Origin of the sequence: Micromonospora sp. AB353 (genome assembly GCF_049538395.1) — a bacterium.
GTDB classification, from domain to species: domain Bacteria; phylum Actinomycetota; class Actinomycetes; order Mycobacteriales; family Micromonosporaceae; genus Micromonospora; species Micromonospora aurantiaca.
This window is the reverse complement of record NZ_JBMVFV010000018.1, coordinates 1-57,427: the sequence shown is the minus strand read 5'-3', so window position 1 is coordinate 57,427 and position 57,427 is coordinate 1. Positions and strand designations below refer to the sequence as shown.

Genomic DNA, 57,427 nt, shown 5'->3' with positions numbered 1-57,427 from the left:
GCTCGGCGCGTTCCCGCAGTCCGCGGCGGAGATCGCGGTGCTCGCCGCGCTGCTGCCCCCGCGGACGCCGCTGCCCGGCCCGGCGGCGGACGAGGACGTGGACGCCGATCCGATGGCCCTGTTCGTCCCGTTCCCGCCGGCCGACCTGCCGCTGTACGCGACGGCCGGGCCACCGGTGGTGGACGAGACCGCCGGCGGCACCGTGGACGACCTCGACCGGGCGCTGCTCGACGTGCTGGACCCGGCGCGCACCACCGGGGTGTGGCGCTGCTGGCGGATCACCCGGGAGCCGGACGGCACCGTCGACGCCGTGCGCGTCTACCTGGTCGAGGCGACGGTGCCCGACGACGAGCTGCCCGCCGTCGCCGGCCGGGGACAGCGGGCGCTCGCCGACGCCGGGCACGCCGCACCGGTCGAGGTGTACCGGCCCGATCTGCCGCTGCCCGCGTACCAGTGGACGGCCCGGTCCCGGTCCGCGCTGATCTGGGCCCCGCAGCCGCCCGGCGAGGTACGCCTGGCCGCCGACGGGGACGCCCGGCTGCCGGTCGACGACGACGAGGTCGCCGCATTCGTCACCCACCTGCGGTCGGCGCCCGCCCTGACCGCGCACCTGCGCACCGACGGCGCCTGGGTCTGGCCGGCCGACGTGGCCGATCGGCTGCTCGACGAGGGCGCGCTGGCCGACGAGGGTCTGCTGCGGCACCTGCGGCGGTGCCGGGCCGACCCACCGGAACCGGCCGGCGCGGTCGCCGTCCACCGGGCGCTCGCCGCCCTGGTACGCGCGGGCGCGCGCTGACCGGATGCACGAACGGCCCCGGTCGCGGTGCTTCTCGGGCACGAGCCCTCGCGCGGCCCGGCGCTCCCGGCTGCCGGCGTGGTCGAATGCGCCCGCCGACGAGGACGCGAGGAGGCCGGGAATGACGGAGCAGGACGAGCTGCACACCGCGCTGCTGCACCTCGGTGGCCGGGTGCCGGACGCCACGCTCGCCGAGGCGCGGCTCCGGCTCGCCGACACCGGCACGGTGTCCCTCCCCGAGCCGCCCGGAGCTGTCGACCTGCCGTTCACGTTCGCGTCCGCCGTACCGAATCCGCGTGTCTTCGGTGGGCGGGTGCCGCCGCTGGCCGACCTCACCGGCCGCGACGGCCTGATGGACGACACCGACCGGGTCGCTGTCGCGGCGGCACGGCAGCAGCCCGGCGCGGTGGCGTTGTGGCGCGGATGGCGGATCGCCCCGGAGTGGGCCGCCGCGGTGATCCCGCCCGCACCGGTCTACGTGCTGGAGACCGCCGGGCCGCAGGCCGCGACGGCGGCGACAGTGATGCGGGCGCTGGCCGGGGCCGGGGTCTCGGCGCCGCTGGTCGAGGTGTACCGCCCCGGCGACAAGCTTCCGGCGTATTCGGCCGCGGCCCGCCGGTCCGGCGCGCTGCTCTGGGCCGACCGGGACACCGGGCCGCTGCGGATCGCCCGCGTCTTCGACGAGGTGGACGACGACGGCGCGCGCTTCACGCCGGACCGCGAGCGGCTGTCCGGCGCCGACCTCGAACGGGCGGCGGCGTACCTGGACGCGGGCACGCCGGTGCTCGCCACCACCGCACGCGGGCCCGACGTGGTGGAGCCCGCACGCGGCCGGGTCGTGCCGATGACCTACCGCACCGACGGACGCTGGCTCTGGCCCGAGTCCGTCGCCTACTACCTCCAGGCGTACGGGCTGGCGCCCGAGCCGGACCTGCTGGCCCACATCCGGTCGCGCGGCGACCTGCTGCCGGCCACCGACCCCGCCGACGAGCACCGCGCGCTGGCGCTGCTGTTCCAGTCGTACGCCCTCGTCCCGGCGGAGGCCCACGCGTGACCATCTTCGTGGCGATCGCGTCGTACCGGGACCGGGAACTGGTGCCGACGGTGCTGGACTGCCTGGCCAAGGCGGCGCATCCGGAGGACGTCCGCATCGCGGTGTGCTGGCAGCACCTCGGCGACGAGGACATCTCCGCCATCCGGGATCTGCCGCAGGTGGACGTGCGGGAGTACGACGCCCGGGACAGCCGCGGCGCCTGCTGGGCCCGGGACAAGACGTTCCAGCGGTACCGCGGCGAGGACTGGCTGTTGCAGGTGGACAGCCACACCCGGTTCGCGCCGGACTGGGACGTGCGGATGATCCGGATGGCGCGGGAGACCGGAGCGGCGAAGCCGGTCCTGACCGCGTACCCGCCGAGCTACGAGCCCGATCAGGAGTTCACCGGCGCGGGCGCGCCCGCCGAGATCGTCGTCAGCGACTGGACGAACGTCGGCGTACCGGTCTTCGGTCAGCGACTGATCGAGGGGGCCGCGCCCGGCGTACCGCCCAAGCCGGCGCTGTTCCTGGCCGCCGGGTTCCTCTTCGCACCCGGGTCGTTCGTCACCGAGGTTCCGTACGACCCGGGCATCTACTTCCACGGCGAGGAGATCACCCTGGCCCTGCGTGCCTTCACGTGGGGCTACGACCTGTTCCACCCCACCGAGGTGCTGACCTGGCACTACTACATCCGGCAGGACAGGCCGCGGCACTGGAGCGACCACGTCGAGTCCGACTGGGCCCGCTACGAGGAGCTGAGCCGCCGCCGGGTGCTCTACATGCTGCACACCCCGCCGGTGGACCGGCTCGGCATCGGGCCGGTCCGCACCCTGGAGCAGTTCGTGGCGCACACCGGCTGCAACTTCACCCGGCGCACGTGGACCGACATGCTGGCCCAGGAACTGGTGGTGCTCTGACCGGCCGGTCCGGTCAGGTGCCCCGCGCCGGTTCCCCGGCGCCGCTCGACCAGCGGGTCTCGGCGATGGCGGTGGCGAGCCGCGCCAGCTCCGGATGCTGGCGGGCGTACGACGTCACGTGCTCGGCCAGGTCGTACTGGGACTGCCACCGGACCTTCCCGGCCCGCACCAGCGCCCGGTCCAGCGCGAGCGGATCGCCGCGCAGGTGACGCCGGACGTCCACCAGGACACCGGTGAGCGACTGTTCCTGCTCGTCGGTGCCGGGCAGCGCCGTCACCATCGCCGGCAGCGCGGCGACCGTCTCGTCGTCCATGCCCGGCACCAGGCCGATCAACGCCTTCTCGCGCGCCTCCGGCCGGGTCTCCGCCAGGTACGCCATCCCCGCCTCGTCGGCGGCCAGGTGCCGCAGCGCGGGGTCGCGGCTCAGCTCCGCCACCGCTGCCGCGTGCACGCCCGGGTCGACCCGTGTCGGGGCGGGTTCCGCCGAGGCAGCGGCGGACGGGGACGGCGGCACGGCCGGTGCCGCCGCGGAAGATCCGGCACCGTCGCCCGCTCCCGCCCGACGGCGGGCGCGCAGGCCCAGCAGGACGGCGGCGAGCGCCGCCAGCCCGGCGAGCGCCAGCAACGCGGCCCGGCGGCCGATCCCAGCCGTGGAGCCGGACGTCTGCTCGGCCGCCTGCGCCCGGGGCGCCTCCTCGGGCAGCACGGCGGTGACGGAGGCGGTCAGGTCGATCTCCGGCGCGAAGCCGCCGGTGGTCTTCGCCGTCTTCAGCACCCGGTTGCGGACCTGCGCCGGGTCGAGGTCCGGGTACGCCGACCGGATCAGCGCCACCTGCCCCGCCACGTACGCGACCGCGTGGTGCGTGCCGGTCCCGGTCACCGGCCGGGTGCCGGTGATGCCGAGGCTTGTCACGTCGACGCCCGGCGCGACCACGTCCACGCCCCCGGACCGGTAGCTGTCGGCAGTGTCCCCGTCCGGCCCGATCCCGCCCACGCGCAGCACCGCGCCGCGCATCGGCACGTCCGGATCCGCCGGATCCTGCTCGCCGGCGGCGCCCACCACGACCACCACGCCCGCGTCGGCCGCCTCGTTGACGGCGGTCACCACCTCGGCCTGCCCGAGGTCCACCTGCGGCCCGAGCGCGATGACGGAGGCGCCGGAGCCGACCGCCGCCCGGATGCCCGCCGCGCTGGCCGCGGCCGAGGCGCCGGCAGTCCTGCCCGCCACCCGGACCGGCATGACCGCCGCGTCGGGCGCGACGCCGGCCACCGTCGACCCCTTCACCGGCTGTGCCACGATCAGCCCGGCCATCGCCGTACCGGTGCCCAGGCAGTCGGTGTCACCGCGGACGCCGCCGGTCGCCCGGTCGACGCCGGTCGTCACCCGGCCGGCGAGCGCGGCCAGACCGCCGGCGACGCCGGAGTCGACGACTGCCACGAGCTGGTTCCGGCCCCGGCTGTGCGCCCACGCCTGTTCGGCTGCGACGCGCGGACCGGCCCACGACGAGGTGGCGCGCGACGCCGTGACGGTGCGGCACCCCTTCGGCGGGCGGGTGGCCGCGTCACCGTCGGCGGTGCGCTGCCCTTCGTCCGGCGTGGACGTACCCGGCGCCGGTCTCGCAACCGGCGGGACGCCCTGGCGGACCTCGCTGCCGTACGCGTCCCACGGCAGGACGAGCACCCAGCCGGCCCGGAGCCGGGCGCCGTCGGTGAGGGTGCGGCCGTCCGGCTGGATCCGCCCGCTGTTGAGCGCGAACAGTTCGGCCGCTCGTGCGCCGTCCCCCAGGAACCGCTCCGCGATCTCGGTGAGGTTCTCCGGCTCGCCCTGGTGGGCCGCCGCGACGGTGTAGAACTTGACGGGGTCACCGTCGGGGCGGGCCGCCGACGCCGGGAGCGGCGCCAGCGCGAGCACCGCCGACGCGACGACGGCGGCGAGCGCGGCCCCGATGACAGCCGGTGCGGTACGCGTCATCGGCGGCCACCCCGGGTGCCGGTCCCGGACGTCGTGTGGTGCCGCGGACGCCGGGCGTCCGAACCATCCGTCATCGATCCACTCTTGAACCCGGTCGAGAAGACTGTCCATACCAGACGGGCAGGCTAGCATCGCGGATCCCCGACGCACGAAGCGCCGCCGGACGATCCGGACATGGCCGCGGCGGTCCGTCCACGCATCCCCGATGAGATGTCGACGTCCTCGGACGACGAGGCTCGGCGGTGTGCCGGCCGTCGCGGCCCGCACACCCTCTACAGCGTCCTAGGACATTGGGTGCGCGACGGGCGCGGCCTCCCGCCGTCCGCCTCGTGCCGGCGGCGGACGGCGGGAGGGGCACCGGGCTAGCCGACGACCACGACGCGGCCCTGGTTCAGCGGTTGCAGGTGCGCCGGGTCGAGATCGTCCGGTGCGCCCCGTCCGCTGTCGTAGACGACGCGCCCTCCGTCGCTCTCCCAGATCCTGATCCGGAACCGGTCCACGTCACGCCCGTCCGGGGCGTCGGCGACCGTGAGCTGGTACGCGTACCCCGGCCGGCCGTTCACCGTGCCCTCACCGCCGTACCGGCCCACCGATCCGGCGACGGTCAGGCGCTCGTGTGTCGTACCGGCGAACGTGAACTCGCGTCCCGGCAGCCGGAAGGTGGTCGCGCCGAACGGCGTGGGTGAGCCCTTCACCAGGCCCGCGACGAAGGCGAACTCCCCCGGCCCGGTGGCGGCCACGTCGGCGCTGAGCGCGCCGGCCGGTGAGACGATCGCGCCGGCGCCGGCGACCGTCACGTCCGACGGGTCGTAGACCACGATCCGTACCGTCTGATGCCCGGTTCCGCCGTCGTCGCCGGTCACGGTGAGGCGCGCGACGTGCACGCCGGGCCGCAGATCGCCGGTGGCGACGCAGCCGCCCTCGTTGCGGTCCTCGCTGACCACGCCGGGCGTGGCCGGGGCCGGGCCCTCGCCGTCCCAGTCGACGGCGCACCGGTGGGTGTCCGGCACGCCCGGGTCGGTGAACGTGGCCCGCACGGTGACCGGACCGGCCACCCGCAGCTCCTCGTCGAGCGCGATCGGGCTCACCTGGACCGGCCGGTTCGCCACGGTGACGGTCACCGTGTCGGTGGTGGTGCCGTGGCGGGCGTCGGTGGCGGTCAGTTCCAGCCGGTACGTACCGGCCCGGTCGGCGCGGAACGACGGCGTGCGGGCCGGGCCCTCCAGCCGCAGGCCGCCGCCGAGCCCGCCACCGTCCGGCTGGGCGAGCACCGCCCAGGACAGGGTCACCGGGTCACCGTCCGGGTCCGTGGTCCGGGTCGCGTCGAGGGTGACGGTGTCGCCCTCGACGGCGGCCCGGTCCGGTCCGGCGTCGGCGGTGGGCGGCCCACCGGCCGGCAGGACCCGGCCCACAGTCACCTCGGTACGCGCGGTGGCCCGCAGGCCGTCGGCGTCGGTGGCGGTGACGGTGACGACGTGCCGTCCCTCGCTGAGCTGTCCCGGGGTACGGGTGGCGCCGGTGCCGAGGTCGCCGTCGCGGTCGGAGGTCCAGCGCACCGCCGGCCCGTCCAGGTCGCCCTGCTCCGGGTCGGTGACGGACGCGGCGAGCGTGACCGTCTGCCCGGTGGCGAAGAACGTGCCGTCCATCGGCGCGGTGATCCGTACCGCCGGGTTCTTGCCGGCGACGGTGAGCGGGCCACTCGTCGCGTCGGCGGTGTTCACCCCGTCGGTGACCCGCACCCGCAGCCGGCCGGTGGCCGCGCCGCCGGTGCCGGCGAGCTGGGCGGCGTCCACTGTGTACGACGTCCCGGTGAGCCCGGAGGCCAGCACCCGCCAGTCGTCGCCGCCGTCCGGGCTGTACAGGACGCTCGCGGTGACCGGGCCGCCGTCGGCGTCGCCGGCGTTCCAGCCCACCGTGACCGGCCCGGTGGCCGGCACCGACGCGGGTGGCGCCTCACCCGCCAGCGCCACGACGGGCGGGTTCGCCGACACCGCGAGGGTGGCGAGGTTCCGCCCGGCGCGGGTGTCCACGAGCGTCACCCGGCGGGTGCCGGGGACGAAGTCGACGACCTCGTGGAAGGGACGTGTCGCGGCGTGCTCGGTGGCCGCCCCCGGGGTGAACGGGTGCTCGGCGAGCGTCGCCCCGGCGGCGTCGAGCAGCCGCAGCGCGTACGGGCCGGGCGTGGTGGCCGGACGCTCGGTGGTGCGGGTCAGACGCTGCCCGGTGAGGGTGGCGTCACCGTCGCCGACGACGCCGGACAGTGCCAGCAGGTCACCCGTCGCGCCCTGCTGGGCGGGCGGGTTCTGGACGCGGTCGCGCCACAGCCGCCACAGGTCGTCGGAGATCCACTTGTTCCGGCAGTAGCTCATCATGTCGGCGACCGGCGGGCTGGTGTCCGGCGCCCAGACGACCCGGCGCGGAGCCCCGACCGAGTAGTCGCCGATGTCGTAGCCGGCGAAGCGGGGATCAGCCGGGTCCGGCCCGCCGATGGTGCCGCGCGGGTACGGGTAGGTTCGCCGCCCGGTCTCGTCGTCGGGGTCGTCGGTGCACTCGACGTGCCGCGCGCCGAGCAGGTGCCCCAGTTCGTGCAGGATGATCGTGGGATCGTGCGACCCGCCGACCGCCACCCATCCGGGGATGGCGTCGGCCCGGCCGCCCATCTGTCTCCGGTTCACCATGACCAGGTGGTAGACGCCGGGTTCCCGCGTCCCCGCCGTCGCGGTCAGGTAGTTGTTCAGCACCGAGAGCGTGTCCGAGGCGTCGCGGTAGTAGCTGTCGTCGCCGATCCAGCGGAACGGCTCGTCGGTGCGGTAGTCGGCGCGGGTGACCTCCAGCCGGCTCGTCGGCAGCGTCCGCCGCAGCAGCGACTCGGCCCGGTCCAGGTCGGACTCGGGAGGCAGCACGGTCTGACCGTCGCGCTGGTAACCGAGCCGGATCAGCTTGACGCGTACCGGTCCGGACGCCTGGAAGCGCACCGTGCGCTCGGCCACGTTGTCCAGGTAGTCGGGTTCGGTGACGCGACGGTCCGGGTTGATCTCGACCCGCAGCCTGACCTCTCCCTCGCTCGTCCACGTGGTGGGCAGCTCGAACAGGAACCCCCCGCCCAGCTGTCCGCGCCGCACCGTCCGGTCGGGCACCAGCAGGCGGCCCGGGTTCGCCGGGGCGAGCGGCGGGCCCAGCGACGTACCGTCGGCCCGGAACCCGTGCAGGGCGGCCGTCACCGCGGGCGTCGCCGCGTCGGTGCCGACGTACGCCCGCACGACGGTGCGGCGGTCGGCGACCAGGTCGACGGAGTTGCCCAGGTCCTGGATGACCTGGGTGGCCTCCACCCCGTGCACCGTCAGGTTCGGCCCGGGTGCGGTGCAGGTGTTCAGGTAGACGCGCAGGGTGTTGTCGACCTCGTCCAGGACGGCCACGTCGAGGGACTGGTTGTTGTCGAACCGGCCCACTGCCGCCTGCACCGGCCGGCTACCCGCCGCCAGAACGGCCGGGGTGCCGAACGTGCCGTCACCGTTGCCGGGGAAGACGTAGACCGCCCGGCTGGCGTAGCCGACCACCACCAGGTCGGGACGGCCGTCCCGGTTGACGTCGGCGACGTCCACGTCGTGCGGACCCTCGCGTCCCGGGGTCAGCGGCCCCAGGTCCAGCGACGGCAGCTCCCGGGGCGCCGGCGGGAAGCCGCCGGACGGCGGGTCGCGGAAGTCGCTCCACAACCGGATCCGGTCCTCGCCGAGGATCGCCACGGCCGCGTCGAGCCGGCCGTCGAGGTCGAAGTCGGCGATCGCCGGCTGCAACGCCTCGCCCAGCCCTTCGAGCCGGGGCGCGGGGCTGTTCATGCCGTCACGGATCACCGACACCGTGCCCTGCCCGTAGCTGCTGAGCAGCACATCGGGCACGCCGTTGCCGGTCAGGTCGCCGGCGGCGAGGAAGTCGGGCCGGACGTACGACGGCTGGTCGCCGAGGAGGAACCGCTGGTCGAAGGTGCCGTTGAGGTTGCGGAACACCAGCACCCGGTCGTCGTCCGGATCGGACTGGGTCCGGGGGTCGACGGCGGCGAGATCGGGCCGCAGATCGCGGTCGAAGTCGGCCACCGCGACGTCCGCCACGCTACGACCGTCCAGCAGGAGCCCGCCCGGCCCGAACGTCGGGTCGGTACCGGCGTTGCCGTACCACATGCTCACCCCGTCGGTGGTGGCGGCGGCGAAGTCCGGTTTGGCGTCCCGGTTGAAGTAACCGACAGTGATGCGGCGCGGCGTGCCCGACACGGGATAGACCTCGGGCCGGCCGCCGGGCGTCGTCGACGTGCGGAACGTCCCGTCGCCGACGGCGATGAGCTGGTGCACGTCGCCGTCACCCCTCGCCGAGGCGACGAGCAGGTCGTCGAAGCCGTTCTGGTTGGTGTCGACCGCCTCGACGTCACGGGGCCCGGAGACACCGGCGACCGCCGGCATGGCCGTGAACCCGAACGTCTCGCAGCCGGCGACGAGGCCCGCTCCCGGCGGGCCGGCGACCCGGACCGGTGCCGCGGCGCCGGGCACCGTCGCCCCGGGCCCGAGCAGGACCACCGCCAGCGCGGCCGCCGTCGCGGCGGCCCACCGGCCTGATCTTCGTGAACGCATCACTGCCACCTTTCCGCGCGCACGACCGTCCGGCGTGAGGCCGGACGGCGACGCACGATCGTCGTAGGAGAGGGGAGGTCTCGATCGGATCGACCGGGAGACGGCCGGCCCGGGCCGGGTGCCGCACACGGGGGCACCGCCGGTCCGGTACGAGTCTCGTCCCCCGGGGACGTCCGGCTACAGGGTCGGCGGTCCAGGGCGGCGCCCCGGTGTGCCGGATCTTTCTGCCCACGCGCAAGACAACCCCCTGCCCGTCCGGCCACATCGGGCGGTCGAGTCGGGAGGACGATTGCGCGCGGCGGTGCACGCCGGGCCGGCTCGGCCCCACCGGCCCGGCGGGGCGGTCACGACGGTGCGGGCCCTGCCGGGGCCGCCGCGAGTCCCGAGGTGTCCGCCCGGGTCCGGTCTCCGTCCGGCGGTACGCCGAGGGCGGCCGACAGGTCCCGTACGGCCTGCTCGACGCCGCCGGCCGTGACCAGGGCGAACACGAACCGGTCCGGCCGCAGCACCACCAGGTCGGCGCCGTGCCGCCGCAGCCACCCGCCGAGCACCCCGTCGGCGTCCACCACGTCGACCCGGTCCGGCCGGCCGGACGCCGGTGGGCCGGCGGGCGGATCCGGCAGGTCGGCGAGCGGCGTACCGGACGGGTGGACCGCGACGAACCGCGCCGGCAGCCCCGGTCGCCACGCGCCGAGCGGGTCGGCCACGCCGGCGCGGCCGAGCACGGCGAACCCGTCGCCGAGCACCTCGTCGAGCAGACGCCCCCCGGGCGCGCCCGGAACGAGGACCGGCGGCTGGGGGAACATCGTCCCGACCACGCCGTCGCGCCGTCCGCCGGCCATCAGGCCCCGCCGGTACGCGGGCACCGGCTTGAACTCGAACCGTTCCACGAACCGCCGTACCCGGGGGATCGTCTGGACCGCCCGCAGCGCGGCGTCGCGCACCCCGGCGGTGACCCGGTTGCGGGCCAGGAAGACGCGTCCCAGCCGGACGCTCGTCTGCGCCATCTCCACGGTGTGCGGACGCCGCTCGGTCTCGTACGTGTCGAGCACGGCGGCGCCGGCGGCGCCGGACAGCACCAGCGACAGCTTCCACGACAGGTTCGCCGCGTCGCGCAGGCCGCTGCACAGGCCCTGGCCCATGAACGGGGGCATCTGGTGGGCGGCGTCGCCGAGCAGGAACACCCGTCCCTCCCGCCACCGCTGCGCGACGAGGTGGTGGAAGGTGTAGACCACCGCGCGGGTGACGGCGAACCGGTCCGGGTCGACGTACGGCGAGACGAGTGCGGCGATGGTCTCCGGCCGCCGCATGTCGTCCTCGGTCTCGCCCGGGCGCAGCATGAACTCCATCCGGTAGCTGCCGGCCGCGCCGGGGGACACGAACGCCGGGCGCCGCCAGTCGCAGACGAACGTGGTGTCCGGTACGCGGACCGCCTCGGGCGGCACGTCGCCGGAGACGGCCAGCCACGGCTCGGCGTAGCTCGCTCCGGACAGCGGGATCCGGACGGCGGCGCGGGTGGCGCTGCGGGCGCCGTCGCAGCCGAGCACGTACCGGGCGCGGACCGCCCGCCGCTGGCCGGTGGCCACGTCGGACAGCAGCACCGTGACGCCGTCCTCGTCCTGGGTCAGGCCGACCAGCTCGGTGCCGGGCGCGAGCCGGACGTGCGGGAAGCGGTCCAGCCCGGCGCGCAGCGTGTGTTCCAGTCGCGGCTGGTCGAAGAAGCGCAGCGGCGCGTGCCCGTACCCGAAGTCCGTCTCGGACAGCCTCATCCGGGCGAACACGCGGCCCGCGCCGTTGACGTACTCGACGAGCGGCGGCGCGACCGTCTCGTCGCGTATCCCGTCGAGCAGGCCCGCCTGCTGGTAGATGCGCAACGCCTCGTCGTCGCAGGAGAAGGCCCGCGGCTGGCCGTGCGGCGTGGCGCTGCGCTCCACGACCAGCGTGGTGACGCCGCGGGCGCCGAGCAGGTTGGCGGTGAGCGCGCCCACCGGCCCGCACCCGATGACGGCGACCTCGACCTCCTGGACCTCCTGGTGAGACGGCGGCTGAACTGATTCCATCGTGGTGCCCCTTCGGAACGTGGTCCGGACGGTTCTGCGCCGCCCGGCACCGGTCAGGGCACCAGTCCGGTGTGGAAGGGGTGTGGAGACGGCGTGGAGGCGGGCCTCCACACCGGTCAGAAGGCGGCGAACCGGGGCAGCAGCAGCCCGGCGCCCTGGTCGGCGGCGATCCGCGCGCCGAGGTCCCACTCCGCGCGGTCGCGCCGGGCCGCGCCGCGGATCCGGTGCAGCTCCGCGACGAAGACGCGCTCGCCGACCCGGTCCGCCACCGCCAGCGCCTCACCGGCCAGCGTCGCCGCGGTCTCGGGACGACCGGCGGTCAGGTACGCCTCGGCCATCGCGCACAGCGTGATGGTCCGGGTGGACCGCAGTCCGGGCCGGTAGAACTCGTCGGCGGCGGCGCGCATCGCGTCGAGCCGGCCGTGGTCGCCGCCGCGCGCCGCGGCCCACTCCAGGAAGTACGCGCCGGTGGCGGTCATGTGCGGCAGGCCGGTGTCCCGCCCGATGTCCCGGCACCGCCGGCCCGCCGCCTCGGCCGCTGCCACGTCGTGTTCCTGCATCGCCAGCCAGGCCGCGTAGAGCGCCGCGTTCGCGCGGCCGTACGGGTCGTCGAGTTCCTCGGCGAGGGCCTCGGCGGCGGCGATGTCCGCCCACGCGCCGGCCGGGTCGCCGCGCATCGAGCGTACGAGCGCCCGGAAGTTGTGGCAGGCCAGCACCGGACGCCGGCCCACCTCGCGGCGCAGCAGCGCCCGGTCGACGGTACGCAGCCGCTCGATCCCGGCGGTGAGCCGCCGCTCGCTCTCGGCCTGCCGCCCGGCGAAGTAGCCGACCGCGCCCAGCAGGTACTCCCCGGCCACGGCGAGCAGCCCGCTGCCGTCGTCGGGCGCCCGCACGAGCCGCCCGGCGAGGTCGGCGCAGATCGCGAACTCGGCCCGGTTGGCGGCCAGCTCACCGAGCGCCCAGAGCGCGTGGCCGATGTCCGCGTCCGGCCCGACGAGCGCCAGCAGCTCGCGGGCCCGGGCGCAGACCCGGTCGACCGCGTCGCTGCCGACGCCCACCGTCATCTGGAGCAGGGCCGCGCGGTGCAACTGGACGGTCAGCTCGGTGTGCGCCGCGTCCGGCGACACCCGCGCGGCCGGGGCGAGCCGGAGCGCGGCACGTTCCAGGTGGCCCAGGGCGTCCTCGAAGGCGACCCGGCGGGTGGCGTCGTCGGCGGCGCGCAGCGACCACCGCAGGTGGTCATCGCCGTGGCCCAGCCCGACCGCCTCGCCGTAGTGGTGGGCCAGTTCCGCCGGTGCGGTGCCCGCGGTCCGCTCGTACGCGGCGGCCAGCCGGGCGTGCAGCGCGGCCCGGCGCGGCGGGACCAGCTCGGCGTAGGTGACCTCGGCGATCAGCGGATGGCGGAACGCGAGCGCGCCCGGTCCGGTCTCGACCACCAGCGCGGCCGGGTACGCCGGGGCGAGATCCTCGGCGACCGCCTCGGCCGTGCCGTCCAGCGCGGCCGCCAGCACCGCCAGGTCCAGGTCGTGTCCGGCGACGCTGAGCAGGTCGAGGCAGCGCCGGGTGGCAGCGGGCAGCCCGGCCAGCCGCAGCCGTACCGTGTCACGGATGCTCGGCGGCAGCTCCGCGTCGGCGCCCGCGTCGGCCCGGGACCGCAGCAGCTCGGTGAGGAAGAACGGGTTCCCGCCGGTGCGGGTGACGAGCCGGGTCACCTGCGGCTCCGGCGGCGCCACGCCGGTGCGGTCCCGGACCAGGTCGGCGACCGCCGCGGCGTCCAGCCCGGCGAGCCGGACCTGACCGAAGCCGCGTCCGCGCGCCAGCTCGGCCACCGTCGCCACCAGGGCCGGATCGTCGTCGTACGGCCGCAGCGTGGCGACCACCAGCGCCCGCGACGCGGGCAGTGCGGTGGCGAGGAACCGCAGCAACAGCAGCGAGTCCGGGTCGGCGGCGTGCAGGTCGTCGAGGACGACGAGCAGCCCCCGTTCCCGGGCCGCCGCGTGCACCAGGTCCGCCACCGCCTCGTACACCTGGAACCGTGCCGTGGGGTCCAGTCCGCGACCGTCCGCCGGTCCGCTCGGCGCGCCCGCGGCGAACCCGTCCAGCCGGCTCGCCGAACCGGCGGCGCGGGTGTGCGGCAGCGCCACCAGCGTGCGTACCACCTGGCTCCACAGCCAGAACGGCGGCGCCTGCCCGACGTCCGGACAGCGACCCCAGATGACCGGGACGCCGCTCGCGGCGGCGCGGGCGCCGAGCGTCGCGGCGAGGCTGGTCTTGCCGATGCCGGCCTCCCCCACCAGCGTCAGCACCCGCCCGCCCTGCCCGGTCGCCGCGTCCAGTGCCTCCCGCAGCCGGTCCAGCTCCGCGTCCCGCCCCACCAGCGCCTCGACGTCGCGCTCCGGGGCGGTCCCGGCCGCCGGGCCGCCGGTGTCCGCGGGACTGCCGGCGTCCTGCGGTACGGCCTGCTCCAGGATCAGCCGGTGCGCCGCCCGGATCTGCTCCCCCGGGTCGATCCCGTACTCGCCGGCCAGGATCCGGCGGCCCTCGTCGAAGACGGCCAGCGCCTCGGTCTGCCGCCCCGACCGGTACAGCGTCAGCATCAACTGCGCCCGGGCACCCTCGCGCAGCGGATGCGCCGACACGAACCGGCGCAACTCCGGCAGCAGGGTCGCGTGCCGGCCCGCGGCGACGGCCGCCGTCAGCCGACCCTCCTCGGCGCTCACCCGCAGCTCGGCCAGCCGGGCCGCCTCCGGACGCACCGCGGCCAGGTCGGCCACGCCCGCCAGCGGCTCACCGCGCCACAACGCCAGCGCCTCGGTGTACGTCCGCTCGGCGGACTCCGGCCGCCCGCCCGCGAGCGCGTCCGCCGCCCGCTCCACCAGGGCGCCGAACCGGGCCGCGTCCACCGCGTCGGCGTCCACCCGCAGCTCGTACCCCCGCGGGTGGCTGCGCAGGACACGCGCCGGCTCGCGGTGGGACCGTTGCGGTTCCACCGCCCGGCGCAGCCCGGCGACGTACGTGCGCAGCGTCGTCTGGGCGCTGGCCGGCGGTCGTCCGTCCCAGAGCGCGTCGACAAGCCAGTCGGCGGCGACGAACCGGTTCGGGCGCAGCAGGAACAGGGCCAGCAGTGCCTGCTGCTTCGGGCCGCCGAGGGGCACCACCCGGCCGTTCCGGACGACCTCCGGCGGGCCCAGCACCCGGAACTGCACCGTCACCTCGACGACGCCCGTCTCGTCCGGCGCCGGGTCAGGCCGCCGCCATCTCACGCAACGTCAGCACCGAGCGCCAGTTGCGTGTCGTGCCGACCACACCCGTCTTCTTCTCCACGAAGGCGTTGCCGAGCTTGCTGCGCCCGTACCCGTCGGGCACGTGCACGAACACGTCCCGGCCGACGAGCGTCAACGTCCCGGTCTCGCCGGACGGGGACGCGAGCGCCGCCTGCTTGTCCGCGCCGGGATCGCTGCTGAGCATCGTCACCAGCAGCTTCGTCAGATCGGTCTGCCCGTCGACGTACGGGTTCGCGGCGATCATCGCGTCCAGCTCGGCCAGGCTGCGCAGCAGCACCGGCACGTCCCGGCCCCACCGCCGCGTGATGCCCCGGCCGATCTCGGCCAGGATCGCGGCCTCGTCGGTCTCCGGGCAGCCGAACACCACGTTGCCGCTCTGGATGTAGGTCGCCACCTGGTCGAAGCCGCAGGAGACGAAGACCTCCTTCAGCTCCGCCATCGCCATGGAACTGGCGCCACCGATGTTCACCGCGCGCAGCAGAGCGACGTATCTCGCCATGACTCGGGATGGTAACCGGCCGTGGCGTCACCGTGGTACGTCAGTGACCTCGACGCACCTGGCGGCAGTCGCCTGCGTACGCTGTCCGGGCCGGCCGACGGCGCGAGCCGGCCGCCTCCGCGCCGGCCCCGGCACCGACATCGAGGTGGGAGATGCCGCAGCTCAGCCCCGTCACGACGCAGCGCGTCGAGGCCGCCGCCGTCGCCGTCCTCGCCGTCGTCGTGACCGTCGCGGCCGGATACCCGTGGTGGTCGCTGCTCGCCCTCTTCCTCGTCTTCGACCTGTCCATGCTCGGCTACCTGCGCGGGCCGCGCGCCGGTGCCGTCTGCTACAACCTGGCGCACTCGTACACGCTGCCGGCGGCGCTCGGCGCGGTGGCCGTGGCGGCGGCCGCGTCCGGCGACCGGATCGACTGGCTCGGCGTCCTGGCCGTCGCGTGGGCGTTCCACATCGCCGTCGACCGTGCCCTGGGGTACGGCCTCAAGACGGGCGAGGGGTTCGAGCACACCCACCTCGGCCTGATCGGGAAGGCCCGCCGCGCCCGGGCCACCACCGACGGACGCTGACCGCCCCGGTCACTGGCGCGGCGGCGCGCAGTTCGCGCTCGTCAGCCGCACCGAGTACTCGCGGTCGTCGGACGTGATCCCGGAGGGCACGCCGTCGAAGTGGGTCTCCACCTTCTCCCAGCCCCGGCGCTGCTCGTAGTGCAGGTGCGGGGCCCCGGAGTTCCCGGTGCTGCCGACCCGCCCGAGCTGGTCGCCCCGGGCCACCCGCTGACCGGCCTGCACCGACGGCGGTTCGAGCAGGTGCAGGTACTGCGTCTCCCACTTGCCACCGTGGTCGATCTTCACCCAGTAGCCACCGCCGCGTCCGCGCGGCCCGTCCGGATCCTGCGGGGTACGGCCACCCAGCGAGCCGTTGATCCCCGCGACCGTGACGGTGCCGTCGGCGGAGGCGAGCACCGGCCTCCCCCACGCCTCCCCCGAGGTCGGGAAGAGGTCGACGTCGTAGTCGTCGTGCCCCGGATAGGTGGACAGCCGCCACGTCTCGCCGCACGCCACCGGGAGCTGGAAGTCCGGTCGCGGGCCGGGCGGCCGCACCAGCGGCACCACGACCGCCGCGACGGCGGCGAGCGCCGCGAGGACGCCGACGATCAGCAGGACGCGCGGGAGACGGGAGCCGCGAGGGCGCTCGGTGGTCATCGTTTCGAGCATGACAGGCCGTGTCCGGTGGCAGACACGGGTCTGCCGATCAGCGACGCACTGGCTAGTCTCATGGCGCTCGCCACGACTAGGAACGGCGGAACGGCGTGACGGACCATCAGCAGGTGCCGGTGTGGACCCTGGCGACGGAGCCCGGGAAGATCTCGCGGGCGGCGGAGCTTCCCGTGGACCACAAGGGCATGTCACCGGAACGGCTGGCCGGGCTGCGGCAGGCGCTCGCCGCGTTCCTCGACACGCCGCTCGTCACGGTGGAGGCGTACCCGCTTCCGCCGGCGACGGACGTCCGAGGCGGACGGCTCCTCGACGCCGCGTCGCCGCTCGCGATGGAGCTCCGACGACTGCTGAAGACGCCGAACGCCGGGTCCGCGACGGCCGCCGCAGGGTCGACGGAGACGCTGTACCGCATGGTGGTGCCGAGGTCGGTGGCCTCGCAGCTCGGTGACGGTCTCGTCCGGTCCATGCCGTCCAAGGCCGTCGCGGGTGGCATCCACGGCGACATCCTCGGCAGGACGGGCATCGTGCAGAAGGCCACCTTCGTGCCGGTGGCGGCCGACGCGTCCCGGCCAGGCGTCACGGGGGCGGTGAGCGGCACCGCGAAGGCGGCGACCACCGCCGGTATCGTCACCGCCGCGGCATCGTTCATCCTGCTCGCCGTGGCGACCGCCGCGAGCGTCTACGCCGAAGAGCAGCGTCGTAAGGCCATGGAGAGGGTCACCGAGCTTCTCGAGGAGCTGACCGCCGAGAACCTCGACGCGGAACGCGACCGCCTCCACGGCGCGACGGCAGCCGTCGAACGGGCGACCGCCCTCCTGCTCGACAAGGGTGAGGCAGGACATTCCCTCGGCCTCGACGCGGCCGTACACACCGTCGACACCGCCATCGCCGCGGCCCGGCGCAGAGCGGGCGCATGGCGGGCGAAGGTCGCGGCGTTCTCCTCCGACGGGGTGGAGGTCGCCGACCTCATCAAGGCCTTCCCTGGGATCGACAAGCCCGACGGCGCCTTCCGCGTCGAGCTCCGGCTGGCTTCACTGGCCATCGCGACAAAGCGACGGGTGGCGGTGCTGCAAGCCGTGGAGCACGCCCAGAAGTCGCCGGAGCTCAGTTTCCGCCGCTTCACCGCGATGCTGCAGGACGAGCAGCGAAGCGTGGACGAACTCCAGGACGAACTGCACGCGCTCCTCGGCGCCCTCGCGGACCTGCGGCTGCGGGCACCCACCAAGAGCTTCACCGATCGCCTGTTGACCCAGGGCGAGGTGAACAACCTGCTCGCCTGGCCGAGCCGCCTGCGTCAGCTCGCGGCCGAGGAGACCGTGTCCGTGTCGGATCTGCCCGATGTCGAGATCGGCCTCGTCGAGAAGGAGGACGGGAAGGTCCTGGTGCTGCCCACCCGGGCGTTGCCACGCGACCGGGTCGCTTAGGGCGCGCGGACGCTGACCCCAGGCCCTATCCCCTCAGCCATCGCGCGACGAGCCGGTGGTCCGCATCGGTGAGGCCGCGGCGGGCATCGACGCGGTGCAGGAGCGCCGGTGCGCCGTGGTTCCCTGCCACCCACCTCCGGTCGGCGTCGGTGATCTCGTCGTCCAGCCAGACGAACCGGCGTCCGGCGGCCCACTCGACGAGCCGCCGCGTCTTCCAGTGCAGCCGACCGCCGCCGTCCTCGTCGTCGTCCGGCCAGTCGACGACCGGCAGCGGAGGCAGGCCGAGCCGCGGCGCGAGCACCTCGTTGGCGTCGTGCATCCAGGTCGTGGCCCACACGAGGTCGCACGGCAACGCGGCGAGCCGGCGGCCGTGCCCGGCGTCCAGACCGGCCAGCAGCGGGTTGACCCCGTCCTCCGGCGGCCCGGCGGAGCCGCCGAAGGGCAGGAGCGTCCCGTCGACGTCGAGGAACAGCACCGGACGACCAGTCATCGCCCGCCGCGCCGGAGGGGTTGGCCGGTCCTGGCGTCCATCCGGGCCTCAGCTCAGCTCGATGACGGGCCGGGTCAGGATCTCGTCGGCGTACCCGTCGTCGGAGGCGGCCCACCGGCCGAAATCCTCGTCGCGGTACGCGGTCGCGAGGGTGAGCCAGCCCAGGAAGAAGCCGCTGCCGCCGCAGGTGGCACCACCGCCGTCGCCACCGCACACGACGGTGCGCTCGGTGGTCGCCTCGTGCCGGTAGGGGTCCTGCCCGATAGCCAGACCCCAGAGGTTGTCCTGCCGGTGCGGGCCGGTCCTGTGGTCGTACGGGTAGCCGTCGCCGGGGCAGTCGTCGCCCCAGCGGAACAGCGTCGCAGCGCCGGCGCCGCACGCCCACTCCCACTCGTCCGGAGTGGTCGTCCGCAGGCCGAGGTCGGCCAGCCCGGCCATCGCGTCGTCGTACGACACCTCGCGGATCGCCCGGGCGCGCACCACCTGCCCGGTCGTCCGGTCGAACTCCACGGTCAGCCCGTCACCCGACCGGAAGGTGCGCACCCCGCCGAACCGGCCCCCGGCCGACGCGACCAGTTCCCGCACGCGAGGGTCGTCCGGCGCCAGCGGAACCTCGCACGGGTCGAAGGCGTCCACCGCGACCAGCATCGCCGGCATGTCGACGTGGCGGACGGGCGACGTCATCGCGTCGACGTACTCGGTCAGCGACGGGAGGCCGAACTCGGCGGCGCTGTCGGCGTAGTCCGCGGCCTGGTGCGCGGCGGGCCGGAACCGGGCCGCGTCGTAGCCGAGCGCCGGGCGGCCGCCGGGGACGAGCGCGAACCGCATGCCGCCGCGGTCGAACAGCGCCGTGCGGTGCGACCGGCCCGCGTACGCCCTGTCCTCCACACCGGCCACTGTCAGCTCGTGCCGGCCGGCGATGTCCCGGGCCAGGCGGCCGGCGGCGCTGTCGGAGAGGTCGTTCCACTGCGCGGACGTGAGATCGGCGTACGACACCGCGAAAGGATAGCCACGGGCTCTGACAACACCGGGTCGACGCCGAGCTGTCCGGCTGCGCGGGCAGCCGCGACCGGTCGGCGAAGCGGTCAGGCGTCGTCGACGTCAGTGGTGAGCGCGAGTTCGCGGCCGGCCTCGATGTCGGCGAGCAACGTCGCCACGCGGGCCTTGGTTAGGTCGTAGGAGTCGGAGCCGAGCACCTGGTGCAGCGGGACCGTGCCGCCCACTGCCACCTCGATGACGGCGGTCGCGGCCTTGACCGGGTCGCCGAGCTGGGTGCCGGGCATGGCCAGGTGCGCCTCGGTCATCTCCGGCCGCGCGTCGATCTCAGGCCGGCGCGGCGTCCGCGGTCCGCGGGATTCCGGCCGGCCGGTCGCGGCAGAAGTCCCGGAACGTCCGGGGCGGCCGGCCGGTCACGTCCGCGACGGTCGTCGTGACCCGGTCCTCCGAGCCCGCGGCGACGGCCGTGTCCAGGGCCGCGAGGAAGCGGGCGTAGTCGGGCGCGAGGCCGTGAGCCTCGTGGTACGCGGTGAGCGCGTCCTCGTCGACCGCGCGGTGCCGGACCGGGTGGCCGAGGAGGTCGGTGAGCGTGGCGGCGACGTCGGCGTAGCACAGCCGCTCGGGGCCGGTGATGACGTGCTCGGTGTCGTGGGGCGCCGGGTCGGTGAGGGCACGCACCGCCACCTCGGCGATGTCGGCCGGATCGACGAAGCCCACGCGGGCGTCGCCGGTGGCGCTGACGATCTCGCCACGGTCCCGGGCGCTCGCGGCGTGCGGATGGTCGCCGACGAAGTTCTCCATGAACCAGGACGGTCGCAGCACCGCCCACTCGGGGATCATCTCGCCGAGCTGGGCCTGCACCTCGCCCAGTCCCGGGGTGCCGGCCTCGATCGCCGACGAGCTGAGCAGGACGGCCCGCCGTACCCGGGCGCGCCGGGCCCGGTCCAGGAACGGCAGCATGGTCGGCGCCGGGTCGGCGTCGCCGAGGGGCGCGATCAGGTAGAGCCCTGTCACACCGTCCAGCGCCGTGTCGTGCGTGCTGCGGTCGTACCAATCGAAGCGAACGCCCTCGGCGGACGCCCGGCGGCTGGCGACGCGGGCCCGGCGGCCGGCGGCGGCGAGTCTCGCGGCGACGAGCCGGCCCGTCGTTCCCGTGCCTCCGACGACGAGGATCATGCCCGCACCCCCTCGCCGAACAGTTCCCGCACGGCCAGCGGGTTCCAGTAGTCGCGGTAGCGCACGATGCGCCCGGCCCTGATGGTGAGGACGGCGATGTAGGTCAGGCGGTACGGCTCGCCGGTGGCGACGACGACGCCGGTGGCGGTGAACTCGGCGACGATCACCTCCGGGTCGGCGGTCTGGTGCACGGTGACGTCGGCGATCTCGCGGATGTCCAGGGTCCGCGGGTAGTCGATGAGGTAGTCGTGCAGCTCGGCGCGGCCGGCCACCCGGCTGAGCCGCCCGGCCGGCGCGAAGGGGAACTCCATGACGGCGTCGTCGGCGAACAGGGCGATGAAGCCCGGCATGTCCTTGGCGAGCAGACGGTCCAGGGCGTGGTGGAACACATCGGTGGCGGTACTCGGCACTGCTGTTCCTTCCTGTCGGCGGGCCGCCCGCGGTGATCTACGATAAGCGGACGGCCGGTCCGCTTCACCATAGCGGACTAGCGGTCCGTTTGCGAGAGGGGGCAGGAGTGCGGGCTGACGCGGCGCGGAATCGGGAGGCGGTGCTCGCCGCGGCCGATCGGCTGTTCGAGGCGGCGACCGACCCCGACCGGATCTCCATGGACGACGTCGCCGCTGCCGCCGGCGTGGGCAAGGGCACGCTGTTCCGCCACTTCGGCGACCGGCTGGGCCTCGTCCGCGCCCTCTACGGCGCACGCGGCGAACAGCTTCAGGCGTCACTCACGGCGAGGCTGCCCGGCGACTCGCCGGCGGACCGCGCCCTGCACCTGCTGCGGGAGCTGGTCCGGTTCAAGCGGGCCAACCGGGTCCTCACGCTGGCCCTGGAGAACGCGGGCAGCGGAAGCCCCTATCGCAACGAGTCGTACGAGGAGTGGCACGCGACGCTGACCGCCATCGTGTCCGAGGCCCGGGGCCCCGAGTCGGCGGGGTTCCTCGCCCACGCCCTGCTGGCTGCGGTGCGCAGCGATCTCGTCGAGCATCTCCGCGACTGGCCCGACGAGCGCTGGGATGCCGGGCTCACCGCGCTGACCCGTTCGGTGCTGGCCTCCGGGCGGTAGTCCTTCCCGGGGTGGCGGGGGCGTGAGCGGTGCCGCGCTCACGCCCCCGCCGTCACCTGGTCCGCTCGATCACGGCGGTGAGGCGGAGCCCGGCTGTCGACACCGGCGGCGAACACGCCACCGTCGGGAGTTCGCGAGACCGCCCGCAGGACACCGTTGAGTCCCGCCGCCCCGGCCGCCGTCGTGGCCGACGAACACGGCCCGCCCGCCGCGTTCCGCGACGCTGGACGTGCGCCCGAGCGCGATCCCGTAAGAGAGCGGTAAGGACGGCTCCTCCGAGGGGAATCGACTGTGGCCACGACGGCCTCGCCCGTGGTCAGGCGGCGCGGCGGGCGCGGCGACGGGCTCGGAGGAAGACGGCGTCGTGCCGCTCGTCGCCCCACCAGGCCCACGGAACGCCTGTCACGTACCGGCCGATCGACGCGAACACCGGCGCGGCCTCCGCGTCGCGGCCGGTGCGCACCAGCCCGTACGCCAGGAAGTTCGCGTCGTCGAGCCAGGCGGCGTGCCGGGTCGCCGGCTGGTGGAACCACCGGGACAGGGCGTTGTCGAGATCCGCCTGCATGACCGGATCCTGTCGCCACCGCTCGCCGATCTCGTCGGCGGTACCGCCGTGGGGTTCGCGATCCTGCTCCCACAGCGCCCACTCCGCCGCGGCCCGGACCGGCAGCACGAGCAGTGGTGAGCCGGTAGGCGCCGTGGCGGCGACCGAGCGGGCGAAGCCGAACATCGCCTCGTGCGAGCCGCTCCACTTCCGGCAGTGGTAGGTCAGCCGGAGCACGTGGCCCAGATGGTGCAAGGGATCCCGCTTGGTCAGCTCACGCCACGTCTCCTCGACGTCCTCCAGCGGCGCACTCGTGTCGATCATGAGGTCCAGGCGGTGCGCCCACGGCGTCGGGTCGTCCGGTGCGAGCCGCATCGCGAGATCGTTCACCTGCCGGGCCAGGTCCAGCAGACGGCTGAACTCGACCCACTGCTCCCGGCGTACCTTGGAGGCCCAGTCGCCGCCGCGTACCTCCCACGCCCGCGCCATCAGGGAACGGGCACGGACGAGCTGGGCGTCCGGATCGGCGGGCGCGCGCGACGCCCAGCGATCGGTCCAGGCGTCCGTGGTGTCGACCCGGCCGGTCGTACGGTCGATCCGCGATCCCAGCCCACGAGCTGTCGATTCGGCGAGCACACGGACGTACCGGGCCCGGCGGTCGTAGTCGTTCCGGGTGGCGATCAGCGCCTTCCGGGCCGGTCCGATGTCGGAGCCGTACCGCGCCTGCGTGCACGCCTCGCGCAGCACGGCGTCGTCCTGCGCCGGGTTGGGGTCGATCTGGCGGGTGAGTATCCGCCACACGGTCGAGATCATGATCAGGGATGGTAGATGTCGGCGAACCGGGGTGGGGGGGCCGCAGCGCTGCCGTTCTGCCGCGAGCTAACCCGCTTGTCGCGGTGCGGGGCGCCGGAGAGGATCGGTGGATGGATCTCCGTGCTGCGGAACGGCGGCTCCAAGCCGCTCAGCGGGCCGCCGATGTCGAGTCCCTCGACGCGCTTCTGCACCCCCGGGTCGTGGGTGCCGGACCGGACGGCATGGTCTTCACCAAGGAGGACGATCTGGAGAGCTACCGCTCGGGGGCCCTGCGGATCACCGGTCTGGTGGAGGAGTCGCTCGACGTCCAGGACGACGGTGAGACCGGGGTGACCCGCACGGTCGCTGCGGTGGATGCGGTTCAGGGCGGGGCCGTCGTGTCCGCACGGTTGCGTTACACCAGGCTGTGGGTGCGTGAGGACGGCGACTGGCGGGTGCTGGCCGCCACCTTCGTCCCGGTCCAGTGAGGGCTCGGACCCACTCAGGCTCCGGCGTGCACCAGTGCGGTCGCCGCTCCGATCAGGAGGGTCACGCCGGTGCCGGCACCGACGACGGCGCTGGGGGTGAGGTCGTACCGTCGGGCGACGGCAACGCCGACGACCGCGACCAGGGTGACGAGCGCGGCCCAGATCGCGAGGGCCGGATACCCCAGCAGTGGTGCCAGAGGGAAGAAGTGCAGGCCGACGATCAGGGCGATCCAGGCCGGAACCAGGGACGCGCGGCCGGTCCGCCGGAGCCAGATCGCACCGGCGGCGCAGAGGACCACCTCGATCAGGACGATCACCCCGAAGACCGGCCCCGTCCTGTCGTCCACGGAGCTGCCCTCGTCCCAGGTGCGTACCGTGACGACGCCGCCGGCGATCGCTGCGGCCAGGGACAACACCGAGCCGACGCCGAGCCACGGACGCCACGCCGTGGGCGGCGCCTCCTGCGCCCAGCCGAACCAGGCCATCCCGAAGACTCCGAAGATCGCGGCGGTGGCCGCGGCGTTGGCCGCGAATTCAGCATCCATCGGCGCAGTCTAGGGGCGGACGACAGTCGCTCCGGACGGTGCCCGCGCGGGCGTCACGACGCCGGTTCCGGGACGCCGGCCCGGGTCCGGGCGCTGCGCTGGGCGCATCCGGTGAGGCCGTCAGCCGGCCGCCGTCCCGGCGGGACGGAGCACCGTGTCGAGCCAGCGCAGCTGCCGCCGGACGTGGACGGCCTCGCCGCCCTCGTGGCCGTTGAACGGGTACGTGTGCATCTCCCGTAGCGGCGCGGTCGACCCGGCTGCGGCGTACTGGTTGTAGGCGGCGAAGCCGGTGCTCGGCGGGCAGACCTCGTCCCGCAGGCCGATCCCGAAGTGCGCCGGGGCGGTGGCCCGCCGGGCGAAGGTGACGCCGTCGACGTACGACAGCGTGTGCCGGACCGGCTCCTCGGCCTCGCGGTGCACCGCCAGGTAGCTGGCGATCTCCCCGTACGGGGACGCCTCGGTCAGTTCGATGGCGCGCTGGATGTCGCACAGGAACGGGGCGGTGACCAGGAGCGCGGCGAGGCCGTCGACGAGGCCGGCCGCCGCGAGCGCGAGTCCACCACCTTGGCTGTTGCCCACCGCGGCGACGCGGGCCGGGTCCACCCCGGGCAGTAGGCGGACGGCGTCGATCGCGCGGACCGCGTCGGTGATGAGGCGGCGGTAGTGGTAGTCGTCCGGGGACAGGATCCCCCGCGTGGCGGGGCCGGGCCCGCCGGGCGCGTCGTGCGGGTCCGGGGTGTCGCCGCGGCTGTACAGGCCGGCCTGTCCCCGGTTGTCCACCAGCAGGTGGGCGTAACCGGCCACCGGCCAGGTGAGCCGCTCGCCCGGCAGGCCCCGGCCGCGTCCGTAGCCGGGGTACTCCACCACTGCCGGCAGCGGCGCCGGTACGCCCGCGGGACGGGTGTACCAGGCCCGGACCGGCTCGCCTGCGTACCCGGCGAACGTCACGTCCCACACGTCGACCAGCCGCAGGTCGGTGGGTTCGGGACGGACGTCGACGAGCACCGGGGTGGCCGCGGCGGCGTTGAGGGTGGCCCGCCAGAACCGGTCGAAGTCGGCGGGCTCGGCAACGGCCGGTGCGTAGCGGCGGAGCTGCTCGAGGGAGATATCAATCGACGCTCTTGACACGCCGATAACGATACCCATAAATTTCCGAAAGGCTTACGACGTATTACCGGAAAGTTCCAGCCGACGGTCAGGCGGGAGGACGAGTTTGGCAGCCCCGATCCCGCGCAGTCGCCGTACGCCGTGGCGGCGGGCCCTGCGCCGGGACTGGCAGCTCTACTCGCTCGCCGTCCTGCCGCTGCTGTTCTTCCTGACGTTCCGCTACCTGCCGATGCTCGGCAACGTGATCGCGTTCCGGCGCTTCCAGCCGGGCGGCAGCATCGTCGGCGAGTACTGGACCGGGCTGCGGTACTTCCGGCTGTTCTTCACCGACCCGACCTTCTGGAGCGTGTTCACCAACACGCTCGTGCTGGGCGCGCTGACCCTGCTGTTCTGCTTCCCGCTGCCGATCGTGCTGGCGCTGCTGCTCAACGAGGTACGCAACCGCGCGCTCAAGCGGTTCGTCCAGTCGGTGTCCTACCTACCGCACTTCCTGTCGATCGTGATCGTGGCCGCCATGGTCCTCCAGTTGCTGTCGGTGGACGGCACGGTGAACCAGATGGTGCGCGCCGTGGGCGGCGAGCCGGTCTCGTTCATGCAGCAGGCCGGATGGTTCCGGACGATCTACGTCTCCTCCGAGGTCTGGCAGACCGTCGGCTGGGGCACCATCCTCTACCTCGCCGCGCTCACCACAGTCGACGGCGACCTGTACGAGGCGGCCCGCATCGACGGCGCCAACCGGTGGCGGCAGACCTGGCACGTCACGCTGCCGGGGATCCGGCCGACGATGGTGACACTGCTGATCCTCAACATCGGCACCTTCATGGCCGTCGGCTTCGAGAAGATCCTGCTGCTGTACAACCCCCTCACCTACCCGACGGCGGACGTGATCTCGACCTACCTGTACCGGGTGGGCATCGTCTCCGGGAACCTCAGCTACGCCGCCGCGATCGGCCTGTTCGAGTCCGTGATCGGGCTGACGCTGGTGCTGTCGGCGAACGCGATCTCCCGGCGCACGGTGGGGACGAGCCTGTGGTGAGCACGCGCGCCCGCACCCGGGCGCCGGCGGTCCGCCCGCGTGGCCCCCGGCCGACAGCGGGCTACCGGGTCTTCCAGGTGGTCAACGCCGTCGTGCTGACCGGCGTCGTGGTGGTGACCCTGTATCCGTTCCTCACCATCGTGGCCCGCTCGCTCAGCGACAACGCGTACATCGTCGCGGGTGAGGTGAACCTGGTGCCGCGCGGGTTCAACCTCACCGCGTACCGCGTGGTGACGTCGGACCCGACGTTCTGGATCAGCTACCGCAACACCGTCTTCTACACGGTGGTCGCCACGCTCATCTCCGTCGTGCTGACCACCTGCTACGCGTACGTGCTGTCGAAGAAGCACCTGCGGGGCCGGACCGCGCTGGTCGGGATCGCCGTGTTCACCATGTTCTTCACCGGCGGCCTGATCCCCAACTACGTCCTGGTCACCAGCCTCGGCTTGAAGAACACCGTGTGGGCGATCGCCCTGCCCAACGCCATAAACGTGTTCAACCTGCTGGTGATGAAGGCGTTCTTCGAGAGCCTGCCGGTCGAACTGGAGGAGGCCGCCGCCGTCGACGGGCTGAACACGTACGGCACGCTGCTGCGGATCGTCCTGCCGCTGTCGAAGGCGATGGTCGCCACGATGGTGCTGTTCTACGCCGTCTCGTTCTGGAACTCCTGGTTCGCCGCGTTCCTCTACATGGACCGCCAGGACCTGCTCCCGGTGACCGTCTACCTGCGCAACCTCATCGCGGGCGCGACGGACGCCACGCAGACCGGCGGCGGCCTCGGCAGCGCCGGCGACGTCGTCCAGTCCGCCGCCACCATCCAGTCCGTGACCATCGTGCTGACGATCCTGCCGATCCTCGCCGTCTATCCCTTCATCCAGCGCTACTTCGTCTCCGGGATCATGCTCGGCGCCGTGAAGGGATAGCCGCACCCGCACCGTCCCCCACCACCGGAAGGAAGAATCCATGGCCCAGCTGTCCCGGCGCCAGGTACTGCTCGCCAGCGGCGCGGCCGCCGTCGTCGCCCTGGCGGGTTGCGGCGACGACACCCCGGACAAGAAGGACCTCGACCGCAACCGTACGGGCGCGATGGAGAAGTACGGCATCGGTGACCAGTTCAAGGCCACCGAGCCGGTCACGTTCTCGATCCTCTACAACAACCACCCGAACTACCCGCTCAAGCCCGAGTGGCTGTTCTGGACCGAGCTGGCCCGGCGGACGAACGTCAAGCTGGACCCGGTCGCCGTGCCGCTGAGCGACTACGAGCAGAAACGCAGCGTGCTGGTCGGCTCCGGCGACGCCCCGCTGATCATCCCGAAGACCTACCACCCGCAGGAGAACTCGTACGTCTCCTCCGGCGCCATCCTGCCGGTCAGCGACTACCTCGACCTGATGCCGCACTTCAAGGACAAGATCGAGAAGTGGGGACTCCAGCCGGAGATGGACACGCTCCGGCAGGAGGACGGCAAGTTCTACCTGCTGCCCGGCCTGCACGAGAAGCCCTGGCAGGACTACACCCTCGCCGTGCGCACCGACGTGCTGGAGCAGTTGAAGATCCCGTCCCCGACCACCTGGGACGAGGTGTACGCCATGCTCAAGGCGATGAAGGCGGCCCACCCGGACGTCATCCCCTTCTCCGACCGGTTCGGCAAGCCCAACCCGGCCGGCAACCTGCTGAACATGCTCGCGCTCGCGCACGGGCTGCCCGGCGCCGGCTGGAACTACCAGCCGACGAGCTGGGACGCCGGGGCCGGGAAGTACGTCTTCACCGGCGCCTCGGACGGCTACCGGCAGGTGGTGGAGTACCTCCACAAGCTGGTCGCCGAGGGGCTGCTCGACCCGGAGACGTTCACCCAGACCGACGACCAGGCCCGGCAGAAGCTCGCCAGCGGCAAGTCCTTCGTGATCAGCACGAACGCGCAGACCCTGGTGAACGACTACCGCCCGGACATCGCGAAGATCAACCCGAACGCCCGGCTCGGCAAGATCCTCTTCCCGATCGGACCGGCCGGCCCGGTCAACCCGGCGAGCCGGCTGGAGAACGGCGTGATGATCTCCAGCAAGGCCCGCGACGGCAAGAACTTCGTGGCCATGATGCAGTTCGTCGACTGGCTCTGGTACTCCGACGCCGGCCAGGAGTTCGCCAAGTGGGGCGTCGAGGGAACCACGTACACCACTGACGCCTCGGGCAAGCGCAGCCTCGCCCCGGACGTCAACGTCATCGGGCTCAACCCCAAGGGCAGCAAGCACCTGCAGAAGGACTTCGGCTTCTACAACGGCGTCTTCGCCTACGGCGGCAAGCTCGACCTGGTGCAGTCGTTCTTCTCGCCCGAGGAACTGGAGTTCCAGAAGGAGATGAACGCCCGCAAGGCCGCGCCCTGGGTGACTCCGCCACCCGCGCCGCTCAGTGATGAGGAGCGCGAGCAGACGACGCTGTGGGCGACCGCGCTGAAGGACCACGTCACCCAGAACACGCTGAAGTTCGCCCTCGGCCAGCGGCCGCTGAGCGAGTGGGACGCCTACGTCTCGGAGCTGAGGGGCAAGAACGCGCAGGCCTACACCGACCTGGTGAACAAGGCGTACGACCGGTACCGCAAGAACCACGGATGACGCGGCTCCTCGTCCCCGACCGGCCGGCCGGCCGGCTGACCGACGCCTGGCGCACCTGCGTGGGCACCGGCCGGTTCGACCTGGCCCTGCGACGCGACTATCAGGACTCGCTGGCGCTGGTGCAGCGGGACATCGGTTTCCGGCACATCCGCGGGCACGGGCTGCTCAGCGACGGCGCCGGCGTGCACCGCCCCTACGACTACCAGGGCGAGCGCCGGGTGCGGCACGTCTTCACCTACGTCGACCAGGTCGTCGACGCCTACCTCGCGATGGGCATCCGGCCCTTCGTGGAGCTGGGGTTCATGCCCGCGGCGCTCGCCTCCGGCGACCAGACCGTGTTCTGGTGGCGGGGCAACGTGACGCCTCCCCGGTCGTACACCGAATGGGGTGACCTGGTCCGCGCCACGGTGGCCCACCTGGTCGACAGGTACGGCCTCGACGAGGTGCGCGGCTGGCCGATCGAGGTCTGGAACGAGCCCAACCTGACGGCGTTCTGGGCGCGCGCCGACCAGGACGCCTACCACCGCCTGTACGAGGTGTCGGCGCACGCCGTCAAGGACGTCGACGCGGCGCTCCAGGTCGGCGGCCCGGCGCTGTCCCCCGGCGCCGACGAGTGGCTGAAGCCGTTCGCCGAGTTCGTCACCGACCGCGACGTGCCTGTCGACTTCGTCAGCCGGCACGCCTACACCTCCGGACCGGCCCGGCACCTGCCGTTCGGCACCCGGCAGACCCTCGCACCGGCCGCGGAGCTGCTGGAGCAGTTCGCCGCGCCCCGCCGGCACCTGGCCGGCACCGCGCTGGCCGACCTCCCGGTGCACATCACCGAGTTCAACTCCTCCTACCGGCCGGACAACCCGATCCACGACACGGCCTTCCACGCCGCCTACCTCGCCCCGGTGCTGGCCGGCGGCGGGGATCTGGTCGACTCCTTCTCCTACTGGACCTTCAGCGACGTGTTCGAGGAGGAGGGGGTGCCGACCGCGCCGCTGCACGGCGGCTTCGGCCTGCTCACCCACCGGCAGGTCAAGAAACCCACCTACCACCTGTACGCGTTCATGGCCCGGCTCGGCGACGAGGTGCTCGCGCGCGGACCGGACCACCTCGTCACCCGGCACCCCGACGGCCGGGTCGCGGTGCTGGCCTGGGCCCCCGTCGACGTCACCGGCCGGGAGCCGGCACCCGAGCGGCACACCCTGTCGCTGTCGGTGCCGATCGGCCCGCCGGGCACCGGGTCGGCGTTCCTGTTCCGCTCGTCGGTGAGCGAGGACGCCGGCAACGCCTTCGCGGCCTGGCGGGAGATGGGCAGCCCGCACTCGCCACGGCCCCGGCAACTCGACGCGTTGCGGGAGGCCGCCGAGCCGGCCCGTACCCATCGCGCAGTGCCGGTCGCGGCCGGGCGGGCCGACCTCGACCTCGTCCTCGCCCGGCACGAGGTGACGCTCGCCGAGTTGACTCCGGTGGTGGACGAGACCCCGCCGTGGTGGGACGACAGGTTACTCGACCCACCCGGGGACCGGCGGTGACCGGCGCGGCCGGCGGGCTGCGGGAGTTCGGCGACGGTCCGTTGTCGCGGGCCGCCGCAAGGGTCCACACCCTGCTCGTGGTCGAACTGCTGCTCCTGGTGAGCGTGCTGCCCGGCCTGGCCGTGCTCGTGCTGCTCGACCGCGACAGCAGCAACCTCCCGCTGGTCGCCGCCGCCGCGCTGCCACTCGGTCCGGCCGTCTCGGCCGCGCTGTACACGCTGCGGCACCAACGCCCCGACCTGACCGATCTCCGTCCCGCCGCCACGTTCGGCCGGGCGTACCGGGCCAACCTGCCGGGCGTGCTGCGCGTCTGGGCGCCGACGCTGCTGTGGCTGGCCGTCATCGCTGTCAACCTGGCGAACCTGCCCGCCGCCGCCGTCCCCGGCTGGTGGGCAGTGCCGCTCGTCGTGGTCGGGGCGGGGGTGGTCCTGGTCGGGGTCAACGCGCTGGTGATCGTCTCCCTGTTCACCTTCCGCACCCGCGACGTGCTCCGGCTCGCCGTCTACTACGTGGCGCGCAAGCCGGGCGTCACGGCCGGCAACGTCCTGCTGCTGGCCGCCGCCGCCGGCGTCACCGCGGTGTTCTCCGAGGCGGTACTCGCCCTGCTCGCCGCACTCCTGGTGCTGGCGCTGCTGCGGATCGGCGACCCCATGATCGACGAGATCCGGGCGGAGTTCACCGCATGAGCGTTCCGGTCACCGGCCGGGCGTCCGCCGACGCCGGCGAGTCGGCCTGGCACGCCGCCTGGCTCCCACCAGCGGCGTTCCGCGAACTCGGCTCGCGCGGGGTGCTGGTGCACGGCGACGGCCTGCTGGTCGACACCGTCCTCGACGAGGTGAGCCGGGCCTGCACCCGGTACGGCGGACGGCTCTGGCACGGTCCACCGTGGCCCGTCGACGCCGACCTGGTGCTGGCCCTGCGCGGGGCCGGTCCGGTGCCGAACGCGGCAGCCGAGACGGCCCGGCTCGGCGCGACACCGGCGGTGAACGGCACCGGGGACGGCTCCCTCGGCGACGAGGGGTACCTGCTGACGCGGGTGGACGGCGTGACAGTGGTCCTGGCCGACGCGCCGGCCGGCCTGCTGTACGGGATGTTCCACGCGGTCCGGCTCGGCGCGGCGGCCTTCGACGACGATCTGCCGGCGCGGCGGCACCGACCGGCACTGGACCGGCGGATGCTCGACCACTGGGACAACGTGGCCGTACACCCGGTGTCGGGCCAGGTCGAGCGGGGCTACGCCGGCGGCTCCCTGTTCTGGTGCGACGGCGCCGCCCGGCGCGAGCCCGCCCGGCTCCGCGACTACGCCCGCCTGCTCGCCGCCTGCGGCGTCAACGCGATCTGCGTGAACAACGTCAACGTGCACGACACCGAAGCGCGGCTGCTGACCGACCGGCTCGGCGACGTCGCGGAGATCGCCGAGGTGCTCCGCCCGTACGGCATCCGGGTGCATCTGGCGGTGACCTTCGCCGCCCCGGTGGTCCTCGGCGGCCTGCCCACCGCCGATCCGCTGGACGAACGGGTACGGGCCTGGTGGGCCGCCGCCACCCGCCGGGTCTACCGGCGGATCCCCGACTTCGGCGGGTACCTGGTGAAGGCCGACTCCGAGGGCCGGCCCGGCCCGTTCGCGTACGGGCGCGACCACGCCGACGGCGCGAACCTGCTCGCCGAGGCGCTCGCCCCGCACGGAGGCGTGGTGCGCTGGCGGGCGTTCGTCTACGACCACCACCAGGACTGGCGGGACCGGTCGACGGACCGGGCGCGGGCCGCCTACGACCACTTCGCGCCGCTGGACGGACGGTTCGCCGACAACGTGATCCTCCAGGTGAAGTTCGGCCCGATCGACTTCCAGCCACGCGAACCGGTGTCCCCGGTGCTCACCGCGATGCCTGCGACCCGGCTGGCGGTGGAGGTGCAGGCGACGCAGGAGTACACCGGCCAGCAGCGGCACGTCTGCTACCTCGCGCCCTGGTGGAGCGAGGTGCTGCGGTTCCGGCCGTGGGGCGAGGCCGGCGGCACGATCGCCGACGTGGCGGCCGGCCGGGCGGGCACCGGCGGCGGCCTGGTCGCCGTGTCCAACGTGGGCGACGACAGGTTCTGGACCGGGCACCCGCTGGCCCAGGCGAACCTGTACGCCTTCGGCCGGCTCGCCTGGGATCCGCTGCTGGATCCCGGCGCGATCCTCGACGAGTGGATCGACCTGACCTGGCTGCCGGTCACCACCGGCGATCCGGAAGCGGTGCGGCGGACGATGCACGCGATCATGGACGATTCCTGGCGCACCTACGAGCGCTACACCGCCCCGCTCGGCGTCGGGTTCATGGTGCGGCCCGGTCACCACTACGGGCCGGACGTGGACGGCTACGAGTACACGCCGTGGGGCACGTACCACTTCGCCGACCGTGACGGCGTCGGGGTGGACCGGACCCGGGCGACCGGGACCGGCTTCACCGGCCAGTACCCGCCGCCGTGGGCAGAAGTGTACGAGTCACGCGAGCGCTGCCCGGACGAACTGCTGTTGTTCTTCCACCACGTCCCGTACCGGCACGTGCTGCACAGCGGCCGTACCGTGATCCAGCACATCTACGACACGCACTTCGCCGGGGTCGAGGAGGTGGCGGCGATGCGGGAACGGTGGCGGCTCGTCGCCGGGGCGGTCGACCCGGCCGTCCACGACCGGGTGGCCGAGCGCCTCGACGAACAGCTCCGCAGCGCGGTGGAGTGGCGGGACCAGATCAACACCTACTTCTTCCGCAAGTCCGGGGTGCCGGACGCGCACGGTCGCCGCATCCACTAGACCGGCGCGGTCACCAGGGGTGCACGGTGCCGTCCGTCAGCCGGTTCACCGGCAGGTAGGCCGGCGCGTACGGGTAGCGGGCCGCGGCCTGCTCGTCGATGTCCACACCGAGCCCCGGAGTCTCGGCCGGATGCAGGTAGCCGCCGTCGTAGTGGTAGCCGTGCGGGAACACCTCGTCCGTCTGCTCGGTGTGCCGCATGTACTCCTGCAGACCGAAGTTGGGGATGGCGAGGTCCAGGTGCAGCGCGGCGGCCATGCAGACCGGGGACAGGTCGGTGGCTCCGTGCGAGCCGCTGCGGACGTGGTGCAGCGCGGCGAGGTCGAAGATGCGTCGCAGGTGGGTGATCCCGCCGGCGTGGACCACAGTGGTGCGCACGTAGTCGATGAGCTGTTCCCGGATGAGCTGGGCGGCGTCCCAGATGCTGCTGAAGACCTCGCCGACGGCGATCGGCGTGGTGGTGTGCGAGCGGATGAGCCGGAAGCCCTCCTGCAGGTCCGCCGGGACGGGATCCTCCATCCAGGTCAGCGCGTACGGCTCCAGGCTCCTACCGAGCCGCGCCGCCTCGATCGGGGTGAGCCGGTGGTGCACGTCGTGCAGCAGCCGGAGGGTGGGCCCGAACTCCTCGCGGACCCGGGCGAACACGCCCGGCACGTGGGCCAGGTAGGCCTCGGTGGACCAGGTCGTCTCGCTCGGCAGCGCGGCGTCGGCGGGCTCGTAGAACATCTTGTCGGCGCTGACGCCGTACGTCCGGGGCAGGCCGGGCACGCCGCACTGCACCCGCACCGCGCGGTAGCCGAGGTCGACGAAGCGGGCGACCTCGGTCAGCACCTCGTCGACGGTCTCGCCGTTCGCGTGCCCGTAAACGGTCACGCCCTCACGGGACCGGCCGCCGAGCAACTGGTAGACCGGCAGCCCGGCGACCTTGCCCTTGATGTCCCACAGCGCGGTGTCCACGGCGGCGACGGCGCTCATCGTGACCGGTCCGCGCCGCCAGTACGACCCCTGGTAGAGGTACTGCCAGGTGTCCTCGATCCGGGCCGGGTCGCGCCCGATCAGCAGCGGCACGACGTGGTCGCGCAGGTAGGACGCGACTGCGAGTTCCCGGCCGTTGAGGGTGGCGTCGCCGACGCCGGTGACGCCGGCGTCGGTGACGACCTTCAGGGTCACGAAGTTGCGGCCGGGGCAGGTCACGATCACCCGGGCGTCGACGATCCTCATCCGGTCTCCCCTGCGGTCGGCGCGCCGGTCACCACAGGATTATCCATCATCGTCGATCAGTTGGGTGCCCCGGCGCCGGCCGGTCAGGCCGGTTCGGGTACGCCCCCGGGCTCCCCGTCGTCGGGCATCGGCTCGACCGGCGCCTCGGGCAGCTCGCCCGGCGTGTCCGGGAGGAGTTCGCCGGGGTCGTCCGGCACGTCCTCGCGGGGGTCGATCGGCGGGTACACCTCGGGATCGAGGTCGGGGTTGGTCATCGGCTCAGTATCCGACGCCTGAGCCGGGACCGCCCGCCGAGCACGCCGGCCCCTTTGCCGCCCCCTGTCACGAACCCTCACCGTCGCCGGTCGACGGCGCGGACGGCCGGTCCGCCGGCTTGCGCCACCACAGCCACACCCCTGCCAGCAGGCACGCCGCGCCCCCGATCGCGACCGCCGACTCGGCCGGTTCGGAGAGTTCGTCGAGGAACAGAAAGGTGTAAGAAGCCCGATCAGCAGCAGGAGGCCGGCGGCGATCCGCTGGAGAACCATGCGCGTCAATGGATCACGACGTCGACCCGAGCCCGCAGGCGCATGACGCCGACATCGCTGAGCTCCGGCGCGACCGAGAGGCCCGCAAACGGTTTCAGACAGGCGGCCGAGGCAACTCCCACACTCGCTCGAACTCCCCAGCCACCTGCGGCCACACCAACGCGAGGCCGTCCGCCACCGAGCGAATCTCCGCGGCCTGCGGCCCGCAGATGACGAACTCGTGCGGAATCAGCCGACCCGACTGGTCCTGACGCCCCAGCGGATCCGCGATGCGCAACGCCACCCTGCCCCCGACGGCGTGGCAGATCTCCGGCGCGTCGCCAGCACCCGCGAAAGCGGCTTCGTACTCCGGAAGAGGGTCCGGGAACCCGCCGGTGAGCAGGAAACGGAAGCCCCACACTCGGCCGCGGGTGGCCCAAATGAGGCTCATCGCACACTCCGGAGCAGGATCTGGTTCTCCTCGCCCTTCTCCAGGTCTATCCGGAAACCGGTCAGTGTGGCCGAGAGGAACTCCTTCTTGGACAGCGCCTCGGCATTGACGGCCCTCAGCTTGTCCCCCGCCAGTTTCGCCGCGTTGCTGACGAGGTCCGGACCGACGATATTCATCAGCAGACCGAGCGGGCCGGGCAGTTTGGTCTTGGCCAGCAACGCGAGTGCCAGATCGTCGGCACGACCGAGAAGGCCCTCGAACAGGCGTGCCGGAAGCTGTGTCAACTCGTGCCACCGGTGATGACGCTCGAACGGCAGGACGGCTGCCAGCGGCAAGATCAGATCTAACCCGACGCGCTCGGCCACCGTGATCCTGCCCGGCTCGAACTTCGCCGACGAGAGCAGCACGAAATCCTCGCCCACCGACAGCGCCTCGCGACCCTCCACCAGCCCGGCGATCGCCTCGCGCAACTGCTCGAGCTCGTCGCATGCCTTGGCCACGAGCAGATCACGGAACCTGTACACGTCCATGTCCGGAAGGAGGTCGGCCTTCGACAGCGCCATCACCCAGATCCGGGGGAACTGGGCAAGCGGCTTGCCGTCCTCGATCAGCTCGTCCCGTAGCGACAGGATGCCATTTCGGAGATTGCTGAACAGAGACTTGAGGTACCGGTCCTCCTCGCCCGCGTTGTCGAGCAGCTTCTGGCCATCCACCAGCAGCAGGGCGACGTCCGAGCTCAGTAGGGACCGGAAGGTGTCGGCGCGGCGCTGAGCCTCCTCCGGACTCTGCACGGACTGCTCGAACCACTCCCCCGGATAGTCGTGCCATACCACCCGCAGCACGTCGAACGGCCGGGACTTCGCCGCCGCGGGATCTGATCCGTCCTTCATCTGCACTTTGAAGGCGTACGACGTGGCGGCGAAGCGTGTGGTGAGCGGCAGCGTTCCCTCGTCCTTCATGCCGAGGTAGTTCTTGTGCAGCCGGTTACCCTGGCCGATGTCTTCCGCCAGGACGTGGAAGAGGCTTCTCTTCAGATATTGCGGCTCCTGCGTGCCACCGTAGAACGACGAGAGCAGGACGGTCTTTCCGCTACCGCTCTCCCCGAACACGGCGATGTGCTGCTCGAACGCCCTCGGTTGCATGTGAGAACCTTACGCGAAACGGCGATCATCGCGATGACCGACGCCAACCCATTGGGCGCATCAGATCTCGGCTTGACCGGGTGCGCCTGGTGGTCGCGAAGTCCGCGGCGCGCTATTTCCCTCCGTCGCCGACGAGGAGGACTGCGGGATGCCGGGCACGGTCGCGTCATCCCCATCCGCCCGGGGCGCGGGCGGGTCTGAAGCCGCGGCGAAGGTGACCGGCGCGCCGAACGCGGCCCTCCGGACGGCGCGGCGCAGCGCGGCGAGGACGGCCGGACCGGCGAGGACGATCGCCACGGCGGTGGTGATCGCGCGGCCGGTGTCCCAGCCGAAGGTGGAGGTGACGGCGGTGAACAGGGCGAGGCGGTGCAGGTTCTCCAGGACGGGGGCGCCGGCGACGTAGGACAGCTGGGTGTCCGCGCCGACGCTGAACGGCCAGAACCACAGGTTCATCAGCAGGCCGTAGCCGTAGGCGGCGAGCACCCCGTACCCGGCCAGGACGGCGACCTCGGCGCGGCCGCGCAGCCGGGCCGGGAGCAGGCCGGCGCCGAGGCCGATCCAGGAGGCGCAGAGCATCTGGAACGGCAGCCACGGCCCGACACCTGCGGTGAGCAGGGCGGAGGCGAACAGCGACGTGGCGCCGAGCAGGAACCCGAACCCGGGCCCGAAGACCCGGCCGGCGAGGACGAGCAGGAAGAACACCGTCTCGATGCCCGCCGTCCCCGCGCCCAGGGGGCGCAGGGCGGCGTTGACGGCCGCGAGCACGCCGAGCATCGCCAGGGCTTTGCTGTCGATGCCGCCGGAGGTGAGTTCGGCGAGGACGAGTGCCACGAGTACCGGCAGCATGACGATGAAGACCAGCGGCGCCTCGCCGGTACGGGCGGTGGTCTCCGGGTGGGCGGGGACGAAGAACGGCCAGGTGAAGGTGGCCAGCGCAGCAGCCGACGCGAGGGTCAGCACCACAGCGGTACGCGGGGCGACCCGCAGGACGCTCACGCCGGCGCCCTGGTGGAGGTGAGCGCGGCGGCGACCTGTTCCACTGTCAGCCAGGGTGCCGGGGCGAGGATCTTGGCCACCTGCGGCGCGAACGCCGGCGAGGCGAGCATGACCTCTGCGGTGGTGCCGTCGGAGACGATCTCCCCTTCGGCCATCACGATCACCCGGTCGGCGAGGGTGGCGACGAGTTCGACGTCGTGGGTGGCGACCACCACGGCCCGGCCGCTGCCGGCCAGCATCCGGACGACGGCGGTGAACTGCCGCTTGGCGTGGTAGTCCAGGCCGCGGGTCGGCTCGTCGAGCAGGACCACCGGCGGAGCGGCGGTGAGCTGCACGGCGAGCGCGAGGGCGAGCCGCTGTCCCTCGGACAGGTCCCGGGGGTGGCGGTCACCGGGCAGTCCGGGGACGATCTGGTCCACCAACGCCCGGCAGGTGCCGGCCGGGACGCCGGTCTCCCGGTCGGCCTGGGCGCACTCCGCGTCGACGGTCTCCAGGTAGAGCAGGTCGCCGGAGTTCTGCGGGACGAGGCCGACGTGCCGGCGGGCCTGCCCGGCCGGCAGGGCCTTCGGGTCGACGGTGCCCTCCGGCCCGGTCACGGCGACGGTGCCGCCGTGGCGGGGGCCGCTGCCCTGCACCGCCCAGAGCAGGCTGGACTTGCCGGATCCGTTGCGGCCCATCAACGCGACGACCCGGCCGGCGCGCAGATCGAGGTCGACGCCGGCCACCGCGACGGTCCCCGGATACCGTACGACGATCTTCCGCGCGGTCAGCGTGGGACCGGTGTCCGCGCCCGCCGGGACCGGCGGCGGCGCCACGCCGGCGAGCCGGTGCCGGAGGCCGGACGCTCGTCGGCGGGCGTCGCGGACCGACAGCGGCAGCGGTGTCCAGCCGGCGAGGCGGCCCAGCTCGATCAGGGGTGGCGCGATGTCGATGTGGGTCAGCGCGGTCGCCGGTGTCCCGTCGTGGACGCGGCCGTCGCCGGGCAGGTACAGCAGCCGGTCGGCGTACTGCAGGACGCGTTCCAGCCGGTGCTCGGCCAGGACCACCGTCACTCCGAGGTCGTGTACCAGCCGGGTGACGGTGGCGAGCACGTCCTCCGCGGCGGTGGGGTCCAGGGCGGAGGTGGGTTCGTCGAGCACCAGCACCCGGGGGTGCGCGGTGAGCACCGCGCCGATGGCGACGCGCTGTTGCTGCCCGCCGGACAGCGTCCGCAGAGGCCGGTCGCGCAGGTCGGCGATGCCGAGCAGGTCCAGCGTCTCCTCCACCCGCTTGCGCATCACCGCGGGTGACAGGGCGAGCTGCTCCATCCCGTACGCCAGTTCCTCCTCGACGGTGTCGGTGACGAAGCCGGCCAGCGGATCCTGGCCGACCACGCCGACGACGTCGGCGAGGTCGCGCGGCGGGTGCGTGCGGGTGTCCCTGCCGTCGATGGTGACGGCGCCGTGCAGGGTGCCGCCGGTGAAGTGTGGGACGAGACCGTTGATGGCCCGCAGCAGCGTCGACTTTCCGGCACCGGTACGGCCCGCGACCAGGCAGAGTTCGCCCTCCTCGACGCGGAGCGTCACGTCCCGCAGCGGTGGCGGGCCGCCCTCGGCGTAGTGGACGGTGACCCGGTCGAAAGTGATCATGGACGGTCTCCCGGTGTCGTCGCCGTCGCGGCGCGCTCTCCGTCTGCCGGTATGTCCGTGACGGGGGTCGGCCGGTCCACCGCCGGCGGGCGGCCGGCACGTGCCGCCGGCGGTGGTGGCGGCGCCAGCCAGGTGGGTGCCGCCGCGACGCCGACGGCGAGAACCGTCAGCGGGGTCAGCTGGGGCCAGGTGAGCGGGCTGACCGGTGGGTAGAGCAGTTCCGGGTCCACCGAGCCGGCGAGCATGGTCAGCGCCGCGGCGGCCACCCCGCAGGCGGCCACGAGCAGCTCGGCCGGGCGCCAGCGGTCCGGTCGGTAGCGGCTGCGGCGGACCCGGCGGCCGGCCAGCAGCATGCCGACCACGGCGGCGGTCAGTCCGGCCAGGAGCATCGGCAGCCCCAGGTAGCCGGGTGCGGCGGTGTCGAGCAGCCCGTAGGTGCCGGCACACACGCCGACCAGGCCGCCGAGTACGAGCGCGCCGGTGACGGTTCGCTGCCCGGCGGGCACCGCCGCGGCGCGGCCGTAACCACGGGAGTCCATCGCCGCCGCGAGGGCCAGGGACCGGTCCAACGCGTCGGCCAGCACCGGCAGGGCGATACCGCGCAGCGCCCGCATCCCCCGGCCGGACGCGCCGCGCAGCCGCCGGGCCCGGCGCACCCGGAGCACGCTCTCCACCAGCTGCGGGGCGACCGACAACGCGACCACGATGGCGGTACCGACCGCGTACAGCGCTCCGGGTACGGCCTTGAGCAGCCGTTTCGGGTTGGCCAGGGCGTTCGCCGCGCCGAGGCAGATCAGCATCGTGGCCAGCCGTAGCCCGTCGTAGAAGCCGCCGAGGATCTGCTCGACGGCGACCGGTCCGAACAGGCGGATGCCGGCCGCCCACTCGGGCAGCGGGATCTCCGGCAGCCGGACCAGGATGTGGTCGCCCTGGCCGCCGCCGAACACGATCCGGAACACCACCCGCATCGTGACGATCACCGCGCCGAGCCAGACGTACATGCGGAACGCCAACGCCCACGGCGCGTCGCCCCGGCGGCGCACCACCACCAGACCGGCGACGGCGACGAGCAGGGCCAGCGGCAGCGGATTCGTGGTGTGGCTGGCCGCGGTGGCCAGGCCGAGCGCCCACAGCCACCATGCGCCCGGGTGCAGCCCCCGGGGCAGCCACCACACCGGCCACCGGCCCGGCAGCCGGCCGGCGTCAGCCGTCCGCGACCCGGTGACCGTGGCGTCAGTCATCCGGGTCGGCGGCACGCCGTCGTCGGGCCGCGACCAGCGCGCCGGTGGCGAGCACGGCGAGCAGCAGCACCCCGGCGATCGTGCCCAGCGGCAGGCCGTCGTCGTCATGGGACGCGGCGACATCCGTCACCACCGGCCCGTCGGAGGAGCCCTGCGGTGCCGTGCCGGTGGCGGCACCCGGCGTCGCCGTCAGGGTCGGCGTACCGGCCGTCGGTGACGTGCCGGCGGAGGCCGGTGGGCTGACGGAGGCCGGTGGTCCGGAGGTGCCGGCCGGACGGGTGGGCTCGCCGGGCCGGCCACCGGCGACCGGCGGCGGTGCGGCGGTTCCTCCGGCCGGTGGTGGCGCCGCCGGCCCGCCGCCGGTGGGCGGCGGCGGGGGCGATGGAGGGGGCGGTGGAGCGGGGCGTTTCGGCGCGACGCCGGGACGAGGCGCGTCATTCGCGTTGCGGTTGAGGGAGAACGACCAGCCCTCGAAGCTGCCCGCCGCCGGCTTGCGGTTGAGCACACCCTTGTCGCTGTACGTCCAGCTGCCGCCGTCCGGCGCGTGCCAGTACGACCAGTAGGCGCTCGCAGGTGGGGTGTCGACGCACTTCTCCGTCGCGGCCGACGGCTTGCCGTCGATCCGGCAGATGAACCCCTCGCCCCAGCGCAGGGTTCCGGTGATCGGGAAGCCCGCGTTCTTGAGCGCCGCGAGGCCGGTGGCCTGGGTGCCCGGCGCGCACCGCACCACCGTTCCGCCGCCGAGTTCGTGGAAGTCCACCACGACGGTCACCCCGGAGGCGTCCGGGCAGTAGCCGGCCGACCCGGCGGCCACCGCAGGACTGCCCGGCCCGATCGTGGTGCAGGCGGTGACCAGGGCGACGGCCAGCGCGCCGCGGGCGGCGCGGAGGCTCATCCCGCCCGCCGTCGGCCGAGCACGAGCAGTGTCACTCCGCCACCGATCAGCAGCAGCGCGACCAGCAGGTAGCTGCCGATCGCCGCGCCGGTCGTCGGCAGGCCGCCCAGCCCTGATGCGGCCGGGGTCGTGCTCGGCGGAGCGGCGGTGGTCGGCGGCGCCGCGGTCGTGGGCGCGGATGTCGCCGGAGGGCTGGTCACGCTCGGCGTCGGCCCGGCGGTGCCGGTCGGCGGAGGCGACGTGGTGCGCGTGGGAGACGCGGTGGGCGTGGACGGCACGGTGGGCGAGGCCGTACCGGTCGGGTTGGGATGCGACGTGGGCGGCGGGTCGAGGCCGATCCGGCCCAGCGGGACCTGGGCCAGCCCGAGCAGGGCCTGCGCGGTGGCCCGGCGCCACTGGTCCCGGTCGGTCTCGGTGATCCCGGCCGCGGCGGCGGCCGTGAACCCGTCGGTGTTGTAGGCGATCGCGCCGGCGTCGGCGGCGGCCGCCCCGCCGTCGCCCGCGGTGAGCTGCAGCGCGGCCAGAGCCTTCGCCGCGCGGGCGGCCTCGTCGTCGCGGCCGGCGGCGGCGAGCGCCTGCCCGGCCAGGCCGGTGCTGTTGGAGTTCGCGCCGGTGGTCGGTCCGGAGCCGCCGAAGGAGCCGTCGGCGTGCTGCTGGGTGACCAGCCAGTCGGCGCCCTTGCGGGCGGCGTCGCCGGCGCCGGTGGCGCCGTCCTCGGCGGCGGCCAGCAACGCCTGCACGGCCATCGCTGTCGAGTCGACGTCGAGGGTGGCGCCGGGCTGGTCGTCGCAGGACGGCGACGGCCCGTCGGCGGCGTCCGGGTAGAGCCGGAAGCCACCCGCCGCGCACTGCTGCCGGATCAGGAAGTCCACGGTGTCCTGCGGCAGGTCGCCACTGCGGACCAGGCCGAGCACGGCGAAGGACTGGTCGAAGGTGTTGCTGGCGTCCGGGCCGCTGTCGGCGGTGGTACGGCTGGTGATCCGCCCCCGCTGGTGCCCGGCGTCGGCCGTGGCGATCAGCGACAGCGTCTCCGCCCGCAGGTCGTAGCCGCCGAAGTCGGTGGGGTCCGCGTCGGCGGCGGCCGCGGCGTAGAGCAGTTTGGCGGTGGCACCGCCGTCGGTGAAGCCCTCGATGCCCCAGTCGTCATAGCTGTTGTAGGAGCGTACGTGTCTGGCGACCTGCGCGGTCGCCGCCTGCCGGGCCAGCGCGTCGACGCCGGTGGCGGACAACGCGACCAGTCCGTCGATGGTCAGCCCCCAGTCCTCGGGGGTGAACGGGCCGGGAAGCGAACCGTCGGTGAACTCGCCGGCCAGCCAGGACGCGGCGTCGCGGGCGGCGGTGACGTGGGCCGGGGCGGGTGCCGCGACAACGGCCGGCGGGGTGACGGTGATCGCGGCGAGAGCCGTCACCGTGGCCATACCGAGACCGGTGGTGAGACGCCGGGACAGGGGCATCAAGGGTGCCTTTCGCAGAGCGGTCGGTGAAACCTCCGGAAAGCACCCCGAGAAACGGACACCCCGCTCCGCGTGCTGCGGTGGGCGGGGTGGTCGGACCTCGGCGGTCCGGACTTCACCCTGTAGACCTCGACAGTGGAAGCCGCTCGTCCCGGGCGGGGCATTCCGGCTCGCGAAAGGGGGACTCTCGCTCACGGTTGCGGGTCAGCGCCGGCTTCGAACCGGCTTCCCCCCGCACGGGACGTATGCAGTTGTGTGCCCGGCGCACCGGGTGCCGCCACCGTACCGCTAGGGCGCGCGACGACGCCAGAGCAGTTGCCGGCACCCGGTGCGCCGCCGGTCACACCGTTCGCAGCAGACGGTTCAGGGAGCGGCGATGCTCGGCGGGGCGCCGGCGCCGAAGGACCAGCCCTCGACGCTGCCCGGCGCGGGGTTGTAGCCGGTCGCCCCCGACGTGCTGTAGGACCAGGCACCGCCGCTGGACGCATGCCAGTACGACCAGTACGCCGTGGCCGGCGGGGTGTTGACGCACGGCTCGGTCGCGGCGGTGGGCTTGCCGTTGATCCGGCAGACGAAGGCCAGGCCCCAGCGGGCGGTGCCGGTGACGGTGAAGCCGGCGGCCTGGAGCGCGGCCAGGCCGGTGGCCGGATCGCCCGGCGCACAGGCGACCTGGACGCCACCGCCGAGCGCGGCGAAGTCGACGACCACAGTGACTCCCGAGGTGCCGGCGCAGGCGGCGGCGTGCGCCGCCCGGGGTGCGGGTTCGACTGCGGTAAGCGCGACGCCGGCCACGACGGCGGCCAGCAGGCCGGCCAGCCAGGTGCGGGCTGTGGAACGGTGACGGAACACGGGTCCTCCTGTGATCGGGTGAGCGGCGAAGGGGTTCACGGGCAGGCGAGCGCCGGTGCGCCGGGGTCGGCACCGGCGGCGGACAGACGGGCGTACCCGATCCCGGTGAGACCGAGGACGGCCTGGGCGGTGGCCCGGGGCGCGGTGGCCGGGTCGAAGCCGCCACCGTCGAAGTCGACAGCGCCCCGGTCGGCGGGCGCCCCGGCGCAGCCGACCTGGAGTCCGGCGAGGAACGCGCGGGCCCGCGCCCAGGCCGGCAGCCGGTGACCGTCGCGCAGGGCCTGCGCGGCGAGGCCGGTGCTGTTGGCGTTCGGTGTGCCGGCCGCGTTGGTGAAGCCGCCGTCGGCACGCTGAACGGACACCAGCCAGCGCAGCCCGGCGGCGGCGTCGGCCGGACGGTCCGCGGCGCGCAGCGCCTGCGTCACGAGCGCGGTGGCGTCCACGTCGGACGTGCAGACCGGTTGCGCGGGCAGCAGCGGGTAGCCGCCGTCCGGACACCGGGTGCCGGCCAGCCACGCGGCCGCCGCCGGAGGCGCCCCGGCCGCCGTACGGTCCAGCGCCAGCAGCGCGAAGGACTGGCTGAACGCGTTGCTGTAGTCGCCGTACGCGGACCGGTCGCTGAACCGGCCGGCCGGCGTCTGGAGCGAACGCAGCCGGGCGAGCAGGTCCACCCCGCCGACGTCGGCCGGGTCACCCCCGCGCACCTGCACGGCGAGGGCGAGCTTGGCGGTCGCGCCCGCGTACGCCTCGGAGACACCGTCACCGAGGTAGCCGTCGCGGATGTCCGGCCGGGTGACCCAGGCCAGCGCGTCGGCGCCGTGGTCGTCGGCCACGCCGGCGGCGGCGAAGGCGAACACGGCGTCGAGGGTCAGCCCCTGGTCGGGGTAGGCGACACCGTCGAAGACCGCCTCGAAGCGCTCGCCGTCGACGAGTTGCCGGGCGAGCCAGCCGCCGGCGGCCTCCGGGCGGGTGAGGGCGGCGCGCTCGGGGGCGGCGACGGCGGGTGTGGTGAGGGTGAGGGCGGCGAGTACGCCGCAGAGGAGCGCGAGCAGGCGGTGCCGGCTTCGGCGGACGACCATCGGAAGCGCCTTTCCGGCCCGGCGGTCGTCGAAAGCCCGGACGACCGCGGCAACGCCGCGTCGACCGGGACTCCGACCCGTGGGCCACGACGGGTGGGGAGCGGATACACGCGTACGACGGGTATTCGGGCTCGCCGCCGCAGTTCCCTGGGCGGCCTACCGTTGCGGGCCAGCGCCGGATTTCGACCGGTCTTCCCCCGCACGTACACGCGGTGGTTCAGTTGTCGCGACAGTCTGCTGTGGCCGGAGCGCCGATGTCAATGCGCCAGGAACCGGCCACGTGCCGTGACGGCCGGCGGAGTCGCCCGTTTCACATCCCGGCGCCGAGACGTCGTCCCGGCGCGTCCGGGTGAGGCGCGCCGGCGGAGGACACCCGGTGGAGACCGGGCGTCCTTCGCCGTGGGGTCACTGCCGGCGGGGCGGGGAGCCGGTCATCGGCGGAACGGCCCGGTGACGCAGTAGGTGATGCCGCCGGAGGACGAGCCGGTCGTGCCCCGTTGCGACGAGAAGTACAGCCGGTCCCCCGCCGGGGTGAACGCCGGCCCGGTGATCTCCGAACCGCTCTGTCCGGTGATCCGCAGGAAGACCGAGATCTTGTCGTCCGGCGTGATCATGCAGATCTCCATGTTCCCGCCGTCCTCGGCGACGTACAGGTCACCGGCAGTGGACCCGGTGATGTTGTCGACCCCGGTCAGCGGAGGGGTGCCCGGACTGACCAGGTTGTCGTCGTAGGCGAGCTCGTACGTGCCGGCAGCCAGGTTGACCTGCCACACCCGGTTGTCGCCCTTCGTGGTGAACCAGACGGTGTCATCCGCGTAGTGACAGCCCTCGCCACCGTTGAACGTCTTCGCGCCGGACACCTGCTGCCGGGTCGGGGTGGGCGAGCCGTCCGGATCGGGCACCGTGGCCCAGGTGAACGTGCCGGAGGTCGCCGTGCCGGCGCGGAAGACCTGGAGGGTGCCGGCGGAGAGGTCGCCCCAGGTGGCCGGCACGAACCGGTAGAACTTCCCGTCGGTCTCGTCCTCGGTCAGGTAGACGACCCGGCGGACCGGGTCCGCCGCGGCCGCCTCGTGCTTGAACCGGCCCAGCGCGGGACGCGCCACGGCGGTCCCGCCGAGGGGGTACGTCTCGAAGACCCGGCCCAGGGACACCTCCTCGCAGGAGAGCCAGGTGTTCCACGGCGTCTTCCCGCCGGCGCAGTTGTTGTTGGTGCCGGAGAGGATCCGCGACGCCCCGATCACGGCACCGCTGGAGTCGAAGACGAGGCGTGAGGCACCGCCGCCCGCCCCGGCTGACACCTCGGAGTTCGACACGTAGATCCAGCCGCTGCCGTTCGGGAACACGGCGCCACCGTCCGGAGCGTCGTGCCAGGTGTACGACGTCCCCGGCACCGTCCGACGGGATCGCGCGACGATCGAGCTGGTGAAGCCGGACGGCAACTGGATGCCGTTGGCGTCGGCGGGCTGGAGCCCGCCGTAGGGCCCCGCCGCGTTCTGCGCCGGGGCCCCGTACGCCGCCGACCACGCGGTGAACGGCAGCGCGACAGCGCCCGCACCGACGACAGTGGCCCGCAGCATGGCTCGACGATCCATGGAACCTCCTCGGTAGGTTCCCCAGATCTGACCGGGCGGAGCTTACGCACATCGATCTGCTGGATGAACGTCGATGGACGCCTCGGTGCGAGACCGGTCAGCCCTTGCGCCACTTCTGGTTGGCCGTGCCCCCGCAGTCCCAGAGCTGGAGCCTCGCGCCGTCGCCGCCGTTCCAGTCCTTGATGTCGACGCACTTGCCGGCCTGGAGGTTGACCAGGTCTCCGGCCGCGTTCAGGGTGAACTGCTGCGCGCCGGTGCCGTTGCAGGTGTAGAGCTGCACCGCCGCCCCGTTCGCGGTGGACCCGGCGTCGATGTCCATGCACTTGTTGTTCTGGCTCTTGAGCGCCGTGCCGCTGAACGTCCACTTCTGCGCGTTGGTGTTGTTGCAGTTCCACATCTGCAGCGGCGCGCGGTCGACGAAGGTGGAGCTCGGCACGTCGATGCACTTGTTGTTCCAGTTGCTGACCACTGGCACCCCGGTGGCCGGGGTGCCGCCGCCACCGCCGGTGAACGGGCTGAGGATCAGTCCGGCCGAACGGGGGTCGCCGTCGTGCACCAGCGACTCGAATCCGCCGACGTCGTCGAAGGCGAACGCGTACGCCCGGCCGTCGGTCATGTTGGCGTGGATCAGGCGGGCGTACTGGTTGGTGGGGTTGCTGCGGTAGAAGTCGGCGGCGTTCGTACTGGGCTGGGTGTCGATGGTGCCGAGCGTGCCGCGGTTGAGGGCGGCGCAGAGCGTACGCGAGATCGGACCGACCACCTGGTCGTTCGGCGCGGGCAGGTCGCCGTCGCAGCCCCAGACGCTGGCCGAGGAGGGCCGGTTGAAGGAGGCCACGACCTGGCCGCTGCCGTTGGTGAAGGTCATGGTGTTGCCCGAGGTGCGGCCGTAGTACCGGATGGCGGGCTGGTCGGCGAACGGCGCCACGGTCAGGGTCTTGGTGGTGTACGCGTTCCACGCGGACGCGATGTACGAGTCCAGGTACGTGGTGCTGAACAGGCCGGCCCCGGCCGCCTTGCCCGGAGCCAGGACGCGCAGCACTGTTCCGTCGGAGCGGGTGTGGACGGTGCCGGCCCAGCCCGGCTGCGCCCGGATCCCGTCGATGACCGCGTCGCGTCCGTTGGCCACCACGTCGCCGGTGCGCTTGGTGACGCCGGTGGCGCCGGTCACGGTGACCGCGTGCGGGATCGCGAACATGTCGACCTGGGAGCTGTTGAGCCACAGCCCGGAGTCGTTGTAGGTGAACTCGCTCCAGTCGAAGAGGATGTCGCGGTTCGCGTCGCCGGCCGCCCAGGGCGCGGGCTGCACCAGTCCGTCCGGGGTGAGGAAGAACTTCAGCTTCTGCCCGAGGGAGAAGTAGGCCCGGCCGGAGAAGCCGCGGGGGAACTGGATCGTGGTGCTGCCGCCGTTGCCGGGGCCCGGTATGGAGACGTCCGGGGCGGGCGACGGCGGGATCTGCCCGCCGGTCCACGGCACGAAGGCGCCGCCGGAGGTGACGTAGCCGAGCCGGCCGGAGGAAAGCTGGACGCCGATGACGTAGAGGTAGACCGGGTCGCTGCGGCCGGTGGTGTTGGTGACGGTGACCGGCAGCAACGCCGGTCCGACCGCCTGGGCGGGCGTGGCGACGACGGCGCCGGTGAGCCCGGCGAGCAGGGCGGACGCGGCGGCGAACAGCCTTCTTCGGAGACGCATGGCGACACCTCGCGGGAGACAGGGGGGACGGGAGAGCGCTCTCTCAGCAGGGTCCAATCGTTAATTTCGTTTGTCAATAGGTGACTACCGATGGATGCAGGGGTCACGGCGCTGGTGACCGTCGCGGCGCGGCGTACGGGAACCCGCTCCCCCTCCCCCGGACCGGAGCCGGCGCACGATGAGCGCCGGCTCCCCGGCCGGGCCGGGTCAGACGGCCAGCGCCCGGCGGCACCTGGCGAGTTCCGCCCGCAGATCCCGCCGTAGAGCCCGGTCCAGGCCGGGCTGGGCGAGCGCCTGGGCGAAGTCGCGGGCCGCCTCGTCCCACCGGCCCAGCCGGGCCAGGGCCGTACCCCGGTTGTAGCGCGGCACCGGCGCCTCCGACAGCGCCACCGCCCGGTCCAGGTCGTCGAGCGCGGCGGCCACGTCGCCGCGCTCGAACCGGGCGGCGGCCCGGTTCGTCCACGCCTCCACCAGCTCGGGATCCCCGCTCAGGGCCCGGGTGAGCAGTTCGTCGGCCTCGGCGGGCCGGCCGCGCTCGGCGAGGACCAGGCCCAGGGTGCACAGCAGCGCGGGATCCTGCGGAGCGCCGGCCAGCCCGGCCCGCGCGCCCGCCTCGGCGGCGTCCAGCGCGCCGCGCTCCACGTGCAGGTTGACCAGGGCGATCCGGGCGTCGAGGTGCCCCGGTTCGATGGCGAGCACCCGCTCCAGGTCGGCGCGGGCCCGCTCGGGGCGGCCCCGTTCCTGCTGGAGCACGGCCCGGTTGTAGTACGCCTCGGGCAGGTGCGGTCCGAGCCGGATGGCGGCGTCGTAGTCCCGGATCGCGGCTCGGGTCCGGCCCGCCGCCCGGTGGAGGGCGGCGCGGTCCACGTAGTACTCGCAGTTGCCGGGGTCGTGGGCGATCACGGTGTCCAGGTCGGCCAGCGCCCGGGCCGGATCGCCCAGCGCGAGGTGCACCTGCGCCCGGTTGTGGCGCAGCCGGGCCAGATCCTGCGGGCGTTCGCCGGGGCCGAGCGCGGCCGTCAGCCGGGCCAGCCCGTCGTCGACGAGCCGCAGCGCCCGGTCGGGCCGGCCGGCCCGGCTGTCCAGCAGCGCCAGGCCCTGCTCGTAGAAGACCGTCGACAACAACCGCTGCCGCGGGTCGGCCAGCTCGGCGGCGAGGTACAGCGCCCGCTCCAGCCAGTGCCGGGCCAGCGCCGGGTCCTGGTCGGCCGCCGGCAGGTGCCGGGCGTGCAGCATGGCGGTGGCGTACGCCGCCGACATCGTGATCTTCGGATCGTCGGTGGCGGCCCGCGCCTCGTCGTAGAGGTCGAGCGCCTCGGCGGCCCGGTTCAGGGCCGCCAGGGCGGTGGCCAGGCCGGTGGTGAACGCCCACCAGTGCCGCAGGTCGCCGTCGGGGGTGACCGCCGCCCGCCCGCGCCGGGCGACCCGGGCCGCGTGGTGGTAGTAGCCGCGGGCCAGGCTGTCGCCCAGGTCCCGCCGCAGCGCCTGCGGGGTGCGCTCGTGGGGCGCCGGGTCGGGGGCGCCGTCGTCGCGCAGGTCGAGGCGCACCGGTGCCGGACCGAGCCGGCGGGCCAGCGCGTCCAGCAGTTCGGCTGTCGTCTCGTCGGCGCCGGCGACGTGGTCGAACCGGACGGTGACGGGCCGCCGGAGCGTGCCGGCCCACTCCGCCACCAGCTCCGCCGCGCCGTAGGCCAGGCAGGCGGTACGGCGGGCCGGGTGGAAGCGGATCGGCTCCTCCTCGGCGGCGGGCCGGGCCGCCGGATCGAGCCGGGGGGCGATCGCGTGCAGTTCGACCGCGTGCCGGGCGGCCAGGCGGGGCCGGTCGGCGGCGACGCGGGCGAGGAAGGCCGAGACCCCGGCGTACGGTCCGTGGTCGCGGTGGCAGTCGTAGCGCTCCGCCCCGTCCGTCACCGCAGGGGCCAGCGCCGCAGGGGCGGGCGCCCGGGAGCGCCCGCCGGGCCGGCAGTTACCAGCACCACTCGATCCACAGCCGGCGTGCGCCGGACACCAGACGGAGTGCAGTCGTGCGACGGATGGTCATCGTCCTCATAGGAACCTCCGATGTGATGCACCTCAGGGCTGGCCCAGAGCGTAATGCCGGTCGATGGAAATAAGAAGGCTTCTCGCGATTCGCGGGCGGCTGATCGCACCGCCACGCCGAACGCCGCCGTCGCGGCGCCGGCTGCTCCGCTGCCGAGCAGGCGTACGACGGTCAGCGCGACAGCATCCGGCGGACCCGGCTGCCCACCGCCTGCTTGACCTGCTCGCGCAGGGGCTGCGCGCGGCGTGCCTTGAGCTTCTGCTGCAGCGTCTGGTTCTCGTCCCGCAGCCACTGCATGCGCGCCAGCAGTTCCTCCGTGGTGCTGGCGGAGGCCGGCCGGACCGCCGGCGGGTAGACGGTTCGGCGGACCTGCTCGTCGAAGCGGGTCGCGCTGTCCCCGTCGGCGAACGACAGGCCGAGGTCGTGCTTGGCGAGGAACGCGGTGATCCGCGCGAAGCGCTCCTTGTGGCCCTCGTTCAGGGCCGTGTAGTCGGCTTCCTCGTAGAGCTGGGCGGCGTCGACGTCGGCCGGCACGTCGCGCATCAACCGGTGCGGAATGTCGAAGTAGCGGGCCAGTTCCAGGGTGCGCGAGTCGTGTGCGAGGAGATAGCCGGGAGTGCCGGAGATCAGCGCCGTGATGGTGCCGTGGATCCGGGTGCCGAAGGCGAAGTCGAATCCGGCGAGATACTCCATCCAGGGCCACGGGTCCATGAACATCCGCACCTTGTCCTCGACGAAGAGCGGGTGTGAGGTGTGGATCGGCATGTCGTCGGTCTTGCCGCGCAAGTTCGGTGCGTCGCCGTAGAGCAGGGTGCCGAGGGCGTACAGGCCCTGCGCGATGTAGCGCAGGTTCGGGTAGCGCTGGTGGTGGCGGCGGACGAGCGGGGCCAACGCGCGGACGTACGGCGAGATGACGAACGCGAGCCGGTCCTCGGTGTCCAGGGCCGCCTTCGCCTTCTCGACCCGGAGGCTGTCGCCGTGCAGGAACATCGACGGGCAGCCGATCTGCTCGACGGCGGAGAAACCCAGCTTCCGCAGGTAGTTCTCGCTGATCTCGCCGCGTACGCCGATGCTGTGCGACCGGTCCAGCACCGCCCGGCAGAACGCCGTCACCGGCTCGTCGATCGGGCGCAGGGACTCCAGGCCGCCGTCCACGTCGGTCTGCGCTCCGACCCCGAGCACCACCACCGGGATCTTGAGCCGCTCGATCAGCCGGGCCATCGACGTCAACCGGTTCGCGTAGTCGTGGCGGAACGCGTTCGCCAGCGGGATCACGAAGACGTCGTACTTCTCGTTGATCTCGTCGGCATCGCGCGGGTCCGCCCGGAACCGCGACGGGGTGATCTCCGCCGTCGAGGTGGCCAGCAGCTTGTGCGCGGCGTGGCTGAAGACCAGGTTGCCGCTGTTCTTGCCGATCCAGTCCCGCTCGTAGGTCTCCTCGGCGGTGACGACGTCGAACGGGCCCTTGCGGGCTCGCAGCAGGATCCGCTGGTGCATCCGGGGTGTCCACCCTTCGTCCCGGACGCCACGGCGCCCGGCGAGGCCGAAGCGGCGTATCCGGCCGAGCACAGCCCCGTTCCGTGCAGGAACAGAGATCCTACGCCTTGACACAGAGAGGTGCCGTCAGCCCCACCCTTCCCCGGGTCGGGTCAGGCGGCGTGAACCGCTGTGGTGTCCGCTGCGGGCCGGCCGTAGCGGCGGCGCAGCCGGGCCTCGGCGCGGGGGTTGCGATTGGCGAGGTTCAGGTCGCCGCCGTAGTGCGCCAGAACCCGTGGGTTCATCACCCGGTACCACAGCGGCGGGACGAGAGCGAGCAACACCATCGAGGCGTAGCCTCCGGGCAGTCGCGGCGAGACGTCGAAGCTGCGCAGCGTCTGGTAGCGGCGCAGCGGGTTGGCGTGGTGGTCGCTGTGGCGTTGCAACTGGAAGAGGAACACGTTGGTGACGACGCGGTCACTGTTCCAGCTGTGCCGTGGGTCGACCTTCTCGAAGCGGCCGGTGGCGGTGCGCCGGCGGCACAATCCGTAGTGCTCGAGGTAGTTGACCGCTTCCAGCAGCGAGAAGCCGACGATCGCCTGCAGGAGCAGGAAGGGCACGAGCCGCCACCCGAACACGGCGATCAACAGGGCGAAGAGCACGACTGTCATGAGCCCGGCGTTGAGCAGGTTGTTGCGCAGCGTCCACGGACTCCTGTGCCGCAGCCGGAAGCGGCCGATCTCCAGCCGCCACGCCGAGATGAGGCTGCCCCAGACCGTACGGGGCCAGAACGCGTAGAAGCTCTCCCCCAGCCTGGCGCTGGCCGGGTCCTCCGGTGTGGCGACACGGACATGGTGTCCGCGGTTGTGCTCGACGTAGAAGTGGCCGTACCCGGTGGGCGCGAGCGCGATCTTCGACAACCACCGCTCGACCGTCTCGCGCTTGTGGCCGAGCTCGTGTGCGGTGTTGATGGCCAATCCGTTGACGATCCCGATGGTGGCGACCAGGCCGGCGGCACCGGCGACACCGAGGCCGCCGCGCGTCCAGACCCATGCGCCGAGCAGCAGGGCGGCGTACTGCACCGGCAGGAACAGGAACGTGATCCAGCGGTAGTAGCGGACCTCCTGCAGGCGGCGGGCGATGTCGTCGGGCGGGTTCTCTCCGTCGTCACCGAGCAGCACGTCGATGATCGGGATGAGTCCGAAGACCACCGCCGGGGTGAGCCACCAGGCAGCGGGGCCCGCGCCGGCCCGCCACGACGCGTACGCCAGAAACGGCAGCACCGGCACGAGGAGAGCCAGTGGCCACAGGTGCTTCTTGCCGTCACGCCAACCGGCGGCGACTGATGGAGCATCGATCGAGGTCTGCATGTGCCGCCTCCGGAGTGTCGAGTGCTGCGTCGACTGTCACACGGATAGCCATGCTTGACAATATCTAGCTCCGCGTCAATTCCGTGGACACGGAGGCAGTGTGTGTCCAGTCGATAGACTCGGCGCACCATGGCCGCCCCTCCGCCCTATCGCCACACCGCCCGCCGGCACCTGCGTGACGCGGTCATCACGGCCGGCCGCGACCTGGCGATCGACAGCGGCTGGGACGCGGTACGAATGGCCGACGTGGCGGCCCGCGTGGGCGTGAGCAGGCAGACGCTCTACAACGAGTTCACCAACAAGGCCGGACTGGCCGACGCCATCGCCCACCGCGAGATCGACCGGTTCATGGACGGTGTGCGGGAGGCGTTGTCCGCCCACGGCAGCGACGTGCGAGCCGCGATCCATGCCGCGGTCACGTTCGTCTTGACGCAGGCCGGCACCGACCCGCTGGTCAAGGCCGTCCTCAACAGCGCCCGAGGCACCGACGCCCTGCTCCCCTACCTGACCACCCGCGCCGACCTGGCCCTGGCCGCCGCCGTCACGGTGCTGAGAGAGTGGGCGGGCGCCCACCTGCCCCGGGTACCGCCCGATGAGGTCACCGTCGGCGCCGAATCGCTCGCACGACTGGTCGTCAGCCACATCGTGCTGCCGACCGCGCCCGTCGACCACACCGCCGGCACCCTCGCCGACCTGGCGCACCGCTTCCTGGACCCGCCGCGCGCGTGAACGAGCGCATCAGCTGGGACGCGGGCGTCGGCCGGGTGCGTACAGCGGCGGACGACCGGACGTGCCCGAGGGCCTCCTCGGTCGAGTCCGGCCGCCACGGCGGGGCGGGGTGGCCGGCGGTCGCCACCCCGCCCGGGCGCGACTCGCCCCCTTCAGGCCACCGGGCCCGCCGGTCGATCGGCGCCGAAGTACTCGGGCCGGCTCACCCAGGCCTCACTGACGAACATGACGCCGGGCCGGTGGGCCAGGATGTCGCGCAGGCCGACGACGACCGGCTCGGCCCGCTCGAGCGGCAGCACGGCGATCACCATGACGAGTCCGGCCCGGTCGTTGAAGAGCAGCCGGCCCTCGTGGGTGCCGTGGTGGCCGAAGCCGGAGACCCCGCTGAGGCTGGTCCAACCGCTCACGCCGGAGGCGTGCAGCAGCGTCCGGACGGCGTCGACGTCATCGGCGCGGGTCACGACCTCCACCTTGACCATGCGCGTCAGTCCGAGCTCGTTCATACGCTGTACTCCTTCTCTGGGTCGGGGGCCGGGAGCGGCGTGGTGCGCCGGGATCCGCCCGGGTCACTCCATTCGCCGGTACGGGGGTCGACGACGGTCAGGGACATCCAGCCGCCGTCGATCAGCTGACGCAGGGCCGGGTTGCGGCCGAGCACGGTGTCGACGAGGTGGTGCGGGGCGTGGACCACGGCGAGCAGCCGCAGCGGGTCGTGCGCCGGCCGTGTCCCGTCGTCGACGGACTGCAGCGGCAGCCCGACACGCAGGTCGCCGCCGGATCCGGAGAGGACGCCGAGCGCGTCGCCGAGGACGGTGTGCACGGTCTTGGTGCCGGCGCCGAGGCGGTGCGGATCCACAGTGGAGAAGTAGTACTGGAGGTTGATCCAGGACGCCACGACGAGCGGGCCCGTCATGATCGTCTCCAGCGCGACCGCGTCCGGATCCGCGGTCCAGTCGTAGGAGTGCAGGAAGGTGCGGCAGCCGAGATCGCGTCCGGCGGTCAGATCGCGCGGCGCGGCGATGAACGCGGCATTGCCGGCCAGCGCCCACTCGGGCCGCACCTGGGCCCAGTCCGAGGCGCGGCCGGGCAGGTGGCGGGGGCCCGGCCGGCCGGGCAGCCGGGTGGCCCGTTCCGCGCGCAGACCCGCTCCCGCCTCGGCGAGCCGGCGCGTCAGGTCGTCGACGTGCGGGCGCAGCCGGACGGGGACGGTGTCGACATCGAACAGGCGCACCTCGTCGGTGACGGTGTCGTGCTCGCCGGCCAGGACGTGGGTGTCGGCGGGCAGGTGGATCCCCCGGGCGACCAGCGCCTCACGGATCTCGGGCCGGTTGAGCAGCGCGGCGACCAGCCGGGCGCTGACCCCGCCCCGGTTGCCGCCGCAGGCGCCGCAGTCGAGCGCGGCGGCGTAGGGGTTGTTGGTGCTGGTGGCCCCGTGCCCGCAGAGCAGCACCAGCGGGGCGAAGCCGGTCGTCAGCCCGACCGTGCGCAGCGTCGCCTCCGCGTAGTAGACCTGCTCGTCGAGGGTCAGGGCGGCGGCGAGGTCGGCCACCGTCGGCGCGGTGTCGTCGGCGGGTGGTGCGAACCGGCCCGGCGCCACGGCGCGCACCGCCAGGGCGGCGGTGGCGAGCACGCCGGCGACCTCCACGAAGGCGAACGCGCCGACCGGGTCGGCCTTGGCCGAGGCGAACGCCCGGCGCCACGCCTGCCGGGCCCGCCGGCGGCGTACCCGCGCGGCGTCGGCGGTCTCCTCGACGGTGGCCACCGGCCGCATGAGCACCGGGCAGCGGTCCCGGCCCCGGGCGGCGTCGGCCGCCACGGTGCGCACGGGTAGGCCGAAGAAGCCGGCGAAGCCGTAGGTGTCCACCGGCCCGGCCGCCTCCAGGTGCCGGCGCAGGCCCTCGCTGCGCACGTCGATGCAGAACACCGCCTGGGCGAGCGGGGTGACGCGGGCGGCGCGGCGTGGGCGCGGCCGCGTCCCGTGGTCCAGCCGGTTGCGCAGCCGACGCCGGTATGCGTGCTCCGCGGCGGCGAGCCACACCTCGGCCTGCCGCGCCGGGGACAGCTCGGCCACCACGTCGCGTACCACCGCCACCGTCTCCTCGGGCAGCAGCGCCAGGGCCGGCGCGTCGACGCCGAGCGCCGCGACCAGCCGGGCGAGAGCTGCGGGCTCGTCCGTCCCCGGCGCACCGGCGGCCGGTACGGTCCCCGCCGTCCCGGCGGTGGGCGTCGACACGGCGGTCGACGTCGCGGCGGTGGGGGTCGTCGCGGCGGCCACCGCTTGGAGCGTCGGCGGGACGCCGAGGTGGCGGTGGGTGGCGGTGCCGGCCAGCGCCAGCTCGTAGCTGAGCCGGACCGCGAGCAGGTCCACCGGGGTCAGGTCCGGTCGCTCACCGGGACGCGTCTGGGACCAGCGGGCGTAGCCGGCCCAGCCCGGCAACCGGAGCAGGGACCGGGTGAGATACGCCGGCCAGGCCGCCGACGCCACGCCGAGGGCGCGCAGGAGCAGGGCGACGGCCCGCTCGGGCTCGGCGGGCAGCGCGGCGACGAGCGCCCCCAGGCCGCTGACGCCCGCGCGGTCGCCGCCGGCCACCCGCCGCCAGCGCGCCCAGCAGCTCTCGTCGGCCGGGCCGGGAACCGGCCAGCGGGCGGCCGGACGGCCGCAGTGCGCCGCGCACCAGCCGGCCACCAGTTCGTCGACGTCGGCGCCGATCCGGGTACCCAGGACCCGGTCGAGCGACTCGGCCAGGGTGAGCGGGTCCGGGTCGGCCTCGACGGCGGGCCGGGTCATCGCGAGCCGGCGCCGCGCCACGGCGAGCAGGTCGGGTGGCGGGGGCGGTCCGTCGTGCACCGGGTGGGACAGTGCGGCGATCTGGAGGTCCACGGCCGTGATCGGCCGTCCGCCGAGCGTGACCGGCGCCGAGGTCGCCGGGGGGAGCACCGCGGTCAGGTCGGCCGGCTCGATCTCGCCGTCGCGCAGCCGCCGCCGGTACTCGTCGGCCGGCAGGTGGGTCCGCGCGCCGCCGAGCGCCCGCAGCTCGGCGGTGGCCCGCGCGAACGGCACCCGCTCCCGGCCGGCGAGCGGGTTGACCGCCACGAACGTGTCCAGCGGCCAGACCGCGGCGACGTGGTCACCGGCAGCGGCCAGCGCGGCGACGACCCGGACGGCGTCCGACCGGTCGGACACGTCGCGGCGGCGTACGGCGGTCAGGGCCCAGGCGGCCGGCTCCCCCGCCGCCACGCCGGCGGACCGGCGCCACCACGCGCCGGCGCCGTCACGCCAGGCCCACCACCACAGCGCGGCGCCGTGCCGGCGCACAAGGAACGCGCCGGCGACGGCCACCAGGGCCAGCGTGACCGCCGCGACGCCCATCCCGGCGTCCGTCACCGAGGTCGGCAGCCCCAGCCAGCGGGCGACGGCCCGACCGGCGACCAGGTAGCCGCCGGCCAGCGCGCCCGCCGCGAGGGTGATCGCGACGGCGGTCCGCGCCGGCACCTCGCGGTCCGCGAGCGCCGTCCGCACCGCGGTCAGCGCGGCCGCACCGGCCAGGACGGCGCTGAGCAGGCCGCTCGGGCTGGCGCCGAGCGACAGTTCGGTGAGCGCCACGGCGGCGAGCACCGCCGCGCCGGCCAGCGCCACGGTCCGGGTCCGGGGCGGGCCGACCGGGCCGGGCGCGGCCGCGGTCCGCGCCTGGGCCTGGAGCGCGCCGCCGGCGGACAGGAACGCGTACGCCTTGTAGACCGCGTGCCCGACCAGGTGCACGGCGGCCAGGCCGAACGCGCCGAGCCCGCACTGGGCGAGCATGAAGCCCATCTGCGCGATCGTGGACCGGGCGAGGGTGCCCTTGACGTCGGTGCGCACCGCGGCGAACACCGTCCCGGACACCGCGGTCACGAGGCCGGTCAGCACCATCGCCGGCATCACGCCGGGTGCGGCGACCACCACCGGCGCCAGTGTGATCATCAGGAAGCCGGCGACGTTGACCATGCCCGCGTGCAGGAAGGCGGAGACCGGGGTCGGGGCGTCCAGGGTGTACGGCAGCCAGCGGTGCGCCGGCACCTGGGCCGATCGCACCGCGCCGGCCAC

The 57,427-nt window shown here is 73.8% G+C and carries 46 protein-coding genes and 2 riboswitches (1 of these 48 cut by a window edge); of the genes, 14 read left to right on the top strand and 32 right to left on the bottom strand.

Annotated elements, in window-relative coordinates; all coding sequences use genetic code 11:
- From ACPCK6_RS11130 to ACPCK6_RS11120, 3 genes are all read left to right on the top strand, one after another.
- Positions 1-796, top strand: partial view of a hypothetical protein gene (locus ACPCK6_RS11130; RefSeq protein ID WP_396883509.1) — the 3' portion only. Its footprint begins 122 nt before the window's first position; 796 of the gene's 918 nt are visible here — the last part of the coding sequence; its start codon lies beyond the left edge, outside the window; the stop codon is at positions 794-796.
- A gap of 121 nt (positions 797-917) precedes the next feature.
- Positions 918-1,850: a hypothetical protein gene (locus tag ACPCK6_RS11125; RefSeq protein WP_396883510.1), complete on the top strand. Its 933-nt coding sequence runs from the start codon at positions 918-920 to the stop codon at positions 1,848-1,850.
- On the top strand, positions 1,847-2,746 hold the full coding sequence (locus tag ACPCK6_RS11120) for a GlcNAc-transferase family protein (protein ID WP_396883511.1): 900 nt from the start codon (positions 1,847-1,849) through the stop codon (positions 2,744-2,746). The genes ACPCK6_RS11125 and ACPCK6_RS11120 overlap by 4 nt, the downstream gene beginning before the upstream one ends.
- A 13-nt stretch (positions 2,747-2,759) precedes the next feature.
- On the opposite strand, the gene ACPCK6_RS11115 is transcribed toward ACPCK6_RS11120, so the two are convergent.
- The 5 genes from ACPCK6_RS11115 to ACPCK6_RS11095 all read right to left on the bottom strand — a co-directional run bounded on the left by ACPCK6_RS11115 (position 2,760) and on the right by ACPCK6_RS11095 (position 15,180).
- The gene (locus ACPCK6_RS11115; RefSeq protein ID WP_423481043.1) at positions 2,760-4,718 is read right to left on the bottom strand and encodes a S8 family serine peptidase; all 1,959 of its coding nucleotides are present in this window, start codon (positions 4,716-4,718) and stop codon (positions 2,760-2,762) included.
- 362 nt (positions 4,719-5,080) lie between these two features.
- Positions 5,081-9,337, bottom strand: coding sequence for an FG-GAP-like repeat-containing protein (locus ACPCK6_RS11110; protein WP_423481042.1), 4,257 nt, complete (start codon positions 9,335-9,337; stop codon positions 5,081-5,083).
- A 344-nt stretch (positions 9,338-9,681) separates the two neighbouring features.
- Entirely contained in the window at positions 9,682-11,397 is a 1,716-nt protein-coding gene (gene mhpA, locus ACPCK6_RS11105) for a bifunctional 3-(3-hydroxy-phenyl)propionate/3-hydroxycinnamic acid hydroxylase MhpA (RefSeq protein WP_423481041.1), read from the bottom strand.
- Positions 11,398-11,513: 116 nt separating this feature from the next.
- Positions 11,514-14,660, bottom strand: a complete 3,147-nt coding sequence (locus ACPCK6_RS11100) for an ATP-binding protein (RefSeq protein WP_423481040.1) — start codon at positions 14,658-14,660, stop codon at positions 11,514-11,516.
- Positions 14,641-15,180 carry a DUF1697 domain-containing protein gene (locus ACPCK6_RS11095; protein ID WP_423481039.1) on the bottom strand — a complete coding sequence of 180 codons (540 nt, stop codon included), beginning with the start codon at positions 15,178-15,180 and terminating at the stop codon, positions 14,641-14,643. Before ACPCK6_RS11095 ends, ACPCK6_RS11100 begins: the two co-directional genes overlap by 20 nt.
- A 152-nt stretch (positions 15,181-15,332) precedes the next feature.
- Between ACPCK6_RS11095 and ACPCK6_RS11090 the strand changes: the two genes are divergently transcribed.
- Positions 15,333-15,746: a DUF4260 domain-containing protein gene (locus ACPCK6_RS11090; protein WP_423481038.1), complete on the top strand. Its 414-nt coding sequence runs from the start codon at positions 15,333-15,335 to the stop codon at positions 15,744-15,746.
- 9 nt (positions 15,747-15,755) lie between these two features.
- Here the strand turns inward: ACPCK6_RS11090 and ACPCK6_RS11085 are convergent, their stop codons facing one another.
- Positions 15,756-16,382 (bottom strand): M23 family metallopeptidase, encoded by a 627-nt coding sequence (locus tag ACPCK6_RS11085; RefSeq protein WP_423481037.1) that lies wholly within the window; start codon positions 16,380-16,382, stop codon positions 15,756-15,758.
- A 269-nt stretch (positions 16,383-16,651) separates the two neighbouring features.
- Between ACPCK6_RS11085 and ACPCK6_RS11080 the strand changes: the two genes are divergently transcribed.
- Positions 16,652-17,821, top strand: coding sequence for a hypothetical protein (locus tag ACPCK6_RS11080; protein WP_396883521.1), 1,170 nt, complete (start codon positions 16,652-16,654; stop codon positions 17,819-17,821).
- A 25-nt stretch (positions 17,822-17,846) separates the two neighbouring features.
- Here ACPCK6_RS11080 and ACPCK6_RS11075 read toward each other — a convergent pair whose 3' ends face one another.
- The 5 genes from ACPCK6_RS11075 to ACPCK6_RS11055 form a co-directional block, all read right to left on the bottom strand.
- Positions 17,847-18,311 (bottom strand): HAD domain-containing protein, encoded by a 465-nt coding sequence (locus ACPCK6_RS11075; RefSeq protein WP_396883522.1) that lies wholly within the window; start codon positions 18,309-18,311, stop codon positions 17,847-17,849.
- Between the two features lie 48 nt (positions 18,312-18,359).
- Positions 18,360-19,307: a hypothetical protein gene (locus ACPCK6_RS11070; RefSeq protein ID WP_396883523.1), complete on the bottom strand. Its 948-nt coding sequence runs from the start codon at positions 19,305-19,307 to the stop codon at positions 18,360-18,362.
- An 89-nt stretch (positions 19,308-19,396) separates the two neighbouring features.
- On the bottom strand, positions 19,397-19,615 hold the full coding sequence (locus ACPCK6_RS11065; protein ID WP_423481036.1) for a Rossmann-fold NAD(P)-binding domain-containing protein: 219 nt from the start codon (positions 19,613-19,615) through the stop codon (positions 19,397-19,399).
- Between the two features lie 19 nt (positions 19,616-19,634).
- On the bottom strand, positions 19,635-20,483 hold the full coding sequence (locus tag ACPCK6_RS11060; RefSeq protein ID WP_423481035.1) for a Rossmann-fold NAD(P)-binding domain-containing protein: 849 nt from the start codon (positions 20,481-20,483) through the stop codon (positions 19,635-19,637).
- Positions 20,480-20,893, bottom strand: coding sequence for a nuclear transport factor 2 family protein (locus tag ACPCK6_RS11055; RefSeq protein WP_423481034.1), 414 nt, complete (start codon positions 20,891-20,893; stop codon positions 20,480-20,482). The genes ACPCK6_RS11060 and ACPCK6_RS11055 overlap by 4 nt, the downstream gene beginning before the upstream one ends.
- 107 nt (positions 20,894-21,000) lie before the next feature.
- Between ACPCK6_RS11055 and ACPCK6_RS11050 the strand changes: the two genes are divergently transcribed.
- The gene (locus ACPCK6_RS11050) at positions 21,001-21,549 is read left to right on the top strand and encodes a TetR/AcrR family transcriptional regulator (protein WP_423481033.1); all 549 of its coding nucleotides are present in this window, start codon (positions 21,001-21,003) and stop codon (positions 21,547-21,549) included.
- Positions 21,550-21,865: 316 nt separating this feature from the next.
- Here ACPCK6_RS11050 and ACPCK6_RS11045 read toward each other — a convergent pair whose 3' ends face one another.
- Complete coding sequence (locus ACPCK6_RS11045) at positions 21,866-22,906, bottom strand: DUF4034 domain-containing protein (RefSeq protein ID WP_396883529.1); 1,041 nt, start codon at positions 22,904-22,906, stop codon at positions 21,866-21,868.
- A 110-nt stretch (positions 22,907-23,016) separates the two neighbouring features.
- Between ACPCK6_RS11045 and ACPCK6_RS11040 the strand changes: the two genes are divergently transcribed.
- Positions 23,017-23,373 (top strand): nuclear transport factor 2 family protein, encoded by a 357-nt coding sequence (locus ACPCK6_RS11040; RefSeq protein WP_396883530.1) that lies wholly within the window; start codon positions 23,017-23,019, stop codon positions 23,371-23,373.
- Between the two features lie 14 nt (positions 23,374-23,387).
- On the opposite strand, the gene ACPCK6_RS11035 is transcribed toward ACPCK6_RS11040, so the two are convergent.
- A complete protein-coding gene (locus ACPCK6_RS11035; protein WP_396883531.1) occupies positions 23,388-23,918 on the bottom strand; it encodes a hypothetical protein in 531 nt (176 codons plus the stop codon).
- 120 nt (positions 23,919-24,038) lie between these two features.
- Entirely contained in the window at positions 24,039-25,064 is a 1,026-nt protein-coding gene (locus tag ACPCK6_RS11030; protein WP_396883532.1) for an acetylxylan esterase, read from the bottom strand.
- 67 nt (positions 25,065-25,131) lie between these two features.
- Here ACPCK6_RS11030 and ACPCK6_RS11025 point away from each other — a divergent pair, with 67 nt between their 5' ends.
- From ACPCK6_RS11025 to ACPCK6_RS11000, 6 genes are read left to right on the top strand one after another with little or no spacing between them, the layout of a single operon-like run.
- The gene (locus ACPCK6_RS11025; RefSeq protein WP_281599583.1) at positions 25,132-26,061 is read left to right on the top strand and encodes an ABC transporter permease; all 930 of its coding nucleotides are present in this window, start codon (positions 25,132-25,134) and stop codon (positions 26,059-26,061) included.
- On the top strand, positions 26,058-26,984 hold the full coding sequence (locus ACPCK6_RS11020) for a carbohydrate ABC transporter permease (protein WP_281599585.1): 927 nt from the start codon (positions 26,058-26,060) through the stop codon (positions 26,982-26,984). The genes ACPCK6_RS11025 and ACPCK6_RS11020 overlap by 4 nt, the downstream gene beginning before the upstream one ends.
- Before the next feature lie 40 nt (positions 26,985-27,024).
- On the top strand, positions 27,025-28,668 hold the full coding sequence (locus tag ACPCK6_RS11015; RefSeq protein WP_423481032.1) for an ABC transporter substrate-binding protein: 1,644 nt from the start codon (positions 27,025-27,027) through the stop codon (positions 28,666-28,668).
- Positions 28,665-30,191: a GH39 family glycosyl hydrolase gene (locus ACPCK6_RS11010; protein WP_423481031.1), complete on the top strand. Its 1,527-nt coding sequence runs from the start codon at positions 28,665-28,667 to the stop codon at positions 30,189-30,191. The genes ACPCK6_RS11015 and ACPCK6_RS11010 overlap by 4 nt, the downstream gene beginning before the upstream one ends.
- Entirely contained in the window at positions 30,188-30,877 is a 690-nt protein-coding gene (locus ACPCK6_RS11005; protein ID WP_423481030.1) for a hypothetical protein, read from the top strand. Before ACPCK6_RS11010 ends, ACPCK6_RS11005 begins: the two co-directional genes overlap by 4 nt.
- Positions 30,874-32,985, top strand: a complete 2,112-nt coding sequence (locus ACPCK6_RS11000) for an alpha-glucuronidase (protein WP_423481029.1) — start codon at positions 30,874-30,876, stop codon at positions 32,983-32,985. The genes ACPCK6_RS11005 and ACPCK6_RS11000 overlap by 4 nt, the downstream gene beginning before the upstream one ends.
- Before the next feature lie 10 nt (positions 32,986-32,995).
- Here ACPCK6_RS11000 and manD read toward each other — a convergent pair whose 3' ends face one another.
- The 16 genes from manD to ACPCK6_RS10920 form a co-directional block, all read right to left on the bottom strand.
- The gene (gene manD, locus ACPCK6_RS10995; protein ID WP_281599595.1) at positions 32,996-34,204 is read right to left on the bottom strand and encodes a D-mannonate dehydratase ManD; all 1,209 of its coding nucleotides are present in this window, start codon (positions 34,202-34,204) and stop codon (positions 32,996-32,998) included.
- An 83-nt stretch (positions 34,205-34,287) separates the two neighbouring features.
- Positions 34,288-34,458 carry a hypothetical protein gene (locus tag ACPCK6_RS10990; protein WP_013287071.1) on the bottom strand — a complete coding sequence of 57 codons (171 nt, stop codon included), beginning with the start codon at positions 34,456-34,458 and terminating at the stop codon, positions 34,288-34,290.
- Positions 34,459-34,825: 367 nt separating this feature from the next.
- Complete coding sequence (locus ACPCK6_RS10985; protein ID WP_396883539.1) at positions 34,826-35,161, bottom strand: hypothetical protein; 336 nt, start codon at positions 35,159-35,161, stop codon at positions 34,826-34,828.
- Positions 35,158-36,303, bottom strand: a complete 1,146-nt coding sequence (locus ACPCK6_RS10980; RefSeq protein ID WP_423481028.1) for a TRAFAC clade GTPase domain-containing protein — start codon at positions 36,301-36,303, stop codon at positions 35,158-35,160. Before ACPCK6_RS10980 ends, ACPCK6_RS10985 begins: the two co-directional genes overlap by 4 nt.
- A 60-nt stretch (positions 36,304-36,363) precedes the next feature.
- Positions 36,364-37,299 carry an ECF transporter S component gene (locus tag ACPCK6_RS10975; protein ID WP_396884370.1) on the bottom strand — a complete coding sequence of 312 codons (936 nt, stop codon included), beginning with the start codon at positions 37,297-37,299 and terminating at the stop codon, positions 36,364-36,366.
- On the bottom strand, positions 37,296-38,927 hold the full coding sequence (locus tag ACPCK6_RS10970) for an ABC transporter ATP-binding protein (RefSeq protein WP_423481027.1): 1,632 nt from the start codon (positions 38,925-38,927) through the stop codon (positions 37,296-37,298). Before ACPCK6_RS10970 ends, ACPCK6_RS10975 begins: the two co-directional genes overlap by 4 nt.
- Positions 38,924-40,168, bottom strand: coding sequence for an energy-coupling factor transporter transmembrane protein EcfT (locus ACPCK6_RS10965; protein WP_423481026.1), 1,245 nt, complete (start codon positions 40,166-40,168; stop codon positions 38,924-38,926). The genes ACPCK6_RS10970 and ACPCK6_RS10965 overlap by 4 nt, the downstream gene beginning before the upstream one ends.
- Positions 40,161-41,063 carry an SCO2322-related protein gene (locus tag ACPCK6_RS10960; RefSeq protein ID WP_423481025.1) on the bottom strand — a complete coding sequence of 301 codons (903 nt, stop codon included), beginning with the start codon at positions 41,061-41,063 and terminating at the stop codon, positions 40,161-40,163. The genes ACPCK6_RS10965 and ACPCK6_RS10960 overlap by 8 nt, the downstream gene beginning before the upstream one ends.
- A complete protein-coding gene (locus ACPCK6_RS10955) occupies positions 41,060-42,517 on the bottom strand; it encodes a prenyltransferase/squalene oxidase repeat-containing protein (protein ID WP_423481024.1) in 1,458 nt (485 codons plus the stop codon). The genes ACPCK6_RS10960 and ACPCK6_RS10955 overlap by 4 nt, the downstream gene beginning before the upstream one ends.
- A 158-nt stretch (positions 42,518-42,675) precedes the next feature.
- A riboswitch (cobalamin riboswitch) is annotated at positions 42,676-42,749 on the bottom strand.
- A gap of 131 nt (positions 42,750-42,880) precedes the next feature.
- Positions 42,881-43,366 (bottom strand): SCO2322-related protein, encoded by a 486-nt coding sequence (locus tag ACPCK6_RS10950; protein ID WP_318334639.1) that lies wholly within the window; start codon positions 43,364-43,366, stop codon positions 42,881-42,883.
- A gap of 35 nt (positions 43,367-43,401) precedes the next feature.
- Complete coding sequence (locus ACPCK6_RS10945) at positions 43,402-44,445, bottom strand: peptidase (RefSeq protein WP_423481023.1); 1,044 nt, start codon at positions 44,443-44,445, stop codon at positions 43,402-43,404.
- Between the two features lie 99 nt (positions 44,446-44,544).
- Positions 44,545-44,678: riboswitch (cobalamin riboswitch) on the bottom strand.
- Positions 44,679-44,876: 198 nt separating this feature from the next.
- Positions 44,877-46,037, bottom strand: coding sequence for an alkaline phosphatase PhoX (locus ACPCK6_RS10940; RefSeq protein WP_396884363.1), 1,161 nt, complete (start codon positions 46,035-46,037; stop codon positions 44,877-44,879).
- A 97-nt stretch (positions 46,038-46,134) separates the two neighbouring features.
- A complete protein-coding gene (locus tag ACPCK6_RS10935) occupies positions 46,135-47,727 on the bottom strand; it encodes a beta-1,3-glucanase family protein (RefSeq protein ID WP_423481022.1) in 1,593 nt (530 codons plus the stop codon).
- A gap of 207 nt (positions 47,728-47,934) precedes the next feature.
- The gene (locus ACPCK6_RS10930; protein ID WP_396884361.1) at positions 47,935-49,638 is read right to left on the bottom strand and encodes a tetratricopeptide repeat protein; all 1,704 of its coding nucleotides are present in this window, start codon (positions 49,636-49,638) and stop codon (positions 47,935-47,937) included.
- Between the two features lie 301 nt (positions 49,639-49,939).
- Positions 49,940-51,265 carry a polysaccharide pyruvyl transferase family protein gene (locus tag ACPCK6_RS10925; protein WP_423481021.1) on the bottom strand — a complete coding sequence of 442 codons (1,326 nt, stop codon included), beginning with the start codon at positions 51,263-51,265 and terminating at the stop codon, positions 49,940-49,942.
- A 152-nt stretch (positions 51,266-51,417) separates the two neighbouring features.
- Positions 51,418-52,614 (bottom strand): alkane 1-monooxygenase, encoded by a 1,197-nt coding sequence (locus tag ACPCK6_RS10920; RefSeq protein WP_396884359.1) that lies wholly within the window; start codon positions 52,612-52,614, stop codon positions 51,418-51,420.
- A gap of 129 nt (positions 52,615-52,743) precedes the next feature.
- Here ACPCK6_RS10920 and ACPCK6_RS10915 point away from each other — a divergent pair, with 129 nt between their 5' ends.
- Positions 52,744-53,343, top strand: coding sequence for a TetR/AcrR family transcriptional regulator (locus ACPCK6_RS10915; RefSeq protein WP_423481020.1), 600 nt, complete (start codon positions 52,744-52,746; stop codon positions 53,341-53,343).
- A gap of 152 nt (positions 53,344-53,495) precedes the next feature.
- On the opposite strand, the gene ACPCK6_RS10910 is transcribed toward ACPCK6_RS10915, so the two are convergent.
- Positions 53,496-53,846 (bottom strand): DUF190 domain-containing protein, encoded by a 351-nt coding sequence (locus ACPCK6_RS10910; protein WP_423481019.1) that lies wholly within the window; start codon positions 53,844-53,846, stop codon positions 53,496-53,498.
- A partial coding sequence (locus ACPCK6_RS10905; protein ID WP_423481018.1) for a putative inorganic carbon transporter subunit DabA occupies positions 53,843-57,427 on the bottom strand: 3,585 nt, incomplete at its 5' end. The genes ACPCK6_RS10910 and ACPCK6_RS10905, both read right to left, overlap by 4 nt.

Bases quoted from the DNA above. Each gene is read 5' to 3' on its own strand.
- ACPCK6_RS11015 (WP_423481032.1), top strand. From the start codon at position 27,025: ATGGCCCAGCTGTCCCGGCGCCAGGTACTGCTCGCCAGCGGCGCGGCC.
- ACPCK6_RS10910 (WP_423481019.1), bottom strand. From the start codon at position 53,846: ATGAACGAGCTCGGACTGACGCGCATGGTCAAGGTGGAGGTCGTGACC.
- ACPCK6_RS10915 (WP_423481020.1), top strand. From the start codon at position 52,744: ATGGCCGCCCCTCCGCCCTATCGCCACACCGCCCGCCGGCACCTGCGT.
- ACPCK6_RS10985 (WP_396883539.1), bottom strand. From the start codon at position 35,161: ATGAGCCTCATTTGGGCCACCCGCGGCCGAGTGTGGGGCTTCCGTTTC.
- ACPCK6_RS11030 (WP_396883532.1), bottom strand. From the start codon at position 25,064: ATGGGTATCGTTATCGGCGTGTCAAGAGCGTCGATTGATATCTCCCTC.
- ACPCK6_RS11045 (WP_396883529.1), bottom strand. From the start codon at position 22,906: ATGATCTCGACCGTGTGGCGGATACTCACCCGCCAGATCGACCCCAAC.
- mhpA (WP_423481041.1), bottom strand. From the start codon at position 11,397: ATGGAATCAGTTCAGCCGCCGTCTCACCAGGAGGTCCAGGAGGTCGAG.
- ACPCK6_RS11075 (WP_396883522.1), bottom strand. From the start codon at position 18,311: ATGACTGGTCGTCCGGTGCTGTTCCTCGACGTCGACGGGACGCTCCTG.
- ACPCK6_RS11125 (WP_396883510.1), top strand. From the start codon at position 918: ATGACGGAGCAGGACGAGCTGCACACCGCGCTGCTGCACCTCGGTGGC.
- ACPCK6_RS10970 (WP_423481027.1), bottom strand. From the start codon at position 38,927: ATGATCACTTTCGACCGGGTCACCGTCCACTACGCCGAGGGCGGCCCG.
- ACPCK6_RS11040 (WP_396883530.1), top strand. From the start codon at position 23,017: ATGGATCTCCGTGCTGCGGAACGGCGGCTCCAAGCCGCTCAGCGGGCC.
- ACPCK6_RS10940 (WP_396884363.1), bottom strand. From the start codon at position 46,037: ATGGATCGTCGAGCCATGCTGCGGGCCACTGTCGTCGGTGCGGGCGCT.
- ACPCK6_RS10945 (WP_423481023.1), bottom strand. From the start codon at position 44,445: ATGGTCGTCCGCCGAAGCCGGCACCGCCTGCTCGCGCTCCTCTGCGGC.
- ACPCK6_RS10920 (WP_396884359.1), bottom strand. From the start codon at position 52,614: ATGCAGACCTCGATCGATGCTCCATCAGTCGCCGCCGGTTGGCGTGAC.
- ACPCK6_RS10960 (WP_423481025.1), bottom strand. From the start codon at position 41,063: ATGAGCCTCCGCGCCGCCCGCGGCGCGCTGGCCGTCGCCCTGGTCACC.
- manD (WP_281599595.1), bottom strand. From the start codon at position 34,204: ATGAGGATCGTCGACGCCCGGGTGATCGTGACCTGCCCCGGCCGCAAC.
- ACPCK6_RS11060 (WP_423481035.1), bottom strand. From the start codon at position 20,483: ATGATCCTCGTCGTCGGAGGCACGGGAACGACGGGCCGGCTCGTCGCC.
- ACPCK6_RS10935 (WP_423481022.1), bottom strand. From the start codon at position 47,727: ATGCGTCTCCGAAGAAGGCTGTTCGCCGCCGCGTCCGCCCTGCTCGCC.
- ACPCK6_RS11000 (WP_423481029.1), top strand. From the start codon at position 30,874: ATGAGCGTTCCGGTCACCGGCCGGGCGTCCGCCGACGCCGGCGAGTCG.
- ACPCK6_RS11085 (WP_423481037.1), bottom strand. From the start codon at position 16,382: ATGACCACCGAGCGCCCTCGCGGCTCCCGTCTCCCGCGCGTCCTGCTG.
- ACPCK6_RS11010 (WP_423481031.1), top strand. From the start codon at position 28,665: ATGACGCGGCTCCTCGTCCCCGACCGGCCGGCCGGCCGGCTGACCGAC.
- ACPCK6_RS10980 (WP_423481028.1), bottom strand. From the start codon at position 36,303: ATGCAACCGAGGGCGTTCGAGCAGCACATCGCCGTGTTCGGGGAGAGC.
- ACPCK6_RS10925 (WP_423481021.1), bottom strand. From the start codon at position 51,265: ATGCACCAGCGGATCCTGCTGCGAGCCCGCAAGGGCCCGTTCGACGTC.
- ACPCK6_RS11115 (WP_423481043.1), bottom strand. From the start codon at position 4,718: ATGACGCGTACCGCACCGGCTGTCATCGGGGCCGCGCTCGCCGCCGTC.
- ACPCK6_RS11065 (WP_423481036.1), bottom strand. From the start codon at position 19,615: ATGACCGAGGCGCACCTGGCCATGCCCGGCACCCAGCTCGGCGACCCG.
- ACPCK6_RS10990 (WP_013287071.1), bottom strand. From the start codon at position 34,458: ATGACCAACCCCGACCTCGATCCCGAGGTGTACCCGCCGATCGACCCC.
- ACPCK6_RS11035 (WP_396883531.1), bottom strand. From the start codon at position 23,918: ATGGATGCTGAATTCGCGGCCAACGCCGCGGCCACCGCCGCGATCTTC.
- ACPCK6_RS11110 (WP_423481042.1), bottom strand. From the start codon at position 9,337: ATGCGTTCACGAAGATCAGGCCGGTGGGCCGCCGCGACGGCGGCCGCG.
- ACPCK6_RS10955 (WP_423481024.1), bottom strand. From the start codon at position 42,517: ATGCCCCTGTCCCGGCGTCTCACCACCGGTCTCGGTATGGCCACGGTG.
- ACPCK6_RS11095 (WP_423481039.1), bottom strand. From the start codon at position 15,180: ATGGCGAGATACGTCGCTCTGCTGCGCGCGGTGAACATCGGTGGCGCC.
- ACPCK6_RS10965 (WP_423481026.1), bottom strand. From the start codon at position 40,168: ATGACTGACGCCACGGTCACCGGGTCGCGGACGGCTGACGCCGGCCGG.
- ACPCK6_RS11090 (WP_423481038.1), top strand. From the start codon at position 15,333: ATGCCGCAGCTCAGCCCCGTCACGACGCAGCGCGTCGAGGCCGCCGCC.